The following is a 57,671-nucleotide window of genomic DNA, read 5'->3' on the forward strand; positions in this document are numbered from 1 at the left end:
CATGCTTAATTTGTAAAATAAAGAGCTGAGCCATCTTTAGATGTGCTTGGCTTTTTTTCGTTATATAATAGATAGAGGAATTTCAATAAACGCTCGTTTATTAATAAATTTTCTTATTTTGTTGTAATATCTTTTTTGTGCGATTTACGATGAAAGACAAAAGAGAATGAAACGAAATGGCGATTATTAGATAGGCATCAAAAAAGGGGGGCAGGTAGGCGATGAATGATTTAATTAAACGTAAGCTTGATATTTTACCAGATCAGCCTGGCTGCTATTTGATGAAGGATCGACAAGGGACAATTATTTATGTAGGTAAGGCAAAGGTACTTAAAAACCGAGTGCGCTCGTATTTTACAGGAACACATGAAGGGAAAACACAGCGCCTTGTTGGTGAGATTGAGGATTTTGAGTACATTGTGACTTCTTCGAATTTAGAGGCACTCATTCTAGAGTTAAACCTTATTAAGCTACACGATCCTAAATACAATATCATGCTAACAGATGATAAAACGTATCCGTATATTAAAATTACAAACGAAAAATATCCACGGCTTATTACAACACGTAAAGTAAAAAAAGATAAAGCAAAATACTTTGGTCCTTATCCCAATGCGTATGCAGCAAGTGAAACAAAAAAGTTGCTCGATAGACTCTATCCGCTACGTAAATGTGTACAATTACCATCAAAAGTTTGCTTGTATTACCATATGGGACAATGCTTAGCACCGTGTGTAAAAGAAATTGATGCACAAGTATATCACGATATGATTGAAGATATGACGAAGTTTTTAAATGGTGGCGTGGAATCAGTAAAAAAAGAGCTTGAACAGAAAATGTTAGCTGCCGCTGAGCAACTAGAGTTTGAGCGAGCGAAGGAGTTCCGCGATCAAATTGCACATATAGAAACGGTTATGCAAAAGCAAAAAATTGTGTCCAGTGATACAACGAACCGCGATGTATTCGGTTATGCAGTTGAAAAGGGTTGGATGTGTGTTCAAGTATTTTTCGTTCGTCAAGGTAAGTTGATTGAACGAGATGTTTCCATTTTCCCGATTTATCAGGATGTTGAAGAAGAATTTTTAACATTTGTCGGACGCTTTTATGAAAAGCCTGAGCATATAAAGCCTAAGGAAATTTTTATTCCTCCGTCGATAGATACCGCAATTTTAACGGAATTATTAGCGGTAAAAGTGCTAACACCGAAGCGAGGGCAAAAAAAAGAATTAGTAGATTTAGCTATGAAAAATGCTGAAATTGCAGTGGCGGCGAAATTCCAGCTAATTGAGCGACAGGAAGAGCGCACAATAGGTGCTTGCGAGGCACTCGGGGAAGCGATGGGAATTTCAGCACCTCTTCGCATTGAAGCTTTTGATAATAGTCATATGCATGGTGCTGATGCAGTATCAGCAATGGTTGTGTTTATTGATGGTAAGCCTGCTAAGAAGGAATATCGTAAATATAAAACACGCACTGCCGCAAAACATGATGATTATGGAGCAATGCAAGAAGTGATACGTCGCCGTTACACAAGAGTATTAAAAGAAGGCTTGCCATTGCCAGATTTAGTTCTAATAGATGGTGGTAAAGGCCAGATGGAAGTCGCGCGAGAAGTGTTAGAGGACGAGCTTGGACTTGTTATCCCAATTGCTGGCTTAGCAAAAGATGAAAAACATAATACATCCCAGCTTTTATTTGGTGATCCACCTGAGGTTATTGCATTAAAGCGGACAAGTGACGGGTTTTATTTACTTCAGCGTATTCAGGACGAGGTACACCGTTTTGCGATTACATTTTTACGTCAACAGCATGAGAAAAATGCTATTCAATCTGTTCTCGATGGCATTGAAGGTGTGGGGCCAAAACGCAAGCAACAATTATTGAAGCACTTCGGCTCTGTTAAAAAGATTCGTGAAGCGAGTGAGTTTGCACTTCAAGAAGCGGGAATACCTGCGAACTTAGCGAACAGTATTTACAATTATTTTCAGCAACAGACGTTGTCAAAGGATTAGACATGTGCTAAGGTTGTGATAGAACAAAGCAGTGAAAAACTGATATGTTCTATTACACTTTAGATGAAGAATATGTGGGCAGAGCATATATTTTCATAAAGGTAAAAATGAATAATTTCACTATTTTAAGTGATGATAGAGGTGCAAGATTCAATAGTAGCACATTGAAGGATGGACAAATCCAATGATGGTGTGTGAAAGGGGAGCTTGCCGAAGTGAAGTATCGTTGTTTCCGATACTTTGCTGGTTTTGCATTTAATAGATGTAAGACTGTCGAATCTTGACGTTTCGGAGAGCTATCACACATGCGCAAGCTTTTTATTGTACATGTTGCAGGCAGCTTTCACGTTATGTGAAGGCTGCCTTTTTGCTGTTCTAGAGACGAATCGATTAAAGGAGAATGATAATAATGGCGAGTATTGTATTAAAGTTTGGCGGACCAGCAATCGCTTCAACCGAGCAAATTCAAGAGGTCGCTAAAATAGCGATAGCCAAAAAAGAGCTTGGCTATGATGTTGTAGTAGTGACAGCTGCGATGGGACGCACAGCAAAAGACTTAGCAAAGATGGTACGTGATATATCAGACGATGCTTCTAAACGTGAAATGGATGTACTACTTTCGACGAGTTCACAACTCGCAAGTGCCCTTTTTGCAATTGCTTTACAGGAGGCGGGCTATGATGCAGTATCTTTGACTGGCTGGCAGGCTGGTGTGCAAACAGATGGGAAACATTTTCATGCACGTATCGACCATATCGATGTGTGCCGTATGAAAGAACATTTGATACAAGGACAAATTGTCGTTGTTGCGGGAGAGCAGGGCATTTCTAGTGCGAATAATATTACAACGCTTGGTAAAGGTGGAGCCGAAACAACGGCAGTAGCCATTGCAGCTGCATTAGAAGCGGAACGTGTGGACATTTATACAAATGTAGATGGTGTTTATACAGCAGATCCTCGGTTTATAAAAAAAGCAAGAAAGCTAAAGGAGATTTCATATGATGAAATGCTTGAACTGTCCCATTTAGGTTCGCATATTTTACATCCACGGGCAGTGGAGCTTGCTAAAAAGTTTCAAATGCCTGTCATTATTCGTTCAAGTGTAGAAGATACAGCAGGTACTTTATTGAAGGAGGAAGTTGAAATGGAGAAAAATTTAATCGTACGTGGTGTTGCTTATGAGTCTGATATCATTCGCCTAACTATCGGTTATGATACATACTCTACTGCATCGTTAGCAGATATGTTTGCTATCCTAGCAGAGAATCGCATTAATGTTGATATTATTGTGCAGGCTATTATTGAAGGTGTGAGACCATCTGTATCATTTACCATTTTAAAAGAAGAGTTCGCTGATGCTTTACGTGTACTAGAGGATAGTAAATTGTCACTTGGTTTTAGCTTTGCAGATTTTGAAATTGGACTAGCAAAAGTTTCGATTATTGGATCAGGCATGGCGTCAAATCCAGGTGTTGCAGCACGAATGTTTGATCGCTTACGTCGAGAAGAAATTGCAGTGAAAATGGTCAGTACTTCTGAAATTAAAGTTTCTGTTGTTGTCCCACAGGACGAAATGATTCGCGCTGCAAACGCATTACATGATGAGTTTAATTTAGCAGAAGAGATTCACGAATAGTAGCTTTCTATAGATAACTACATAGGTTGATTTCCGCTACGGGCGGGCGCTTTCCGCGGGCACAAACGTAAGCCGTAACCCTCGCTAACGCGAAATGCCTGCGTCTTACGTTTTGTGCATTCCCGCAGGAGTCGCCCGCCCTGCGCTCCAATCAACTAAGCACTTTAATAAATAAATATTGATGACTAAGAATCCAATAGCTAATCCTTCTTTTATAAAATAATATAGAAGACTTCTGCGGTTGATTTCCGCTACGGGCGGGCGCTTTCCGCGGGCATAAACGTACGCCGTAACCGTCGCTAACGCGAAATGCCCGCGTCTTACGTTTTGTACGTTCTCATCAGGAGTCGCCCGCCCTGCGCTTATCAACGCAACAAGGAATATGCTGATGGATACCTATAATAAAAAAAGACAAAAGGCATGTTGCCTTTTGTCGACGTTGAAAAAGGATTGCTTTCTAACAAAATCGCAATACTTACAAGCTTATCTATTTGGTATTGTATTCATAATACGCTCTTTAACATCCCATTTAACTGTAAACATGACTTGCTGTTGCTTTTCGCGCTTCTCATCATAACATTCCGTTAAGTATCCTTTTGATTGTTGGATTTGTTCAGCAATAAACCCTGCTTCCAATCTAAAGCTCCGATTTTGAATTTGCAATAGGGTTGGCTCATTTGTTAAATGGAAAATACGTCCATCCTTAGACTCCTTTGTCAATTCAAGAGTACCCCAGCACGCATCCGCGAAAAATGCGATAAGTTCATCTTGACTTTTACAAGGGAACTTCCGTGCAAGCTCTTTTCCAGCCCAATATAGTACGTCATCTTCATGTTTACCGAGAATAGATGATAGAATATGATCACGGATTAACTCATATCCAAATGGTGAGATTGTATTAGATGGATTATTTAACATAGAAATCCTTCTTTCTTAGAATTTTCTTATAATTCAGCGTCAATAAAGTAAAGGTAGAATTTTCGAGAAGAAACGACACGTTATGTACTAGATTGCTTCTATAATGAGGGCTATTAAAAACTCTATGTTACCTTGACGCTCGTAGCTCTTGAGAGTACAATAAACATGTCATAATATTGTACCATGATGAAATACACAGTCAATGGAGTATCATTTACAAAATGGTGACTTCTTTTGTTGTGCTATTTTAAGTACTAAGGGGGGTAACAGTCTTGTCGAAAGATCGAGAGTTTTTATGGCGTCGCTTACATTCTCTACTTGGTATCATTCCAGTAGGTCTGTTTTTAACGATGCACCTATTCATTAACTTTACAGCAGTAGGCGGAGCAGAGAGCTATAATGATGCTACCGCAGTAATGGAAAAGATTCCATTTCTTATCCTAGTAGAGTGGATTGTCATCTATATTCCATTAATGTTCCACGCATTTTATGGTGTGTACATCGCATTCACTGCTACACCAAATACAGGGCGTTTCAGCACATACCGTAACTGGATGTTCTCATTACAACGCTTCACAGGTGTATTTTTAGTAATCTTCATTGCATGGCATATTTTCCAAACTCGTATTCAAAAAGCGCTTGGTACACACGTTGATTACGACATGATGGCAAATATCGTAAATAATCCATTTATGCTTGGATTCTATATTGTTGGTATTATATCAGCAACTTTCCACTTATCAAATGGCTTATGGGCATTCCTAGTAAGCTGGGGTATCACACAATCTCCTCAGTCTCAAAAGATTGCTACTTATGTAACAAACGTTCTTTTCGTAATTCTAAGTGTAGTTGGTGTGGCTGCTATTTTAGCTTTCGTTTAATTTAATAAAAGCTACTATAATAGTGCATGCAATCATTGCAATTTTTTAAGAGGAGTGAGAAATAATCATGGCGAAAAGCAAAATAATTGTTGTCGGCGGCGGTTTAGCTGGTCTGATGGCAACGATTAAAGCAGCTGAAGTTGGTACTGAAGTTGATTTATTCTCATTAGTTCCTGTAAAACGCTCACACTCTGTATGTGCGCAAGGCGGAATTAATGGTGCCGTAAATACAAAAGGTGAAGGGGATTCTCCTTGGATTCACTTTGATGATACAGTATATGGTGGGGATTTCTTAGCAAACCAACCACCTGTTAAAGGTATGTGTGATGCAGCCCCTGGTATTATTCACTTAATGGACCGTATGGGTGTAATGTTCAACCGTACGCCAGAAGGTTTACTTGATTTCCGTCGTTTCGGTGGTACGTTAATGCACCGTACAGCATTCTCAGGTGCAACAACTGGTCAGCAATTACTATACGCGTTGGACGAGCAAGTTCGTTCTCACGAAGTAGCTGGATTAGTTAACAAATATGAGCACTGGGAATTCCTTGGTGTGGTTATTGATGATGACGGCGTTTGCCGCGGTATCGTAGCACAAAATATGCGTACAGAAGAAATTAAATCATTCCGTGCAGACGCTGTAATTATGGCGACTGGTGGCCCTGGTATTATCTTCGGTAAAACAACAAACTCTGTTATTAACACAGGTTCTGCTGCTTCTATCGTATACCAACAAGGTGCTTCATACGCGAATGGTGAGTTCATTCAAATTCACCCAACAGCGATTCCTGGGGACGACAAAAACCGTCTAATGTCAGAATCTGCACGTGGTGAAGGTGGACGTATTTGGACATATAAAGACGGTAAACCTTGGTATTTCCTAGAAGAAAAGTATCCTGCATATGGTAACTTAGTACCACGTGATATTGCTACACGTGAAATTTTCGACGTTTGTGTAAACCAAAAGCTTGGTATTAACGGCGAAAACATGGTATACCTAGATCTTTCTCATAAAGATCCACATGAGTTAGATGTTAAACTTGGTGGTATCATTGAAATCTACGAAAAATTCGTAGGTGATGACCCACGTAAATTACCAATGAAAATTTTCCCAGCAGTTCACTATTCAATGGGTGGATTATGGGTTGATTACAACCAAATGACTGAAATTCCTGGTCTATTTGCAGCAGGTGAATGTGATTACTCACAACATGGCGCAAACCGTCTAGGTGCAAACTCATTGCTATCTGCTATTTATGGTGGTATGGTTGCTGGACCAAATGCAGTTGATTATGTGAAACATCTTAAAAAGCATGCTGAAGATTTATCTCAAGATATTTTCGATGCACGTGTTAATGAAGAGCAAGCTAAATGGGATTCTATCATGAAAATGGACGGCACAGAAAACGCTTACCTACTTCATAAAGAACTTGGTGAGTTAATGACAGCTACAATGACTGTTGTACGCTTTAACGACCAACTTGAAGAAACTTACAAAAAACTTGGCGAATTCCAAAAACGTTGGGAAAACATCAATATCAACGATACACAAAAATGGAGTAACCAAGGTGCTCACTTTACTCGTCAGTTGAAAAACATGCTTTACTTAGCGAAAGTAATGACGAAAGGTGCTTTACTACGTAATGAATCTCGTGGTGCACACTATAAACCAGACTTCCCGCAACGTGATGATGAAAACTTCTTAAAAACAACGATGGCGAAATTCGACCCAGCTACGGGCGAGCCAATTATCACTTATCAAGAAGTAGATGTATCATTAATCCCACCACGTAAACGTGACTACTCTGCGAAAGGAGACTAAGAATTATGGAAATCGCAGCTAATACTGGAAGAATGGTAAAAGTTGAAATTTTACGTCAAGATACACAAGGTGGCCAAGGCTACTGGCAGAAATTCGAAGTTCCTTACCGTCATGGTATGAACGTTATTTCTGTGTTAATGGAGATTCAAAAAAATCCAGTAACAGCATCTGGAGAAAAAACAACACCAGTTTCATGGGACATGAACTGTCTTGAAGAAGTTTGTGGAGCATGTTCAATGGTAATCAATGGTCGTCCACGTCAATCATGTTCAACACTGATTGATCAGCTGACTGAACCAGTTCGCCTTGAGCCAATGAAAACTTTCCCGGTTGTACGTGACTTACAAGTAGACCGTGATCGTATGTTCAATGCACTGAAAAAAGTAAAAGCATGGGTACCAATCGATGGTACTTATGATTTAGGTGAAGGTCCTCGTATGCCAGAAGGTAAACGTCAATGGGCTTATGAATTATCTAAATGTATGACTTGTGGTGTATGTATGGAAGCGTGTCCAAACGTGTCTGAAAAAGCTTCATTCATTGGACCAGCACCACTATCACAAGTACGTCTATTTAACACTCACCCAACAGGTGCAATGATTAAAGACGAACGTTTAAATGCAATCATGGGTGACGGCGGTCTTGCTAACTGCGGTAACTCTCAAAACTGTGTAGCTGCTTGTCCTAAAGGTATTCCTTTAACAACATCTATCGCATCATTAAACCGTGCAACAACAGTGCAAATGTTCCGTAACTTCTTCGGATCTGACCATTACGTTGACTAATTGTACAATGCAAATCCCTTACACAATTGTGTAAGGGATTTTTTTATAGACTGTTAGATATAGTATAATAGTTGATTCGGCAATAAAACACTAAAATTTCTGATTTTTCTATGATAAAATAGCATTTTCCTTTATAATGAATTTGTATTCATTTTTTAACTATTAATACGGCTAGAATATCAACAGCTTCATAAAAACAGTAGCCGCATACAGACGAAGGGGATGGTTCACATGAAAGCAAGCTATATTGGGGATTTTGAGAAATGGGCAAAAGATTTTTCGTTTTATATAGAAGTACGTGTTCGTTTTTCAGAGACGGATATGTATGGCCATATGAATAACACTGTTAGCTTTACATATTTTGAACAGGCGAGAATCGATTATTTTAATCATCTTGGCATATTAATGCCCTCTGCAATAGATGACCATGTAAATGGTATTCCAATCGTAGCAGATTTACAATGTGATTACCGAAAGCAAGTTTTCTTTGACGATGTCATTCGCGTGTATACGAAAGTAGCTAAAGTAGGAAATTCTTCAATGGATATTCATTACTTGGCAAAAAATCAAAAAGATGAAGTATGCTTTACAGGACGTGGTACAGTTGTACAAATGGACCCACGAACAGGGAAAAGTGTGCCAATCACAGAAGAGGAAAAGGCACATTTAGCAGCATTAGCTATTATTTAACTGGCTTTTCGTAAAAATCACCACTTCTCTATGTGGGGGATGGATGCAACGATGTACTTAATTAGTGTGGATAATGTTGAATTATTATAAATGCCTAGAAGTCAAAAATGTATAGTAGAGTTTTTCGAGTAGGCTCAAAAAGCTGGACGTAAATTGCAGGGGCAATTCATTCATTTTTTATTTGCTTATTGCGCTTATATAGAAGAACTTCCGATTTTTTTGTGGAAACTACGTATATTAATGAAAATAGCCGTCACCGCTCATCACTCCTTAACATAAGTTACAATACGTGCGGGGGAGGAGGGTGTGACTGAAAATGAATGGCTCTCATCATCGTTCTCTTTTAACAAACCGAGAACGTGAAATATTTGCGCTTTTATTAGCTGAAAAAACAACGAGGGATATTGCAGGGCAACTTGGTATTAGTGAAAAAACAGTGCGAAACCACATTTCCAATACAATTCAAAAGCTGGGTGTAACAAATCGATCTCAAGCGTTAATTGAGCTGTTACGCTTAGAAGAATTTAAATTAGACTAATGGACACTTGCTATTTCGTGAAAAAAACGACAAAATAGAACTATTCAACGTATTTTTAGGAGTGGAATAGTTATATGTCGGATGAAGTAACAAAGCACTCACCTGAAACCGTTGCAACGGTTGAAAAGGAACTACGCTATATAGCGGCCATTGTGAAGCAAAAAGGAAGGGAAATTGTTTCACAATATGCGATTACGCCGCCACAATTTGTTGCATTACAGTGGTTAGAAGAGCTTGGTGATATTACAATTGGCGATTTATCAAACCGTTTATACTTAGCTTTTAGTACGACAACAGATTTAGTGGACCGAATGGAGAAAAATGAATTAGTCAAGCGAATGCGTGATGAAAATGATCGTCGTGTCGTTGTCGTTCATCTTCTCGAAAAAGGCGAACGTATAATTCAAGAGGTTATAGAAAAAAGACAGCAATATTTGCAGGAAATGCTTGTTGGTTTTAATGAACAAGAAGTCGCGCAATTATCAAGCTATTTACAAAAACTACATGTACACATGAAACAGGATTGAGGCGGAAAGTATGAATGCCCCGATAGGCGTTATTGATTCAGGAGTAGGCGGTTTAACCGTAGCAAAGGAAATAATAAAACGATTACCAAATGAAACGATATATTATATTGGTGATACAGCAAGATGTCCCTATGGTCCACGAACTCGACAAGAAGTACGAAATTTTACTTGGCAAATGGCAAAAGCGCTAGAGAAAATGAATATCAAGATGCTAGTCATTGCTTGTAATACAGCGACTGCAGTGGCACTCGAAAGTTTACAACGTAATATGCCTTTTCCGGTATTAGGCGTTATTAATGCTGGCGCACGTGCAGCTGTAAAGAAAACGAAGCGACATGAAGTCGTTGTGCTTGCAACAGAAGGAACAATTAAAAGTGGGGCCTATGAAGAAGCATTATTGTCTCTTAATACGTCTACCCACATTATTCCATTGGCTTGTCCAACGTTCGTACCACTAGTAGAAAGTGGCGAATATAAAGGTGAATTTGCAAATAATTTAATTGCTGATGGCTTAAAACCGTTAAAAAACGAACAATTTGATACGGTCATTTTAGGATGTACACATTATCCTATTTTGCAAAAACAAATTGAAGCTGTCGTCGGAGAAGATGTTTTCGTGCTATCTTCTGCGGAAGAAACAGCAAAGGATGTCGAGGAAATGCTTGCGTATAATGGCACTTTAGCAGAATCAAATGCTAAGCCCGCACATAAATTTTTTGCATCGGGTTCTGTACCCATTTTCCGCTCGATTGCAGAAAGTTGGCTGGAGCAAGGTACGCTTGACATAAACCGTATTACATTAAAATAAAAATCAGCTTAGCTTAAGAGCTAGGCTGATTTTTTTATTTTATGTGGTTTACATAAATAAATAGATCGTCACGAACATCCAAGCACTTCCAGCCATGACAAAGACATGCCAAATTGCATGGTTGTACTTAATCTTTTTATTTTTGTAAAAATAAGTACCAGCAGTATAAAATATACCGCCGATTAAAAGCGTCATAAAGCCTTTGAATGAGATGTAGGCAACTAATGGCTTATAGGCGAAGACAATGAGCCATCCCATGCCAATATAGACGATTAATGATATTTTTTTGAAGCGATATACGAAAAATTGTTTTAAAATAATGCCGATGAAGGCAAGCACCCATTCAATAATGAAAATGCTCCATCCAAGCTTTCCACCTACTGCAATTAAAGCAATCGGTGTATAAGTTCCAGCGATTAATAAGAAAATGGAGCTATGATCTAATTTTTTTAACAGTACCTTATTTGTCGGAAGTGAATGATACAAGGTGGATGCTATGTATAAACAAAACATCGATAAACCAAAAATAATGTAACTAATTAGCTCTGTGCTTGTACCAGTGGTTAACGCTTTATGCACTAATAGAAGGGTAGCAGGAACTGTCAAAAATGCACCTATTCCATGTGTTAGCGCATTCCAAAATTCTTCCTTTATGGTATAACTACTATGCTCAATTGTTGGTTGAGACATGACCATCACCTCTTTCTTTGTTATATTACTATAACATGTTAACGATTGTCATAGTAGATGAAAATGTAATGCATTTTATATGATAAATATCATATATTGCGCGTAGTAAATCGTCGCATCAATGTAAAATATGATAAAATAAGGGCGCGAAAGATTTGAGGAGGAACGAATAATTATGACAAGATTTGATGGTAGAGATGCAGATGCATTACGCCCTGTAAAGATGGATAGCGAGTATTTATTGCATCCAGAAGGCTCAGTATTGATCCAAGTTGGAAATACGAAAGTAATTTGTACAGCAACAGTTGAAGATAAAGTACCAGGTTTTTTACGTGGGCAAGGAAAAGGATGGATTACAGCTGAGTATTCTATGCTACCTCGTGCCACAGCACAACGTACACCACGTGAATCGTCACGCGGGAAAGTAAACGGACGTACAATGGAAATCCAACGTCTTATTGGTCGTGCATTGCGTGCTATCGTCGATTTAGAAGCTTTAGGTGAACGTACTGTATGGATTGACTGTGACGTCATTCAAGCAGATGGTGGAACACGTACTGCGTCCATTACTGGTGCATTTGTAGCGATGACACAGGCGATTGCTAAGCTTGCTGAAGAAAAACAACTAGAAAAATTCCCTATTACAGATTTCTTAGCTGCTACAAGTGTCGGCATTGTTGAAGAACAAGGTGCCGTTTTAGACTTAAACTATGTTGAAGACGTTGCTGCAGCAGTTGATATGAACATCGTTATGACTGGTGCTGGCCGTTTTGTTGAACTACAAGGTACAGGTGAAGAAGCAACATTTTCTCGCGAAGAATTAAATGAATTACTTGCATTAGGTGAAAAAGGAATCCAAGAATTAATTGAACTACAAAAACAAGCACTTGGAGAACTAGCTCATAAAGTAGGAGGAAACAACTAATATGAAACAAGTTGTAATAGCTACAAAAAACAAAGGCAAAGCCAAAGATTTTGAAGCGTTATTTGCACCCCTTGGCTTTGAAGTGGTGACGATGTTTGATGTCGCACCAAATATGGAAATAGAAGAAACAGGCACTACATTTGAAGAAAATGCGGTGTTAAAGGCGGAAGCATTGGCGAAAGAGCTAGATACAATAGTTATTGCAGATGATAGCGGCTTAGCTGTAGATGCGCTAAATGGTGAGCCAGGCGTTTATTCGGCACGGTATGCTGGAGATCATGATGATGAAGCAAATATGGTGATGCTACTGCAAAATTTACAAGACGTTGAAGAAAACAAGCGTACGGCTCGTTTTTGTTGCTGTATTGCCATTGCAGGTCCTGATTTTGAAACAACAACTGTTTTTGGCACTTGTGAAGGTGTAATTGCGCGTGAAAAACGAGGTACAAATGGCTTTGGTTATGATCCAGTCTTTTTCGTACCAAGCTTAAATCGAATGATGGCAGAGTTATCGCCAGAAGAAAAAGGGGCTATTTCTCACCGAGGAAATGCCATTCGTAAGCTAAAGGAACAATTGCCAAATCTTATTAAGTAAGAGGTGATTCTATGCAAATATTAGTCATGAGTGATACACATGGAGATAGTAGTGTCATTGATAAAGTACGTAGCTTTTATCCAACTGTCGAAACTTTGATTCATTGTGGCGATAGTGAGCTACCTTTCTCCCATGATGCACTCAATGATATGAAGAAAGTACGAGGAAATTGTGATAGCGATCAAGACTTTCCTGATGAAGTCATTATGGAAGTGGGCGACGTGACTCTTTTTGTGACACATGGTCATTTATTTAATGTGAAAACATCCATTTTGTCATTATCGTATCGTGCAAAGGAGGTCGATGCACAAATTGCCTGCTTCGGCCATTCTCATGTACTAGGTGCTGAAATGATTGATGATGTCCTTTTTATTAATCCAGGAAGCTTATTAAAGCCAAGAGGTCGCAACGAAAAAAGCTTTGCAATTATAGATATTCAAGATGATTATTTTCAGGTCAATTTCTTAACAGATGATAATGATTGTATTTCAACGCATAAGTTTATGCGGAAATAAGTCATAAGAAATGGCTAATATAAAAACGCTTAAGATTCTGCTAAAAGAGAGTTTAAGCGTTTTTATATTTATGTATAACTATATTGCTGGAAATCATGTCCACGAATTATTTGCATTAGAGTAGAAAAACTAAATGAAAAGAACAAGGGTGATTATATGACTATGGCAAACAACATAGGTTGGAATTTTGATAATAGCTACACTCGTCTACCGAGTTCACTTTATAGCCGCCTTCCATTGAATCGTGTACAAGCCCCAAAATTGGTGATTCTTAATGAGGCGGTGGCCGAGTCCCTCGGATTAGATACGAGTGCCCTTCAACGTCCAGAAAGTATCGAAATACTTGCTGGTAATGAGGTACCGAGTGGTGCAATACCGCTCGCACAAGCTTATGCAGGACATCAATTTGGGCATTTTAACATGTTAGGTGATGGCAGAGCGCTGCTTCTAGGTGAGCAAATAACACCTAGAGGGGAGCGTTATGATATCGGGCTTAAGGGATCAGGGCGAACACCTTATTCGCGAGGAGGAGACGGTCGTGCGGCACTCGGTCCGATGCTCCGTGAATATATCATTAGTGAAGCGATGTACGCATTGGGTATTCCGACATCCCGTAGTTTAGCGGTAGTAACTACAGGAGAAACGATAATACGTGAAACGGAACTGCCAGGTGCTATTTTGACGCGTGTTGCTAGCAGCCATTTACGTGTGGGAACATTTCAATATGTGGCGCAATGGGGGACAGATGAAGAGCTTCAAATTTTAGCTGATTATGCAATCGAACGTCATTTCCCAATGATAGATCAGACGCAACCTACTCGCTATTTAAGTCTGCTTCAGGAAGTTATGGAGAGACAGGCTAAGCTTATTGCCCAATGGCAGCTAGTTGGCTTTATTCATGGTGTGATGAATACGGATAATATGACCATTAGCGGTGAAACAATTGATTATGGTCCTTGTGCTTTCATGGATACGTATAATCCAGCAACAGTCTTTAGCTCAATCGATAGACAAGGTCGCTATGCATATGGAAACCAGCCACCTATTGGAGGGTGGAATATCAGCCGATTTGCTGAAACATTACTTCCGCTCATTCATAACAACGAAGAAGAAGCTGTGACTTTAGCACAAGAAGTAATACAACAATATCCTCAATTGTATTACACAAATTGGCTAGCAGGCATGCGAGCGAAACTAGGGATTTTTAATGAAGAAGAGCAAGATGCAAAGCTGGTAGAGGAACTGCTCACGTTAATGGAAAAGTACGAAGCCGATTATACGAATACATTCCGTGCTTTAACTTTTACTAAATGTGAAGGAACGGACCTATTTAATAGTGCAGAATTTACAAATTGGTATGAGCAGTGGCAAGCAAGACGTGAAAAACAAGAGGAAAGTGAAGCGGCATCACAACAATTAATGCGTGATAATAATCCAGCAATTATTCCACGAAATCACCGAGTAGAAGAAGCATTAGAGGCTGCCGTTACACACGGAGATTATCGTGTAATGGAAAAGTTACTACAGGCACTTTCACAGCCTTTTGCCCATACAAGGAACCAAGAAGAGTATGCAACGTTACCAGCACCATCAAGCTGTCCTTATCAAACGTTTTGTGGCACATAAATATAGAAAACGAAGGATTGCATATCCTTCGTTTTTTTTATTGAAGTGAAAGAAAAGCAGTAACAGCACAAAACCTTTGAGCATACGTTATGTATGAGTAACAGAAAAGGAGACTGTGCAACGTGCATCGATATTCTAAAGGTTGGTTTGTCAAAGAGTTACGTGCAAAGGGAATTTTAGTGCATCCTCAATTAAAGACACACCTTGGGCTTTTTAAGGAATCTGAACTACGGAATTTATATTACCGCTATGTTGACAAGCAACCCGTCAATCCAGAGCAAACATAGATTAAGTGGGATATACTAGCGCAAAGGAAAATACTTTATAATGGAATACGAAAAACCAGATTGATGGACAAAAGATATTGTCGATGAATCTGGTTTTTTATTTATTCGTTATGAATAAAAGCGGTAGCAAAATTGGATAACAATTGCCATTGCAATCATATCCGACATTTCGAGTACCTCTGCTTCAATCTCATCAAAAACTTGCACATCTGCTTGGTAGTCTTTTTGGATCATCGTAACAGCTTCTTTTTTCGTTAAAGCTAAATGGCTATAAAACATTTGCTGTACGGCATCCTTACTCAAATATGGATTAATCGTACTTAAAAATATTGCAATATCATCGGCATTACGATACCATTCTTTTTCCTTTGCTGCTGCGGTTGCCGCATCTCCTTTATTCGCTGCAGTCACGAGCTGCGCTGCAATAAGTAGATGCTCTTTAATCAGCTCGGCGTATCGATCAGCTAGTTGATCTCCGTAAAATGGACGGAGACAATTTCCTAAATCTGTCGCATTACGTAAAAGACGCGTTTGTACAAATGGTAAATCAGGCAAACCAAAGACAATACTAATAATGGTCATTCTCGTCCAATTGACATGCTCCAACCACAACAATCGATTCATCGCCATATAATCAGATTCTGCTTTACTGATACACAGTCGAGTATCTCGCTGGGGTTTTAAAAAGTGCCGAATAGGTGCCGTATATTGGGTATAAGGGGCAGTATAAATAGCGCTTAATGAATTGCCGTAATAGTCATTCATATACGGAAACAATGCACGTTCACTCCCTCAAAAAATTCATTCTATTGTAGAATACTCGACAATATCCTTGGATGTGCATAAATGAAGAGTGTTCATTAATCTTCATACATCATTTTCTTCGTCATTCCACCATCGACAGTAAGATTGATACCTGTGACAAATCGGTTCGCTGGATTTGTTAAATACAGACATGCTTGTGCAATATCCTCTGGCATGCCAACCCGCCCTGATAAATGTTGTGCATGATCGATTGAACGTAACTGACCATAATCCCCCGTCTCAATCCAACCAGGTGATATACAGTTGACCGTAATCTGATCTGGCCCTAAAGAGCGTGCTAGAGCGTGTGTTAAAGCGACAATACCACCCTTTGAAGCGGCATAAGCCTCAGTATTAGGTTCAGACATAAACGCTCGCGTAGAGGCTAAAGAAACGATCGAACCACCATGCTCATTCGTCCGCATTACTTTTGCCGCCTCTCTAGAACAAAATAAAACACTCGTTAAATTCGTCTGTAACATATCATGCCATTGTTCAAACGTAATGTCATAAGGTGAAAGATGTTGAAATTTACCCGCATTATTAATTAAAATGCTGATTGTCCCAAAATGCTTTACCGTTTGATGCATTAAAGAAACAATAGCTTGTTCCTGTGAAACATCTGTTTCTATAAACAATGCCGAATAACCTTGCTCATGCATTTCTTGCTCCAGCTGTTTACCGAGCGCTACATTGACATCGGCAATGACAACCTTTGCTCCACTTTTTGCATATGCTAGCACAATGCCTTTACCAATGCCATGTGCACCACCAGTCACTACAACAACAGCGTTCTTAAACATGCCTATTCCTCCTATCATTTTGTTTTCATTATTTTAGCAAAAATAGGGCACTATAACGTATTAGAATGACATAAAGAAACCTATAGATTCATACAATAAATAGGTATATAATATTTTTAAGGCAAACCTTGCCTTCATAGTAAAATTCATGTTGACATTATGTTATAAACGACATATAATAAATATTGTCTTTCCTAAGAGAAAAGTAAATTAGGAAAACACATCATGTCTCAGTAGCTCAGCAGGATAGAGCAACGGCCTTCTAAGCCGTCGGTCGGGGGTTCGAATCCCTCCTGGGACGTACAGTTAAACAGAGTTCAAGCCTTGTACTACAAGAGTTTGAAGTAAATTAGGGATGCTAACACAGATTAGAACACTGTGGAGGTATCCCTTTTTTATTCCCTCAAGAAGCCTCACACAAAATTACTCTAACTATGTTCTGTTAAACAATAACAGGAGGTTACAGTATGACAAAGAAAAACCGCATTTTTGAAATCAATGCAGATTTAAATTTATTCAAGCCTAAAGCAGTTGAACAGCCGCGCGGTGCTTTAACAAAGTGTAGATATTTAGATCAGGTCATGGAAGTAATAGCACAGCAAATGAACATTGGTGGTTATAGAGAAAGAACAATTAGTGACTACAAAATGTATATGTATCATTTTAGAGCAGCTACAGGCATTAGCTTTTTAGAAGAAATTAACCAAGATGCAATTTATTTGTGGCTCAATTCTATGGATGTATCCAATCAAACAAAGCTCACTAGGTTAAAATGCTTTAAAGCTATTTTAGGAAAGTGCTTCAATAATGGCTGGATTCAAGCTAAGTTTTGGCAACATATCAATGTGAAGGTTGATAAAAGAGTAAAACAAGGTGCTAAAAAAGATGAAGTGATGATTTTGCTATCATTGTTAGACTTGAATACTTTCATTGGTTTAAGAGATGCAGTTGCAGTATTAACAATGTATAAGACAGGTATAAGGATTAATACATTAGGACAATTAACCGAGCAGCATATTGATTTTGAAAATAAGTTGTTAGCAATGGATGGGGCAATATTATAGAATCATAAAGTATTGAAGTTGCCTATTGATGATGAATTAATTCATTTGTATAAAATCCTAATTATGCAAAATCATAAAGTGAGACAGCATTATGGAGAAAGTAATAATAATTTATTCATCAGTTATAAAGGGACTTCATTAAATACTAAATCAACTAATAATGCTATCTCAAAGCAGCTAAACAAATATGCCAAACAGTATGGATTGAAAAATATTAATCCCCATGCACTAAGGAGGGGCTTTGCAAAGAACCTATTAGAGAAGGGGGCAAACTTGGCACTCATTTCAAAAGCATTAGGTCATGCTAATTTAGAAGTAACTACACAGTACCTTGATTTAGATGTTGATGAAGTAGCAACTAATTTACGCGATTTTCTGTGAACAGGAGATTATCCAAGACCACAAAAATAAATAATGCCTTGTTTTGTATCATTATGAGGTACACCCATCCCCCTGGGGACACCCTAGAGCCTAGCTAATCAGTTAGGTTCTTTTTTATTTCTAAGTCATTTTTTATGTAGCTGTCACACTTTCAACTGGTTGTCTAATTATAGTGGGAAGACGGTTAAACAGGGGGGCAACAAAAGTTGACACTAAAGAGTATAAAGGGTTGAAAGATTAAAAAGAGTAAAAAGGATGTAAAGCTCAAGCATCAAAACAATACATCTAATCATTGTAAAAATCTATTACATTATACTTCATTGTCACACTTCTATAACTGTATCTAATTATAACCATAAAGGAGGGTAACAAAAGTTAACACAGGAGTAAAAGAAAACAAAGGTTATAAAGCACACACTTTCAAAATGATATAAATAACATTTTAAATACAAAGGAGAACAAACAAATGAACTTACAGTACGGATTATCTTTTTGGGAACAGGAACTGAAATTAGAGGAATACTAGAATGAATTGAAATTAAATAAATATTTAAATAGTAATGCAGTAAAAGTATTGAAGGTTGTTATTGATCAATGTTCAGATGATGGATTTGGATATTTAGATGTAAACTACATTTGCAGTAAATCAAATTTAACAAAAAGTCAGGTTATAAAAATTATCAATAAATATCTTTTGAATAAGTCAGTAGACGGGGTCATTTTATTAAGAGCTTATTCAAGAAATGATACATTTGGGGATATTACATTTATTTATTCAGAACTAGCAAGAAACCTTACACTTATTAACAATTTAGGGACATTGTTAGATTATAGTGAATTTTATTGGACAGAACAACTAATTCAGGGAAAAAAGCTTTCAAAATTAGGGGTGAAGTATTATGTCAAATAAAATCAAACCAGATTTAATTAATAAAGCTAAGCGGCATATTTCAGGTACATATACAGATGATGAAATTGAGCAACAACCATTCATTAAATTACATTGTATGCAAGAGAAGTATGATCTTGATAAATTTAAAGTTTACCTGTCATTAGACAAGGATTTCATAGCTAGTGGGGGGCTTAGAGAACTCTCTCCCACAGCTTTACAGATTTTATTAGTAATTGCTAGTTTTACCGATAATGATGGATACAACGATATTATGGATATTTTATCCATTTGAATACTTAATGGGATGAAAAATAAAGCATTACTGTATCAAGAGGTCCGGAATTAATTCCTATATATTATCCTTTAGATTATTGAGTTACCAAATAAATATGTTATGATGAATGAAATAAATATGTTAAATTTTAAATTTAAGTTTTTTTTTATAAAAAAACGGGAAAAATTATTGAAATATTATGGTTTCTTAAAGTGTAAATGAATATTATAATTAATAATACTACTTATTGACAAGGGTGATGAAAATGAATACAGTCCGATTTAAGTATAAATTTCCTGAAAATTATAATCCTATGTATGTCAATGGGGCGCATGGAGGTATTAATCCAACAGGTGAGCTTGTAATTAACTTTTATTTTGAAAGACATCCAATCCCTTATGAGGAAATACGACAAATTGGTATAGATGGAAAACTTGAGAGTGATGGAGAGTTTCAGCCGGAAGATATTCATAATACGTTTCTTAGGATTATAAATACAGGTGTAATAATGAATTTAGATTCAGCAGAAATAATCCACAAATGGCTTGGAGAAAATATTGAAATAATGAAAAATAAAAAGTAAGGGGGGATATTATTATGTTAGTGATGGATACACCCGTTAAAAGAAGTAAAATAAGCCCTCAGAGATCTACAAGTAGCAACAGATTTTATGATGAAAAATTAAAGTCTACATTAAATACCAAGAGTGAATATAAATTAGCAGATACTAAGATGTATGAAAATTTTAATACATTAAATAGTTTCTTGGATCTTCCAGAAAATTGGAATGATAATGATGCAGAATGTTTTGAAGAAGGTCTAGTTAAAAAAGCAATGAGGATAATTAGGAAATTGCCTATGCAACCAGATGTTTTTCCTACTGCTAGAAATAGTATCCAATTTGAATATGAAAAGGAAAATGGGGAGTATTTAGAATTTGAAATCTTTTCAAAAAGCATAGAGTGTTTTATGATAGATGCTGATGGCATGGAAAAAGAATTCAATGTATATGATGTTGTTGAAATGATACAAGAGGTTGTGGATTTTTATGAGAGAACAGATAAGCGAGAATGAGCATTTATATAGGAAAGTGAGTCATAAACCACTGTTTTGGAAGCCTGAAATAAATAGACCATCTTCCGCACTTTTTAAAGATTCGAATGGTGTGTCTGTAGATAGAAAAATGGATAGGGAAATACCGGAAATTATTAGCTTTATGGAAACCACATTTGGTAAAGATGATATTAAAGCTGTTGTACAACTTAGTGTGGAGGATTGCTCAGAAATTGGAGTGGTTGTTTATAAAGATCCAATTGAAAATAACCCGTATCATGCTGAAATACATCCTCCTGATTTAAAAAAACCATTAGCAAAAAAACTTGCAAAAGCTTGTGTAGTTGTTTACCAGAGTGACTGCCCCTAATAGCTTTTTGATGATTTTCTTACATAAGTAGAACAGATCCTTGTTAGAGGTATGTTCTAATCTCTAATGTATAGATGTTATAAGTGACAAACTATATTATCCCTTTGATGTGACAATGTCTGAACTGATTAGGGACAGCATCCATAATGTAAATGTTTTACTGTCAGGTCGGGGGTTCGAATCCCTCCTGGGACCTCTAAAGGTTCAGATAGAACAAATTTGAACCAACTGAAAAGCGCTTCAAATCCTTTATTGTCAAGGGTTTGTGGCGCTTTTCTTTTTTTGAGAATACGTTAGAAAAGGAAAGGATAGAAAATGAAAAGTTTCTACACCTTTTCAACACAAAAAAAGTATTACTAAAACGTTTGGTGACTGTTACAGAAATAAGCCGCAAAAAGGTTAATTGATACAAATTGCTGAGCAGACTTCAAGACAACCGGTATTCCATTATTTTTTATTAATCAATTAATTCTTTTTTAAGCATTTAAATAGTGCCCTTAGAAAGTAAATGTAAATGATTTATTCAACAAACGGGCCATATTGTAGAATACGGAGTCTAGTAAGATTTCTGCAGATTCACAACGATAAGCAAAGAAATGTATTGATGTTTTAGGAAAAGGGTTTTTTAGTTTAGTTGAAAGGTTTTAAATTTTCGCTTAATTCCGTATGATTAAAAGAGGGAATTATGGCACGAAGCAAATTAGCCAATATTTTATTAACTTTAGATCGGTAAGGTAAGCAGGACGGCCTGGTAAGAAAAGATATTTTCGCTAATGAATAGTTAGGCTGTTTCTATGTTTGCTTGATCACTTTTAATCAACATATTAAAGGGAGGTGGTAAAATGACTCAACTACAAGTATATAAAACAGCATTTATCACATTATTAGTTATATTTGTGCTCAGTTTTACTTACATGTTCAGCCAAGTGGACATTTTCACAACTCAAGAAATCACAGAAGAGCAAATAGTAGAAGAAGACGGACAACACTACATAGTCTTAGAATTTGAAAGCCGAAAATTAAAAATCAACGAAGAATTACTGCAAAGTTTAGAGTTAGATAAATATAAAGAATATAAAATCTCTTACTCGTACAACAAACTGTTTTCTAAAACAGGGAAAATCGACAGTGTAATTCCATATGGTAAAACGCCATAAAGTAGTATCCTCGTTCAAAACTCGGGCGCGATTCTGTAATAAGAATCAGCGTTCGTTTTTATTCAAGGTCCATATAATGGAACACCACTTTTATAAGATCTGGATATTTAAGTTAACATATAGGTCAGATTGTGAAGAATTACACTTTAACTAACGGTGCAGGTTAGTACAATAAGGAAAAAAATACTTTTATAAATCAAGGGATTCTATTGTTAAAATTTGAGAAGTCAAAAATTCGAAAGATGTGCTTCATTATAATTTTTCTTAACGGAGGATTGAAGTGTGAATAAGAATTTATGGTGAACTATTACATAATGGGAGTTTGGAGGTATTTTATAGAATCACTCATTTATGCTTTGTTTGGATTTGTATTGGTTCGATACTTAATATACTGCTTAAGACGATTCAAAAACGAGATTGTCTTATCACATTCTTTGTAAAGTAATGAACAAACGAAAACAATTTCAAATAGTAATATTTAAAAATTGATGAAGAAACATCCGAGTGAAACAGCAATGAAAATTATGGCAAATACTAAACTATTCCAAAGGCCTAGCATAATAAAAGGAGACGTACTTTTATCTCCGTCTTTCTTGAGACCCGTGAATGTTCGCCAGGTTATTATTATCTGCCAAATACCTATTAATAAAAAAATGAATCCAAATAAATATCCCACATAATTACCTCCTTTATCTAAAAATATCACTTTTGGAAATAATTATCAATAAAATATAAATATAATGAAAAAAACGCTTTATATTGTAAGTTGTGAATTAAGTTTAGATTTAGCAATAATAGTAGCACCACTATTAAATTTATCCACTGCAACTTTTTTTGATGAAGACTAACAGATGTTTATTAAGCTAACGGGTACTTATCTTCAATAAGGTATTGAACAATTGGGTGCAGTACCCAGTGTAATAAGGATTAGCGCTCGTTTTCATTAAAGGGCCATTTTGTGGAGTAACATTCTTGGAAAAGGTAATCAATTGACGCTACGTTAACTTAAAAGGAAAGGCACTAAATGAACCGATTTGTTTAGTGCCTTTCTTTGTTGTGAAAGCCAGTGCTACTTTTTTGCTTCTTCCTCTTTTTAATTGATTACTTTTCATCTAAAAATTTATCAATATCAATCACTTCTCCAGGTAGCCATCCAGCTACTCTTGCGGGTCCATTAATCAGAATGTTTAAGATACCTTTTGCTAATTGCTCAGGTGTGTAATCTTCTGTTTGATCTAACCATAATTGGGTAGCCCGAGTAATGACAGAAGCCAAAATGGGGATGAAAAAATGAGATGGTAAATACTTTACTTGTCCAATAATTTGAATAGAAGGAGACTGATGAAAGACGTTTTGAAGTACTTTCGTTAGTTCGGTTTGAAATGACATTGCGCCTTTCGTTTGTTGAATAATTTGAAATAAAATTTGTTCTTCTTTTAAGCATGTAAATAATTGAATAAATGTTGGATATCTGGACTTCAAAAGGTCATTCGGCGAATTCACATCTTTTAAATGCGTTTCGAAAATTAGTTTGATTTTATCCACTAATTGTTGTTCAAATTGGTCAAGCATATCGAACTTGTCTACATAATGTAAATAAAATGTGCCACGACTAATATCTGCTTTCTCGGATATGTCGGAAATAGTTAGCTCATCAAAGCTTTTTTGCTGTAATAACTTAAAACAGGCGTCTTGAATAGCCTGTAATGTTTTTCTTTTTCGGCGATCCACCAATAGCTCTCCTCTATTTCTGAACAATTTATTAGGATATGTTCAGTAATTTACAACATTGAAGTTATTGTACATGGTCAGTTTAGTACTTTCATGTTTATAATCAGTAAGTAAAATACTTGACAACGTGTTAATTATTTATAATAGAGAGAAGGAAGGAAAACGTCAAATGAAGAGCAAAAATAAGTTTTTATTTTTACCATTTATCGTAGCGACGATTGTGACGCTGATTTTTCTAGCAGCACAAATTCCATCAGCTAAAGTTAACCCAAAACATTTGCCAGTCGCATTGGTGAATGAAGATGGCGGCGAAATGGCCAATACGATTATCAAAAATTTAAAAGAAAATGCACCTGATGCAGTTGAATTTATTGAATATGATTCTCTAAAAGAAATGCAAGAGGGGATGACTGAGCGCAATACTTATGGCGGGCTTGTCATTCCATCCACGTTTACAGAGCAAATTACTGCGATTCAAACAGGTAATACGCCTGCTAATCTAGACATTTATATAAATGAAGGTGTAAATACAAATGTTGCAACATCGATGGAAGCGACGTTAAAACAAGTTGTAGCAACAATTAGTACGAACGCCAGTGCACAAATTACTGTGCAAATGCAACAAGTAGCAGATCAAATGGGTGAAGCAGTTGGTACAAAATTAGCTCAAATGAATGTACAAGGTAGTGGAGAAGGACAAAATTTATCTTCTATGATTTCTCCTATACAACCGACAAAGGTGGCATTACTTGCAAATCCTATCACAGCAACTGTAACTAAAGTAAATGCAGTTGGAAAATTAGGATCTGTGCCAGCAGCTTTGTTTGTACCACTGTGGATGGCTAGTATGATTGGGGCTGTTATGCTGTACTTAGCGGGAACAAAGCGTCCATTTGAAAATCGTATTAGCATGACAAAGTTCCAACTAGCCCAATCATTAATTCCGATTATTTATGGATTCTTTGCGGGTTATCTAGTAACTTGGTACTCAACATGGATGTTAGGATATGAGTTTAAATCATTCAATACGGTTGCATTATTTGCGTCTATAGCAGTGATCGCATTTATCTACATGATTTTATCAGTCATTTCCTGGTTACGTTTACCAGTACTAGCGTTTTTCGCGTTATTCATATTCTTTGGATTACCATTAATTCAATTAGTACCCGAGATGATTCCAAGCTTCTACGGCAATTACATTTTACCTTGGCTACCAATTCGTTTCTTAGTAGATGGCATCAAAGAGATTTTATACTTTGGTGAAGGTGTTATGAATGACTATACAGTCGTATTAATTTGGATTGCAATCTGTGGTTTTGTATTACTATGGGTAAGAAATTTAACTAAAAAAGTAGTAACTCCTTAAGAGTAAAGCAGAGTCAAAAAGAAAATGATTTTATGCTTCATATCTTCAAGTGGTATATATTTTGTTGGTTCAATTACAGGGTATGTTAGTAAATCCGCAAGAACCAATGCAATTACTTGCAGGTACTTCACATGGCTTTAAAAACAACATTTACTATTAGGATGATTTTAGCCATTACCGCATTAGTCATTGCGTTGTTGATGAAAGTAGAAAAGAAAAATAAGTAAATTGCTGCTGCTATTGACTTATTGAACAGAGAAGCCTAAAAACACTGAGATTTAGTGTTTTTAGGCTTTTAAATAATATTTTCTAACAGTGCCTTTAATTTAAAATTGATGTTCAACAATCGGACGCTTTACTTGAAAATCATGGAGTTGCGCAGGCAGCTCTTTTTTCTTATTGTGCTAACGATGCAGTTTAGTTTAACAAGAAGGAGAAATGTAGATAATTATGGGGGCAAATGACTGTTTTTTGAAATAACTATTCAAGTTTGTGTTACTGATATTAAAGAAGGACGCAAGTGGTATGAAACATTATTAAATAGATAATCTAATAAAACCCTCGGCAATTCCTCTTGGAAAAGCCAAGGGCTGAAAAGTCAGCAAGTTCGATATGATACTTTGCGTTATTCATCTTAATTGAATTGCCGTACGCCGTATACAGAACCGTACTTACGGTGGTGCGAAAGGACGGGAGTCTTCGTACTCGATTGTCAAAGACTCCTAGAATCTTGATTGTCCAAAATAAAGAACTAAGTTCAAATATATCAATATTTACTTTAAAACGTTTAGAGTAATTTTGGCAGCCTGCGCAATTAGTGCATCATCAAACTTAGCATCCTCCGAATCATGGCGGGACATAATCGCTATGACGATGGGTTCTTTGTTTGGTGGCCAAACAATTGCGATATCATTTCTCGTTCCGTAATATCCAGCTCCACTCTTATCACCGACCTCCCAACCTTCAGGTGCGCCCTTACGAATGAGCGTATCTCCTGTAGCATTGCCCTTTAGCAAATCGATAAACAATTCACGCTTAACATCGGAAAGTAAGTCACTGAGTGCAAAAGCTTGTAGACTGGTAGCAAGGGCTTTTGGTGTGCTAGTGTCTCGAGAATCTCCTGGAGTAAAGACATTTAAATCTGGTTCAAAGCGATCAGCCTGGGTAACGTTATCACCTATTTGACTTAATGCTTGTTCAAAACCTTCTGGACCTCCGATTGCCTCAAATAAGAGGTTTCCCGCTGTGTTGTCACTAAATCGAACTGCCGCCTCACTTAATTCCAAAAGGGTCATTCCAGTATCCACATGTTTCTCTGTAATCGGAGAATAGGGGACTAAATCATCCTTGGTATAGGTAATTACTTCCTTTAAATCTTCCAAAGAATTTTGCTGCAGTAAGATGGCTGCGGCTAATGCTTTGTAAGTTGAAGTAAAAGCAAAGCGCTCTTCTGGTCGATATTCAATCGTCTGATTCGTGCCCGTATCAATCGCATAAACACCAATCCGAGCGTCAAACTCATTCTCGAGTTCCGCAAATTTTTCATCTGTTTTTGCAATTTGTTTCACTTCATTCGCCTCTTTTGAAAGATTATTAGTCGAATTGTCTTTATTTACGCAAGCTGTGAGTATCAAAACTGCGACTAACAGCAGCATAGGTCGTGAAAAGTAGTGCATGCTGAATTTATTTTTATATGGTTTGTTCAAATTGAAAACCTCTTTCTAGTTTTGGTTTATCCAATATATAAAGCTACTTTTACCTAGCGATGATGATGTAGTCTTAAATGGCTAATCTATACCTCCCTCTAAATCGATTGACTACAACTGTAGTCCAATATTACAATTGTAGTCTACGGAATGTCAATCCTTTTAAGCTAATAAATATTCGCACTTCCTTTTAGGGAAAGTTCATAAAGACCATCTTGAACCAAGGCTATTAGATTCAACCTTTTGTGCTAAAAACTAAGGAATTGATAAACTAATAATGAAGTGTTAACATGAAATTTTATGAAAATATAAAATGGTTTTGGAAAATAAGTAATTATTTTTTATTAAGGTTGTTGTAACTTACAGGAGGAACTCTAGGAAAGTAAATTACGATAATGATACTTTGGGAAATGGAGGTAAAGAGGTATGTTCTTAACGCATTTTGTCACAAGTTTTATTGTATCCTCTGTTACTATAGCGTTTATTTTGCTTATTAGGAGATTATTCTCTGAGCAACTTTCAGCAAAATGGCAATATAATCTATGGTTTTTATTGATAATCGCATTGACGCTTCCATTTATATCGAAGCAGTTGATACATTTTAAAAATCATTTTAATATATTCAATGTAAATCTAAGCAATAGTGTTGGCGACTCTTCTATCAGCGCCACTGAAGTTTCTAGGCTCGATAATGTAAATTGGATGCAGGACTTTACGATATCTGTTCATCATCTTGAACTAAATTTCTTGAATGTCGGATTAGCCAGTATTTGGATTGCAGGCATGCTCGTTATGGCTTTGCTGTTCCTACAGGCAGGGGTCAAAATAAGAAATATAAAAAAAACGACTACAATCTTGAACAACAGAGACATTATACATGTATTTGAACGATGCAAGGATCAGCTAAATATATCTAAACCTTTAATCATAGGAGAATCACCACTTGCCAAATCTCCAATGATATTTGGTCTGTTTAAAACATATGTAGTGTTGCCGCAGTATCTTGACGAAAGGATGTCTATAGAAGATATTAAATATATAATGATGCATGAACTTCATCATTATAAATACAAAGATATAGCAACGAATTACCTCATGATCATTTATCAAATTCTGTACTGGTTTAATCCGCTTGTATGGATTGCTTTTAAAAAAATGAGGACAGATCGTGAGATAGCTTGTGATTTGGCTGTTTTAACATCTTTAGATGAGCATTGTTATGCAGATTATGGTAATGCCATTATTAATTTTGCAGATTTAGCGTCACATTCAAAAGAGGTTACTTGGGTCAATCAGTTTAACGGTCCCAAGGAACAAATAAAAAAAAGAATTGAAAAAATTGCTTCCTATAAAGTCGAGTCGAAGTGGATGAAACTAAAGAGTATTTCAATCTTTACTCTTATTGCTGTATTTGTAGTAAGTCAGGTTCCATTTGTTTCCGCAATGGCCACTACTAATGACCGTTATGTTTGGAATAATGAACGCACGCTTTATGAGGATTTAAGCGATTATTTTGATGGATTCGATGGAAGCTTTGTATTATATGATATGAAAGCTAGTCAATATCGTATTTATAATAAAGATAAAAGTACACTGAGAATTTCCCCAAATTCTACTTATAAAATTTATAGTGCCTTAATTGGATTAGAGTCACATGTAATAACAAATGAACATTCCACTATGAAATGGAATGGAACAAAATATCCTTATGAATCATGGAATACAGATCAAAACTTATCAAGCGCTATAAGAAATTCAGTAACTTGGTATTTTCAGAAATTAGACCAAGGAATCCCTCAAGAGACCATCAAAAGCTATCTAGAACAGATGAACTATGGGAATAATGATCTATCAGGAGGCGCAAACTATTGGCTGGAATCCTCATTGAAAATTTCTCCAGTTGAACAGGTTCAATTAATTTCAGCGCTTTATAAAAATCAGTTTGGATTCGAGGACAAAAATATCGAAATCGTTAAAGATTCCTTATCATTAGAGAGATACGATGGTTCGCGTCTTTCGGGGAAAACGGGTACTGGAAATGTGAATGGCAAGAATATAAACGGTTGGTTCATTGGATATGTAGAGAACAAGGACAATACTTATTTCTTTGCAACAAATATACAAAATGAAGATAAAAGTTATGGAAGTAAGGCTGCGGAAATCACGTTATCCATTTTGAGAGATAAAGGAATCTATAAAGGAAATATGTGAATGAGTTGAAGCATTTAGGAGGAGATAAGGTTGACAAGGGAAATCCCCAATATTTCAGAATCAGAATGGGAAGTAATGAATGTACTATGGCAAAAGGCTCCACAAACGGCCAACGACGTAATATTATCCTTGCAGGAGCAAACGGATTGGAAGCCGAAAACCGTACGCACTCTTTTGGATCGTCTCGTTCATAAAAATGTAATAGGTGTCAATAAAGATCATAGAGTCTATACTTTTTTTCCACTTTATTCGCAAGATGAATGTCAACGCGCCGAAGCACAGTCTTTTATTAAGCGAATTTATGGTGGAACACTAAAGTCGATGCTAGTTCAGTTCATACAGGAAGATTCCTTATCGGAAGATGATATTAGTGAATTACGTTCTATTTTGAAAGAAAAGCCTAAAAAGTAACCAAAAGTATTAAAGTACTTCTCAGAGTTGTGAAAGTGCTATTGAAATCATTTAAGTTATTCCATAGGGCGATTATTAAGTTTATTAGTCTAATTCCTCGATGAAAGTGCGGGGATTAGACTTTTTTTTCTCTAAAAATAATTTTCTTATTGAAGAAGGCATCCCATCAATCATGTTAAGTAAAAGAAACATTGACTATTAACCTTTCTCAAATATTGGGATTATGATACCATATATTTGAATCTTTTAACTTTAAAAAATATGAAAGGAAGTGTAATAATCATCATATGAAGAAGATATTGAAACCATTGATTAGTGTTATTGCCATTGGTGCCTTCTCTCTATCAATAAACATAGATAAAAATGTATTAGCTAATAATATTGCAAATACATGTGAGTATGATGCGGCATCGAAAGTAAACCCTGATTACTCCACAATGAACTGTTTGTTAACCAAAACTGCACTGAGTTATGATGTTCCTCCTGAAATTGTGAAGGCAATAGCGGAAGGTGAAAGTGGAAATTGGCGTCATTTTGATAAGAATGGTGAAGTGATTGTGACAGCTGATAATGGAATTGGCATTATGCAAATTACAAATCAAGCAGGCTACAATCAAGATAGACTAAAAAATGATATTGTCTATAATATTCAAGCTGGTGTAGAGACGCTAGATGCTATGTTTAAGCGAAAGGATTTACCTCGCATCAACGGTGGGGAAAGAGATGTACTGGAACATTGGTACTTCGCTATCATGGCGTATAACGGTACTAAGCCAGTAAATAGTCCAATTGTTCAAGCAACTGGTGAAAGAAATGCCAATGCCTATCAAGAAAGAATTCTTGGAATTATTAATAAAATGGAATTAATAGACTTAACAGAGCTGCCTTTTTCACGTGAACATTTTCAATATGACTCTAACAGCAAAGAGAATATGAAATTTTCAACGATGAACTATGATTTTGATTTACCATTAACAAAATCTAAGTATTATTTTAAAACAAATCAAAAAGTTAGTGCAATAACGAATGTAACATTTAGGACAAGACCTACTACGGATAGTCCTTCTTTGGGTACTTTACGTGAAGGTGAAATTGTTACCATTACGGGTCCTTTTGAATATGACAAAGTATCAACGAAGAAAAACCATTTTGTTTGGTATCCTGTGAAAAGAAGTGACGGGACAGAGGGGTATGTAGCATCAAGTTATTTAAACGACTCAACGACAACACCTCCAGTAACTCCGCCAACAACGGGTAACGTGGATGTAACAAAGTTTGCTGATTACAATGCAAACCAATACTGGGCTGAGGATTTTAAGTGGGCAGTCAACGTTGGTATCATCAGTGGATACCCGAACGTGAAAAACCCATCAACAGGTAAGTATGAAAACTTACTTAAGCCGTACACGAACTTAACGGAAAACCAAATGTTGTCGATCCTATTCCGTTACTTTAAACCAACAGAACTAGCTTCAACGGTAGCTAAAACTTCATGGTACGGAGACGTAAACTACCAACTGGCTACAAAATACGCTCTACCAGTTCTAGGAGCAAACACTGCTTCTAAACAAGCCATTGCAGGTAAGGATATCACACGGGGTAACTTTGCTCGTATCTTAGCTTCAATGCATTATGGTAAGACTATATCTCAGTCAGAAGCTATTAAATTTCTTCGTGATAATGGTTTAACAACTACTAAAACAAATGAAGAGTTTAAACCAAATGATTCTCTAGCAAGAGCGCACACAGTGGCATTCTTCCACCGTTACGAACAAATATTCAATAACTAAATTGCTACTTTCAACTGAAAAGGTGACTATAAAAGTCATCTTTCTTTTTCTATGTTAATAAATCCTTTCTTGACACTCCTCGAGCCTTTCATCACTAAATTCATTGACACAGATTACCTAATTGGATTTACAAAGTCCTTTTCTGAAGCTACTGGAGTGATTGAGAAAGTTGTAGAAGTGTACCAAGGTAAACTAAATATGACAAAAGGGGAAGTGAAAAAGGGCATAGCTGGCTTTAGACCATATCAAATTGGTGTCTGTTTTAAAATGAAAACTTCTGGATGCTAACCAAAGCCTTACAGCCTAAATTTTGGCGGGGTTTTTTCTTAAACAAAATAATAAGCAGCAAAGATAGCGCTATTTTTCTACTGAGGTCATGTATAAAGTGTTTATTATTCTCAATCACAACGGACGACTAATGTAATTGTACGAAATGTGTTACCTGTATCGAAGAGCCTAAATAATCACAATGACTTTGGCAATGATAATTCGTACGCATCTCTATCCAAGAAAAAAGACCACTCTAAAAAATAAGTGGTCGAAATAAAAAACGAAAAATAATCTACTTTTATAATGAAGTTGACTTACTTTTCTTCTCTTTAATAATAAGGTCTTCTTCATTTTGTGGGCGTGGGGATTCAGTATGTCCCTCACGCTCATTCGATTTTTTAATATTTGATTGTTTTATTGGCTCGTCTGTTGCAAATTCTGTACTTTTTTTATCTCTTTTCATTTCGACACCTCCTAAAGATATTATTTAACATAACCGATCAAATATACCTTGTTATGTTGTAGTTTCCTCATGGAACACGCATTAAGCCGAATAGCCTCCATGATTGTACGTTTTTTTATTTATGGGTAGTATGAAAATTAGCCTATATCAATCATTTTCAACCAAAACTTATCAAAAAGCAGATTTGTTTGTTGACCAGTTTCATTTAACATTATCTTGTCTAGACATAAATAGGACGAGATACTATGATAAATAGAAAATGAGGGGGCTAATAATGGGAAACAAACGATATTCATCAGATTTTAAATTAGAAGTTGTTAAACAATATCGCCTCGGCACAGCTGTAAGTCAATTATCAAGCGAATATGGGATATCAGAAGTGACGATTTATAAATGGATTAAATTATATACTCCTGTTGATGGTATGGTCGACATAACAAAGGCAGAGGTATTAAGCGTGCAAAAAGAAAATGAGCGCTTAAAGCAAGAGGTTGATATTTTAAAAAAGGCTATAACCATATTCGCATCCAAATAGCTGAAACAGATGTCATTGACTTTATCGAACGGGAAAGTAAAAACTATGCTGTGAAAGTACTTTGTGAGCTACTAGACTTGCCGAAAAGTACTTATTACAGCGCATTGCAAAAAAATGCAACAGTCATACCTACAAAATCAGCATCAAAGGAATTATTAGAAGAAATTCATCAGATTTTGATGGAGGATGGCAGACTTTACAATGGTACAGAGTTATATGACAAATTAAAAAAGCAAGGCTTTCAGGGAAGCTTACGGAAAGTACAGCGGGTGTTAAAAAAAGCTAAGGAAGCACAAGTTGAGGAAGTGCAGGAGCAGGTAGTAAATGTTGGCTTTGAAACGACAGAAGTGAACGAAAAGTGGGTAGTCAATGTAAGTTATGTACCAACGTGGCATCAAGGGTGGGTTTATATGGCATCTATTATCGATGTACATACAAAGAAGTTAATTGGCTTTAGCTTTGATTCATCAATGTGCGAAAGCTTAGTTGTGGAGGCACTTCAGAAAGCGTATGCCCAATTTGCAATGCCAGTCGTATTGTATACAAGCATGCAACCAGCGTTTATTGAGCACTGCAAAGAAGCTAGTAAAGAAAAAGAATTGTTAATTCCACCAATTGTTTATAAAGATTATTTGTATGATGAGGAATGTTTACAAGCAATTGTGCCATTTTTAACAGGTACGGAAAATCGATTGCGCCGAGGTCATGCTTCCTTGGAAAATTAGAATATGAGAGCCTCCATAGATGGTATAAAGCATGCCCATTTAAGGAGGCTTATTTTTTTCTTTTTTTGTTATAAAAATTAACTAAATGGTGTCCAAAATATTGACGTTTTCTGAAAAATTAATTATATTTATGGTGTATTAGGATTTTGTAAGCCTAATCAAATTCTATTGAGAGAGGAGACATTCTAAATGAAAGCACTTGTATTTGCGGGACCAGGTAAAAAGGAACTGCGTGAAGTTGAAAAACCACGTGTAGTGAAAGACGGCGATGCAGTTGTTCGCCTTGTAAAAACAACAATTTGTGGTACGGACTTACACATTTTGGGCGGCGATGTACCTGCCGTTAAAGAGGGAACAGTTTTAGGACATGAAGGTATCGGAATCGTAGAAGAGGTAGGCGCAGGCGTATCTAACTTTAAAGTAGGCGATAGGGTCATTATTTCGTGTGTAACTTCGTGTGGTAAATGCCATTATTGTAAAAAATCATTGTATGCACACTGTGAAGATGGTGGCTGGATTTTAGGTCACTTAATCAATGGTACTCAAGCGGAATATGTTCATATACCACATGCAGATAATTCTCTTTATCACATTCCTAAAGGGATTTCAGATGATGCAGCTGTCATGATTTCTGATATTTTACCAACTGGTTTGGAAATAGGCGTATTAAATGGACAAGTATCTCCTGGTGATGTAGTAGCTATCGTCGGTGCAGGTCCAATCGGGATGTCTGCATTATTAACTTCGCAATTTTATTCTCCTTCCAAAATCATTATGATTGATTTAGACGACAACCGTTTAGAAGAATCCAAGAAATTCGGTGCCACAGATACAATTAATTCACGCGATGCGCAAGCTGCCATTGATAAAATTTTTGATATGACGGATGGCCGTGGCGTCGATGTTGCAATCGAAGCTGTAGGCTATCCAGCAACATTCGATATTTGCCAACGTATTTTATCACCTGGAGGTCGTTTAGCTAATATTGGTGTGCATGGCAAAGCTGTCGATTTACAATTACAAGATTTATGGATTCGTAATGTGACAATTTCCACTGGCTTAGTATCTACAAGCACAACACCAATGCTACTAAAAACTTTGGAAACAGGAAAGATTAAGCCAGAGGGATTAGCAACACATCGCTTCAAATTTGATAATATGATTGAAGCATATGAAACATTTGCGAATGCCGCGAAAGAAAATGCATTAAAAATCATTATAGATTTTGAATAATGAAGATTTAGCATAGTAAATCTTTCGAGTATAGTAGGTTCAAACTCCATAAATTTGTAGGAAAAGTATAGGAAAAGGTGCCCGCAAGGTGGCTTAATAAATATAGATTCTTCTTAATTAGCGAAGTACCGTATATATAAATGTAAAAAATATGAATAGCTATCACCACTGCCTTCTTTGCCGTCGGATAGTAGTCGAGCAACGGGAAACATGGACACAGTTGTTACGTCACCTTACGTTACGTACAGGGTCAGTTGTGTTACGAATAAAAAGGACTTGCATAGTTGAGGATAATTCAAACATGCAAGTCCCATTCTTATTAAATAAATGCACCTGATAACTTACTAAGAGTGAATGTTTAGAAGGAATCATGGATACCAAGTGATAGCTGGGCAAAAGTATTTTCTTTAGAAATATGCGAATAGGTTGCCTAAAAAGTCGGCTCGGTGGATTTATTAGTGCAATGTTTCATCCAGGAAGGAAGTTTTCAATATTTTTCCGTACAACGGTTGGGGAAATTAGTTGGATATGTTCACCTTTATCGTCACATGTGAAAATGCCTTTGAACACTTCGGGCATGGCATCATACTGTTTCTCTAACTGTTCATTAAATTTTTTAAAACAATCATAAGGATATTTTTCTTGCAGGTAGGGTAACAAAAATGCTGATCGTAAGATTTCATATTCCTGGTAATTATATGGTGTGCTTTTTGGACGCTTTTTTAAGATTTCCAACATCTTATTCATTAAAAGCGCAACTTCTTCTTCGCTTGCAAAAGTAGCATATCCTCTAATGGCAGTAAGCCGCATATCCAAATATCGTTCTTTTTTATATACTTTTAGAAAAAAATCCTTTCCGTCTTCAGGCAAGTCAAATACTAATTGCTTTAATAAGCTATTACGTTTTGCAATATCTTTTGTATTAAAATATGCTTCCAAATATGCGTTTTTTTCGTCCAAGTAATCTACCTCCATTCATGAGCTAGGCATTCCAACTTGTTTATCAAGCTTGCTTCTCATTTTCTTTTTCATAGCGCTACTAAGGTTATCAAAACATCTTATAAACTGCTCCGATAGTATTAACCTGCTGTTTTATATTTTACCTTTTAATAGCTTCCAATGTTTGAAATTCTTCATTTACAAGGTTAACAGTAGCAAAAATATTATAAAACGACTCTTCTAATGTTCTGCTTTCATTGTTAAGATATGCCTCCCAGTTAAATTTATAGGCGCGGTGCCCTTTTCTTGTGGGGACTATAAATAGGGGGATGTTTAATCCCTTTAAAAACCATAATCAACAAATAAAAATCATCCTATAAAAAAATAGGGAAATTTTTCTTGACCTTTCCAGGAATTTCTGTTAATTTTGATAGTAACATAATGTTATTAACAGAATGATACTAAGAAATCATTTGATTTTCATTTCTTGAATGAGTGGAAAAAACGGAGGGGGATGTAAGATGAAGAAGGTAGCAGGGAGTTGGAATCTTTTCGAAATAACGTGGTTAATGCTGTTTACCTCAATCGCTGTGGGGTTTACGGTAGTTTCAAAGGACTCCTTATTCGGATTCACCGTTTTTATTACGGGCGTATTATGTGTGGTGCTTGCGGCGAAGGGTAACCTGATGAGCTATGTTTTTGGTATGTATAATACCGTTGGTTACACTTATTTGGCTTTTATTAATGGCTTGTTTGGAGAGGTAATGTTGAATCTACTATTTTTCGTTCCTATGAATGTTATAGGGTTTTACATGTGGAAAAATAACCGTCAAGAAGATGGTAAGCTCGTTATGCGACAGATGAACTTAAGAGCATTGCTTCTCGTTGTGGGGATCTGTGTAATCGGCTGTTTACTTATTGGGTTTGGCCTTTCCTTTATTCCAGGACAGAATTCACCTTACATCGATGCTATTACGACAGTGCTATCTGTTGTGGCAACCATTTTAATGGTTCGTAGATTCAAGGAACAGTGGCTGGTCTATATCGTGCTTAATCTGTTCACTGTGTTGCTTTGGGCGATTCGAATGCTGGAAGGGAGCGGCGAAGGCTTGCTAATGATTGTGATGTGGAGCGCGTATCTGGTCAATGCGGTTTACGGGTACTATACTTGGAATAAAGTGGTTAAGGAGGTGGCGGTATGAAAACGCTTGGACTAACACTGGGGAAGTTTGCCCCGTTGCATAAAGGACATCAATTTATGATTGAAACGGCGTTACAAGAGGTCGATGAATTAATTGTAGTTATTTACGAGACGGCGGTCAGCCCAATTCCGCTTCATATTCGAGCAAATTGGATTCGCAGGCTCTATCCGCAAGTCCGTGTAGTCGAAGCATGGGATGGACCAGACGGCTATTCGGATGATCGAGAGCATGAGATACGCGAAGAACAGTATATACTCGGTTTACTGAACGGAGAGCAAGTAACACATTTTTATTCGAGCGAGTTTTACGGCGAACATATGAGTATTGCTTTGGGTGCTATAGACCGACGGGTGGATGAAGCCCGCGAGCTAGTTCCAATTTCAGCGACAATGGTGCGCTCCAACCCATATAAGTATAGAGAGTTTGTAAGTGATATTGTGTACCGAGATTTAATCACGAAAGTTGTTTTTGTTGGAGCGATGTCAACGGGGAAATCGACAATTACTGAAGCACTTGCCAAACGATACAGCACGACGTTTGCAAGTGAATATGGGCGGGATTATTGGACTGAGCATCAGGTGGATCGCCGAATCGGACTCGAAGCGTTCGATGAAATTGCAGTCGGACATATCGAGCGCGAGGAACAGGCATTACTTAATGCGAACCGATTTCTTTTTGTCGATACGAATGCCATTACAACTTATATGTTTGCTCAGGATTATCATGGCAGGGCGCCCAAGCTGTTAACACGTCTCGCTTTGGAGAATGCGCAACGCTATGATCTGTTCTTCTTATGTGATGACGATATTCCTTACGACGATACGTGGGACCGTAGTGGAGATCAGAAGCGGCATGTTTTCCATAAACAGATTATTGGGGATTTGAAGGAGAGACGTATTCCTTATATTACACTGCGGGGTAGCCTAGAGGAACGCATAAACAAGGTTGACGAAGTGCTGGCAAAATTCGAACCCTATAGAAACTACTTCGGAGAGTTGAATAGTTAAATCATGAATTGAGGAGGCGAGCCAAATGGATTTGTTAGATAAAGATGGACTTACAGAACACGAATTTTTGAAGCAGTATAGTGTTGGGGATTACGAGCGACCTTCTGTGACAACGGATATGGTTATTTTTACTGTGACGGCAGAGGAGGCTGACAGTTATCGTAAACTGCCAGAAAAAGAGCTACGCGTACTGCTTATTCGTCGAGCAGGGCACCCGTTCTTAGGTAAATGGGCATTGCCTGGTGGCTTTGTACGTTCGAATGAGACGACTGAGCAGGCAGCGGTAAGGGAACTATGCGAGGAAACGGGCGTGAAAGACGTTTATTTGGAACAGCTATATACGTTTAGTGATATTGGGCGAGATCCACGAACATGGGTGATAAGCTGTAGCTATATGGCATTGATAAACAGTGACAAGTTGGAACTGAAGGCAGGAGATGATGCTGCTGATGCCGCCTGGTTCAAGGTATCTTATCGACCGCTACGGGAGAAAAAAGAGCGGATTGAAGACGGGTATATCAAAACACTGGAGTATGAAATTAATCTAAGCAGTGAGGAAGAAGAACTTTCGGCGGTCGTGGCAAGGACGATGACAGCGAAAACGACCTCTACTGGCATGGATTATCAGGTTGTATCGAATGATGGATTGGCTTTTGATCATGCAAAAATCATAGCATGCGCTATCGAGCGGCTGCGTGGAAAAGTGAATTATACCGATATTGCATTGCACCTAATGCCGAAGTCTTTTACCTTAACGGAACTGCAGCAAGTTTATGAGGTAGTGATGGATAAAGAATTGTTGAAGGCTGCCTTCCGTCGTAAGGTGGCTGATCTTGTGAAGGAGACTGATCAATATACCGAAAATGCAGGGCATAGGCCGTCCCGTTTATATCGGAGAAATTGGGAGGATTTATAATGATTTACAATATAGACGACTTAAAAAAAGCATATAACGAGGGGAAGAAGTCCAAATTCGTGTTTTTTTGGGGGCATACGCCGTCTAAGGACGGGAGTGTCGACAAAAGCTGCTTTAGTCAATGGTGGATGTGTCCATTTACAGTAGACGGAACGCAGTACACTTGCGCCGAGCAGTTTATGATGGCAGAGAAGGCACGGTTGTTTGGTGATGATGAAATGCTAGAGTCCATCCTAAATGCTAAGCATCCAAAGGAGATGAAGGCTTTTGGACGGGCGGTTCGAAACTTTGACAATGATATTTGGGATAAGGAATGCTATGGCATTGTCAAAAGAGCAAGCTTGGCTAAATTTTCGCAAAATCCAATGCTTGCGGAGTATCTTAAATCAACAAAGAACCGCATACTCGTCGAGGCTAGCCCGCGGGACCGTATTTGGGGGATTGGCATGGCACAGTCGAATCCAGCTGTGGAAAATCCACTGAAATGGCAGGGGAAAAATCTGCTGGGGTTCGCACTGACGGAAGCACGAGACGAATTACTGAGGGGCGAGAAGTAAACCTTTCATTAAAAAAGAAAGGAAAGTGATGTTCTTGAGATACACAGAATATGTGTGCAAAAAAACAGGCAGATACCAATCCGTTGGAATGTTTGGTAATACTATTTACGCTTTTGAGGTTTTAACGGGGATAACGGACTCTCCAGAGTATCATCAAATTTCTAAGGAAGAATTTGATGCATTTGAAACTTGGGCTCAAGAGAATATAACGGACCTAAATAAATTGTATGAAATTATTAATCGTCCTGTTATCTGTAGTGGTTATTTGGGGAAAGAGAAGTTGGATACTTCACTCCTCCAAGATTTATGAAGAAAATATATTAATGAGCGGCATTAGAATGTACTAATAAAAAAGGGCATTTTTAGAACCATGTATTCCTGAAACATCCATGATTTTTCTTAAAGAACTTGAACGAGGAGCAAGTGAAACAATGGTATGCTGCTAGCTCGTTGTATTAAATGAGGTGAAGAGAATGGCACAAATTCCAGAGGTGAAATTTGAAGAGTTGAATAAGCTTGTTAAATATCTTGATTTTTTTCAAAGGCTAGACGCAATGAGTAATGAAGAGAAAACACGATATATACTTGAATGTAAGGAAATTCAAGAATTTCGCAAAGAATTATATAATACAGCATTTCTTATTGTATTTGATTGGAAGAGTTGGTTAAACCAAAATGAAATGTATAAGAATATTGCTAATGATATAGAAGAACATGTAATGAATGCAGATTTAGAAACGCTTCAAAAATTAATGACAAGTTATATCCGTGGAGATCGATTTACTGAAGGACTATTCGAAGGTGTAATTATAAACGGACATGTCACAAAAATAATAACAAGACTTAGAGAATTAACGAGGTGTTAGTTTTCAAAAGGTGATAGGAGGGACACAAATGAGGAATAACAACTCTCAACAATGCAATCTAAATATATGGTATGACCTCCCCTCAGAAGTATGGGATAAGGTAACGACTATATATGAGAGTATGCCAGGTTGGATAGGATATAAAAATGGAATTCCTTATTGGTTCGGACAGGAGGATGATGACCTTTTTATTATGGCCTCAGTTGAACCAAGTGGATTATCATTTTATGCACAGATGGATAATGATGATTGGAGTTCTTGGATGGAGAGATTTAAATTGGAAGCGACAAAAGAGTTAGGATTTGAAGTTGGTGAACCAGAAGACGGTTTTATTTAAAATAAAAAGATTGAACGATATACATGTCAAAATGTTCATTGATATGCAGATTTGAAATTAAGAACATTTTCGAAAGGAGGGGGGTTAAATAAATGTCAATCTTACAACAAGCATCATTTGTTTATGTTGGTATCGAGGATGAGACATTATTAATTGGATTTGCAGATGATGAATTTGAGACAAAGGAATATGTGCTATTTCAAAAGTCATTATCGGTTGAAGATATACCTATTTTAAATAAGGTTCACATTACAATAAATAGTGAAAATAGATCAGCGTATGGCGGAATATTAAGGATAATACTTAGTCGAAAGTTAGTTTCAATCTTTTTATCAAAAGAGACTGCAAGTTTACTTGGCGTATCTGATATCGTTGACATTAAATATAATATTGATGAAATAGAATTTAACAACTTAACAAGTCACTTTCATAAGCTAAATGTAAATAAAGAGATGATAATTGAAGTTAAGTAGACTTAAGCTGGCAATTGAATCCGATATTCACGCATTAGACGTCCCCATGTTTCCCTCTCTTAAGAAATCTTTCTATACCAATCTTTTCTAAAACGTAGACACCATATTCATGGAGCTGGAAATAGTACAGGAAATGAATAAGTGGTAAAATTTAGTGGAGAAGTACATTTGAAAATCTGAGGAAGGAAATAAAACACATATGAGCAGGAAGAAAAAAACTTTACCGAAAAATTTTGATGAACTAATTGAAGCAGAAGATATATTAGGGTTAAAAGAGGTATTTACCAAATGCGAACTAGATGCTCGTGGCGGTTACAGTAAATCAACAGCTTTAGGCTTTTACAATATACCGCATGAATTGGTTCGCTGGCTCGTGGAACAGGGGGCTGATATAAATGCTAGCGATAGTTATGGAAGAACAGCTTTACATAAACATGCAATAAGTTCGAGCGGTATTACTGAATTGCTACTTGATTTGGGTGCAAATATAGAAGCTAGTGATTATCAAAACGAGACACCTTTATTTGCCGCCGCAGGTTTTTGTAATCCAAATGCGGTGCTCACCTTAGTTGCCAACGGAGCAAATAGTAGTGCAAAAAATAAGATGAAACAAACGCCTTTAGAAAAAGCTTTGGCAATGTGTAAAAATAGCGATATCGTCAACATGGCAAAAGTTGCCGATATTTTGCTTGACGCTGGAGTAAATGTCACGCAGGAAATGAAAGAGTCTATTAAGCGAATTGGAACAGACTTTGAATTTCATAGAGAAGGTTTTAACAAAGACTATTTGAATCAAACAGATGAGGCACTATTACATCTATACGAACTATTCGAAGTTCCTCCAGTAGGGAAACGAAAGACTCACGATGGCGCCTCTCCGATAGAAGTTTCTACAAAGATATGGCAAGCACAACATAGTGAACTTTGGAGTTTATTAATTCCTTCACAAGGACATGCGAAAACCGTACAGGGCGAGGTTATTCGTATTACTGGTAAAGTATCATACGAAATATTAGATAATGGTGGTATCAACTGGGATAATCAATATCGTAAAATGCTCAAAAGTCTAAACCAATACTTTAAATTGGGCACACCATTAGATGATGCTACACTTCTGGAGGTAGAAACATTAGTAAAGGAACTTCACAACGGCAATGGTAGTGATGAACCAGCGAGACTGTGTGAACTGGCAGTGAGCTGGGTACTCAGCAATCTGAATCCTATTACGTTGGAACAGCCTGACTATAAGCGATAACTTTTGCAGTGTTGAAAGTAGGCTGCACACTGAATATAAACAAATTTTGAAGGGGATGCATTCAGAATGAGCTATGATGTCGAGATTGGCAAGTTACTCAGTGGGAGAAGAGAATTAAAAGACAAAGGTAAGTTTCTATTATGCTCAACAAATCAAACCATTCAGGAAATTTCGACATTTGCTCCACATGAAGGGAAATTCGTTAGTAGAGGCGCTATGGAAAATGCGCTTTACGATTTTTGCAAATGTGCTATATCTAACTATATAGAAGAAGGAAGTAACAAGGATGTGTATACATTCTCTCTCTATACCGATAGCTATAACGGTAGTTATTTAGTATACATTAATAATCGAGCCTCTTTAGACGAAAATGTTGCTGATTGCTACGCAAGTTATCAAGAAAAATATTTGATAAATGGTGACGAGCTTTATAATCAAACTAGAGAGGAAATATATAGTTCATATAAATTCAGTGAAGGCGATTATACCTTTATGTTTGAAGAGATGCCTGAATGCCTTGAAAGCTATCTTGAAGTTTTTAGTTGCATTAGTCAAGAAACACCCGAGTATTTAAGCAATGAGGAAAACTATATATTTGAGAAGACGATAATAGATTCGGAGCTTTTCTTAATTGCCATTGATGTTATTCATCGATTGCAGAACGACCTTACACAATTGAACCGAACGGAGGACTTTATTGCCTATGTTTCAGCAGCGGATGGCGTTGGTGGTGATTATTTAACACTCAGCCAACTCGTAAGGAAATGTGTGCCTGAAGACCAATTATATAAAGCGATGCCTGACTTAAAAACTAAAGATTTGGAATTTAGGTCTGCTGTCGATGCAATATACCAGCTCCCACTTACTCAGCAGGTACAACATTGGGTCAATGTTATAGAGGGAGGGGAATTTGGGGAAGGCAGCATGAAAAGTTTCTGGCGAACAGATTATGAAGCCTATAAACAACTAGTGGAGCTTGGAAATCCAGTTATCCCATATATTAAAGAATATTTGAACTGCAATCTTAAGGATGAGAGCAAGGAAATTCTAACGATAGTATTAAAAGATTTGGTAGAACAAGCTGACATCTTATAATACCTTTGCAAAATCGATTATGAAGATAACTTTGAAGAGACGAAAGACTGATTCTGAAGAAAATAAATGATATTGGACGAAACAAGACTAAGAAGATTTTTGGATGAATTGATCGGTTGCGTTTGTATTGGGCTTAAGGGGGAATCAAAATGGCAGAACGAATACCATGTAAGACAGAAGGATGTAGCGCAACAATTTTGCCCGTTACCGCAGTCAAAACAGGCGGTATCTGCATGCCCTGCCATCAGGAGCAGGAACGAAAAAAGCAACAAGCGTATATTGAGCAGCATCGTAAAACGGTCAATCTTTACGAAGGATTAACAGATTATGTCGATATCCTCAAGGTGATGCATGCACCGAAAAGGCATGATCCGCTTATCCAGTACGTTCCTTTCCCATTAAGCAAGGAGCAGATGTACATATCTTTATCAGACCAAGAAGCGGACTGTATGCTGACATATGCAATGGAATTACTCGCTGTTCACAATGAAAGTGAAGCAGAGGATATTTTATTATCACTAGTGTGCTATCGGGATGTGAATATTTCAGATGCTTTGTTAGATCTTATACAGCAAGGCTTGTTTGATAATCCAATTCTTTTTAAAGATGCAACACAAGACATTCGAAATCAGCTTCTAGAGCGGGTGGAATGGGATGAGGATAGCCGAAATCATCTCCTCCTTATACTCGGCTGGATTGGTGATAAGGTAGTTATCGAGCAGTTTCGAAAATGGCGAATGCAGCCACCAAAATGGGTGGAGCAGTTATTTGTAACTCCTGAAACTTATGCTCTTGATGGCGGGTGGGAGCTTACCCCTGACGGAGAGCGACGTAACCTAATGAACCAACTATGTTATGCAATTAGGCAAGCAGATGAACCATATAATGAATTAAATGTAGAACATCATGCGCGTTTCCTGGAGACAAGCCATTTAACATGTCCATGGTGCAACAGGAAGTTAACGAAGTTGATGGACGTAGCTACCACTCATCCAGCTTTGCAATATCTCAAACTCCAGATGGAAACCTTACAGGTCATAACTTGTGACTTATGTGGGGGCTTTAGCACAATATACATGGAGTTGGATAATCGTGGCGTGCCTGTTTGGAGCCGCTATAATCAGGAACCCGATTATCTCCCTGATATTGATGACGTTAATAGCAGTACGGAAACCCCTCATAATTTAATGCTTGCACAAAAGCCACAATCGCCGTATTATGCTGCAGTTTGGACAATGTCACAATTAGATTCGCAGATCGGTGGACATCCAAGCTGGGTACAAGATTCGGAGTATCCGATTTGTCCTTGCTGTACGCGAAGAATGATGTTTATAGGGCAGATTGATTATGCTGATATCGATGAATATGCAGAAGGTATTTTTTATATGTTTATATGTCCAAAAGACAGAATGACAGCAACAGTATATCAGCAAAGCTGATTAATGTTCACGCTTTGTTGCATTTCAGGAACCGCCACAAGAAGAGCCCAATGAGAAAAAGAAGAGCCCGCTTTAACAGCGAGCTCTTTGCTTAGGCGTCTTTTAACTTATTAATTACTTCATTTGTATAGGAATCGGTAAAGCGAATAATCCCGTGATTCTTTACAATACGACCTTCCTTCAAGCGGTGATCAAGCCAATCGGTAATAAAGGCAGGAGCATATCCGCCTTGCCCGAATTCTCCGCCAAATGCAATGATGTTCTGATAAACGGATACATAATGATCGTAATTAGTATCTGTATACGACTTGGTATATAACCAAAACTGCACATCGTACATGTCATAGGATAATTCATCTGCATGAAAACTAAAATAGCCTTTTTCTTCGACAATCCGTGTGCAAATGTTGCGGATTTTCTGTTCAACTTGTTCTACTTCGGTTACCCGAGAGCACAGCTCCTCCAGCAGTGGTGAAAATTTGCCGTGCGCTACTTTATCGAGGGCTTCCTCTTTGTCCTCTTCAAAAGTATCGTATTGTTCCTCGCTCACTAAGCCTTTAATAAACTCTTCGAAATTGTCGGCAAGGAAGGTAATCTCATAATCATCTTCTTGATCGACATGAATCACTTCAGGTTCACCATCCCTACCACATGCTCGATAGTCTAACATAACGACATCATGACCTGCTGATGGACAATCACAGATTACGACTCCAATGTCTGGATATCCCCATTCCTCAATCATAAACGGACTGCCCAAATCTCCGCATAGGGAATAGCTTTTCTCACGCCCAATACCCATGATACCAGTAATGGCAATATGATTTTCAGCCCAAGAAGTAGGCTCCTCTGTTGGAAAGCAAGTGTGCATCGGTACCCCGCCATTTTGCTGCTTCATGAGATAAATATAAGAGGAAGGGAGCTTATAGCCAAGTTCCTTTTCTATAGAATCAATTAGTTCATCCGTCGGAGGCTCACATTGATAGGATGTTCTTGCATATTCACTGTCTTCCCAGAAATCGGTTAAAGACATGTCTGAGAAAGGAATCTTTTTTTCTACGAACCCACCATGCGCTAACGAAGCTTTCTTTTTAGCAAGCCGAAGTTCTTCTTTTTGCTGCTTCGTCGCTTTATGCGTACTTTGTCTCAAAAAGTATTCTGTACTTTGATTACCAGGTTCTAGTTGATTAGAAATGCTAAAAGCTTGAATTGCTTCCTCATATCGCTGTAAATGATAAAGAGCAAAGCCAACCCGATAATGCCATAGAGAATCCTGTTTGCCAGCCTCAGCAATTTTATCGAATTGATAGAGCGCTTCTTCATAAAGCCCTGAATTGTTATAGGCTCTTGCCATAATACTAATTGCTTCATAGTCTCGCTTTTCTTCAGGTATTGCTAAAAGCGAATCGATAATTCGCTGATGTTCGTCCATTTCATGCCACTCGTTCAATTGATCAGTAAGTCTTTGCTCCATGTCTACCTCCAAATGAATATTTACTTAATAACTACATATGTTTCTGGTGGTCTCTACCTTAAAATAGTAACATCTATAAATGAAGGATTCTAGAATTTTCCTTTATTACGATGAAACTGAAATGATAATTTGTTCATTCAAATAATTTAGAAGTTCGTACATCACGAAGGTGTAGGAGCTATTGAGGAAGCGTATTAAAAGGACTTGTATATATGATAAAAAGTCATCCATACAAGTCCTAATATTATCAATGTACATATGTAATTATGTTTTGCAAGTTTGCAACAAAACCAATTGGGAATGCAAGAGCGCCTGTTAAACCAATTGTAAAGATTACCTTCTTTTTCATATTAAAACCTCAAGCTGTATTTAGATTGCAACAAGCACATAGGTTCACTTTACGGAGACATTAAGGATACCAAGAAAGTTTAGAATCACTATCTAATGGTATTGTTTTTATTTCTTCACTTATAATAGTGAACCATTTACGTAAAATTTCTTCTTTTCCTAAAGTAACATTGTCATCATCAGCCCAAATAATATGGGAAAACCATGCTCCTGTTGCCCATTCGAATTGCAGTTCAGCAAATGATATGCCAGGATGGTTCACTTGAGTGAATTTATCATTTACTGCGACAGCGACATTAGAAGCTTGAGGGAGTAATTCATTTTGTATTTTTTCTGTCATATTAGGATCTTCAAGCTCATTCCACATCATGAGACGCCCATCAATTTGGTAAAAAATATTGAAAGATGGCTGTTCGCCCATATCGATTAAAATAAAGGCACGTTCTACTGTGTTGTCTGTCGCCTTAACGGCATTGACGATTAGATTTTGCGCAATGTCCACCCAAAAGTTATTGGCTTCATCTAGTGGTGTGTCCTCTAAATAAAACTCCGATTCAAGTTCAGAAACAGCGACTTCTCCTTTATTAACATCTTCAATTTTTTTAAAAAACCTATTAAAGAACCCCATTTATTTACACCCTCCGATATTTATATAATAAATAATTCTAGCATTGAATTTCTTGTTTAAAATTCTACATATTACAAATTTTAACACATCGAAGTGTTGGATAGTAAATAAATAGATTTTCATGGTGAGTACTAATCAGCAAGTATGAACTACAGAGTAAAGGGATTCTTACTATATAAAAGATCTGTAACTGTTCACGATGAAATTGTAGTAGAGCTAAAAGTATTTTGGTTGATTACTTCAATCCCAATTGTCCCATGCTATAACTAGATGGGGGGTGTTGGTTAATGGATTACGAATATACAGTGAAGTTATACTTCAATGAAAGTCGTGAAGAAGAATATAAAATTAAAAATAATATTGGACAAGATACATTTGTAGAAGAAATTTTGAATGGGTTCAATGAGAAGCGCTGGTATTCATTTACTGAAACTGAAAATTTTAAAACGATATTAGTTAGTACGAATGAGGTTTATAAAGTAACGGTAGTGCAAAATGTTGTAACGTTTGATTAATCTAATGGAAAAAGTCACTTCTAATTTGGAGTGACTTTTTATTACCTCTATAAGGTCATTTCAATGAATGGAGTGGGAAGTAAAGATAAAAAACAGATAACTTATTTAGTTATCTGTTGCAGGAGCCATATTGTTGTAGATTACGTCGGCAGTCACTTTTCCAGTCGTAACATCTTGAGAGGTGTAACCCGAAATGAAGTTTCCTACTTTAAATTCTTTCTGTAACAGTTCTTCGGATGGTTTTGCTGCAGTTGGACCTTTAATTCCCAGTTGGGTTTTGTCCGTTATCGTTACCCATAAATCACCAATCTTAAAGCTTTTGCCGTTTGCAGTGACCTCCGTAATCGTCCCTTCAATATTCACCACTGCTTTAGCTGTAGTTTGCGGTTTATCTATTTCTACTATTGTACTTTGCGTGTCGCTCTTCAAATGCTGTGTCATCGTGTATGTCACCGTTAGTACTGTACAAGCTGTGACTATTAAACCGAAATTTTTTAAGGATAATTTCATGCTTTTTTTCATTTTCACTTCCTCCTTCAGGGGTGTTGTTTGCATGATTTTTTTATAAGTTTCTTCTTTGAATTTATCGTTAATCTTGACCTGCTCCATCGCAGATTTATAGACAGACTTCCTCATTGTCAAGGCCCCCAATCTTTTCTTTTAAAAGAAGGCGTCCACGCGCAAGCCAAGTACCCACTGTTGCTGGTTTGGCCTGTAAGATTTCTGCAATTTCCTGAATAGAAAAACCCTCATAATAGTGCAGATGAATAGGAATCCGATATTTCTTATCCAAAGCTAATACTGCCTGTAATAACTCGTTCTCTTCCTTAGGGAGGTAGCTTAAATCCTCAGGAATTGGGTTTCTACTGCGGAACCATCCCGTTTTTAGCATGTTTTTGCTTTTGTTAATAGTTGTGCGTATGAGCCAAGCTTTTTCGTGTTCATCGCTGTTGAATACAGGGGCATTCTGCAAATAAGTTAAAAATACCTCCTGTGTAACCTCTTCAGCGTCCGCTACATTTTTTAAATAGGCGAACGCTACTTTAATCAGACTGTGCGAATATAAGTCCAGTGCTTTTCGCAATGCTTCATGTACTTCTAGAGAATGATGCACGCCACCACCTCCTTTCACTATTAATACAACTGAGGATGCCAATATTTTTCATCGAGCATAAATTTTTTAAAATATTGAGTGGAAAAGTTCATTGTATATCCAGTTTCAATCTTCTACCTATCTTCCTTGTTTTTCTGTAATGAATAAAAAATTTTATTCCGCTTATCATTGCCAATTCACAAATGTTACCTCAACGTTACTATGAAACAAAATTGTGCGTACTTTTTTTTACTCCTTCAAGACTACATAATGAGAAAGCAATCAAGCAACATACACTGGAGGAATAAAAATGATAAATCATTTGCAAGATACAATCACATTGAATAACGGACTACAAATGCCTGGTATGGGTTTAGGTGTTTTCCAAGTGGAAAATGATGCAACTGCGGAGATGGTTAAAAACGCTATCGAGGTTGGCTATCGAAGCATCGATACTGCCGCTATTTATGGCAATGAAGAAGGCGTAGGGGAAGGGATAAAACAAGCGCTAGCATCAACTGGTTTACGTCGTGAAGACCTGTTTATTACATCAAAAGTATGGAATAACGGATTAAGCTATGACGAAACGATAGCTGCATATGAAGAGAGTCTACAAAAATTAGGATTAGATTATTTAGATCTTTATCTTATTCATTGGCCAGGTAAAGATAAGTATGCTGAATCGTGGAGAGCGCTTGAGGATTTATATGAACAAGGCAAGATGAAAGCAATTGGCGTATGTAACTTCACTGTAGCGCACTTGGAAAAATTATTATTAGTTGCTCGTGTTATACCAGCTAACAATCAAGTAGAATTCCACCCACGCTTACAGCAAGTGGCGCTTCGTTCATTTTGTGATAAGCACCAAATTCAGCTAGAAGCGTGGGCTCCTTTAATGCAAGGTGGACTGCTTGAAGATGAAACGATTGCTAAAATCGCTACAAAATATGGGAAATCAATTGCTCAAGTTATTTTACGCTGGGATGTCCAAAATGGAGTCATCACAATTCCAAAATCTGTACGTAGAGAACGCATGATGCAAAATGCCGATATTTTTGACTTTACTTTAACAGACGCAGAAATGTCTATTATCAATTCAATGAACGTTGAACAACGTGTTGGACCAAACCCAGATGACTTTGACTTTGCGCTATAAGCATTCAAAAGGAAAAGAGACTGTCTCGTGTGTGACAGTCTCTTTCTTCCCGCATTATGATGTTTGCTGCATAGCGATAGCGATATCTTCATCGCGTTGTTTTAACACGACATCTTCGCCTTTTTCCTGTAATACTTCAATATGATTTTCGCCCCAAGTGCAAAGCATGTTTAAAATAGGCTCCATGCCTTCTCCATAAGGTGTTAAGGAATATTCAACTTTAGGTGGTACTTGATTAAAGACCTTGCGATTGATGAGTCCAGCCTGCTCTAACTCACGTAATTGACTTGTCAGCATTTTTTGTGAAATTTTTGGAATCAAACGTCGAAACTCATTTGTTCGAATTTTACCATGGTGATTAAGATGACAAAGAATGATCGGTTTCCATTTTCCACCGATCACTTCAAGCGTTGCTTCAACACCAATATTATATAATTTTTGCATTGTAACCTCCGTAATATACAAAAGTAACTAAAAGTACTCTATAGGTCATTTAAGTATGTACTGAATAGTACTACACATGCAAAGAAAAATCAAAGGAGATAGTAGTATTATGTCACAATCAAAAAAGCCAAGTGCTAAATTAACATTGCTAGCACTTGCAATCAGTGCCTTTGGTATAGGCTCTACTGAATTTATTAGTGTTGGGCTTTTACCATTAATTCAAAAAGACTTTAATATATCGTTAAGTACAGCAGGCTTAACGGTTTCTATATATGCGCTAGGTGTAACGATTGGCGCTCCGTTATTAACAGCTTTCACATCACGCCTCAGTCGAAAAACCGTTTTATTGCTTGTTATGACCATTTTTATAATTGGTAATTTAACAGCAGCATTAGCACCTATTTTCTCTATTTTGATTATAGGACGTATTATTTCAGCATTAGCACATGGTGTGTTTATGTCCATTGCCTCTGTCATTGCAGCTGATGTAGTTGAACCAAATAAACGAGCGAGTGCTATTGCCTTTATGTTTACAGGTTTAACATTAGCAACTGTAACAGGAGTCCCACTAGGTACATTTATTGGACAAGTCATGGACTGGCGTATGTCATTCATCTTTATTGTCGTAATAGGGATTATCGGTTTAATGAGTAATGCGATGTTAGTCCCTAGCCAATTATCGAAAGGCAACCCAATCTCTTTACGTGATATTGGCAAAGTATTAGGTAATATTCGCATGGTATTAATACTTTTCATTACGGCAATTGGCTACGGTGGTGTTTTTGTTGTCTATACATTTATTTCACCGATTTTAGAACAATATATGGGGTACTCACCGCATGCTGTTGTTGTCATTTTAGTTGTCTATGGTATTTGTGTTGCGATTGGTAATACACTAGGCGGTCATTTCGCCAATCAAAATCCGCTTCGTGCAATCTTCATTATTTTTATTGGGCTTGCCTTCGCATTATTAGGTATTCGCTTTACGCTCGAAGCACCAATTATCGGATTAATGATGGTATTGCTAATGGGGTTATTTATGTTCATGAATGTCCCAGGCTTGCAATTATACGCGGTTATTCTATCTGAAAAATATGTGCCATCTGCTATTTCCATGGCTTCTGCATTAAATATTTCTGCTTTTAATATTGGTATATTTCTAGGGTCATATATTGGTGGCTTTATTATTCGCCATCAATCGTTAGCACATACCCCACTTTATGGATTTTTAATGGTGATGCTTGCAGCAGTTGTTACATTGTTATGGTTACTTTTCGATAAAAAGAAAGTAGATTAAATTTTTAGCCATGAATTGCATTTCGGATAACTAACAAAAAGGAAGCTCACTATCGCTTCCTTTTTTATTTATAGCAACAACGCATCCCTTGGAATATTCTTGACATCTAACGTAGTTTCTAGTTTTAATATAAGTATATACATTAAGCAATAAACACGTTTTTCGGTTACGTATAGGTAGGACCTCTAGTTGATAGATGGTCTTTTTTTGTGGGCTCTTATCGACCATACAAGTTAGGAATGACATTCAATACAAATAGTCTATCTAGTACTTGCTTTCCACCCAAGTTCTAAGGTAGTTTGTTTATGAGAATAGTTTTATCGAGGACACAGTGAAAGCTCATGCAATTAATTTGTTGAGATGAAATATAGATTGAAAGAGGTTATGTACAACATGAAACAAGGAGTTACTGCCAAGGATGTAGCAAAATTGGCTGGTGTTTCACAATCTTCAGTATCAAGAGTTTATTTTGAAGGTGCGTCAGTATCTGCGAAAACTAGAGAAAAGGTTTTAGCAGCAGCACAGGAGCTTGGTTATAGACCGAATGAATTTGCACGAAGTTTAATTACAAATCAATCAAAAATAATTGGTTTAGTAATGAAAGGCGTTCAAAATCCATTTTACCCTCAAGTATTAAAGCTATTTACAACTTCGCTAAAAAAACATGGCTACAGCGTACTATTCATCTATACGAATAATGATGAAATACAAAAAGATGATATCGAAATATTATTCAATTATAATGTTGCGGGTGTAGTTATTACCGATGCATCACTTTCTTTATCGGTTACAGAAGATTTCATCAAGTATCAAATACCGTTAGTTCTGTTTAATCGAAAAATAGATAATAATAAATTTTATTCTGTATGTTGTAACAACTTTGAGGCAAGTAAAAAGATTGCAGAATATCTATTAAGTATGGGCTGCACAAAGATGATTTATATTTCAGGGAATGAAAATACATCGACTAGTAGAGAACGGGAAAAGGGATTTAGTGCTGTGTTGCAGGGGGAAGAAGTGGACTATCAGAAATACAGCTCTGATTACACATATGAAGGTGGATATAATATCACACAGAAAATTATAGCAGAAAAACAATTGCCTGATGCGTTCTTTGTGGCCAATGATATTATGGCGTTAGGGGTAGTGGATGCATTAAAGGACAATAATATTGTTATTCCGAATGAAACGAAAGTAATTGGTTTTGATAATATTGAAATGGCAGCTTGGCCTACATACAATCTAACAACATGGGAGCAACCAATTACAGAAATGGTAGAAGAGACTGTGAAATATTTACTTAATGAACTAGAGGAATATTCAGGTGAAGCTAAAAATCTCGAAATTGATGGAGCTCTTATTTTACGAAAAACAACATAGTGTATAAAGGTCGTAAAGACTTATTTCTAGGCATCATGCTATTTCAAAATGAGGATGCATACAGCAATATGTATGTGTATCTTATAAGAGATAGTGTGATGCTTTTATTATTTTTATATGTGTTATGGTAAATATTTAATAAAAATAACGAAAATAAATACTTGTTGACAAGCTATTATTTTTCGAATAATCTTACTTATATAATTTCTGCATACGTATGCAAAAATGAAATTCTAAACAAAAAGGGGTAAAAACAATGGTTAAAGTATTGAAATCTGGAAAATCAAAAGAAGAAGTAAGCATAAATGACTCGCAGGTATCTCAAATTGTATCGGAAGCAATTAAGGATATAGAAAAACGAGGAGATCAGGCAGTTCGTGAACTATCTGAAAAATTTGATAAATGGTCTCCTGAAGCGTTTCGTTTAACTGACAAACAAATAAATGAAATCGTATCCAAAGTACCAAGTGACGTAATTGCGGATATTCAATTTGCTCAAAAAAATATTCGTGAATTTGCAGAGGCGCAATTAGCTTCACTACATGATGTAGAAGTAGAAAATATTCCAGGCGTTATTTTAGGTCACAAAAATATTCCTGTTAACAGTGTTGGATGTTATATCCCTGGTGGTCGCTATCCAATGGTTGCATCAGCACATATGAGTGTTTTAACGGCTAAAGTGGCAGGCGTAAAACGAGTAATCGCATGTACGCCACCTATTAACGGAGAAATTCCACATGCCACAATTGCTGCTATGTCCTTAGCAGGTGCGGATGAAATTTACCTTTTAGGTGGAATTCAAGCAATGGCTGCGATGGCAATTGGGACAGAAACAATCGAATCTGTAGACATGATTGTTGGACCAGGGAATGCTTTCGTTGCTGAAGCAAAAAGACAATTGTATGGCCGCGTAGGCATTGACTTGTTTGCTGGACCAACAGAAACATTAGTAGTTGCTGACCATACGGCAGATGCCGAAATGATTGCAACGGACCTTTTAGGTCAAGGGGAACATGGACCTACATCACCTGGTGCACTAATTACAACATCTGAAAAACTAGCAGAAGAAACTGTAAAAGAAATTGAACGTCAATTGCAAACGTTACCAACTGCTGATGTTGCCCGTGTATCTTGGGAAGATTATGGTCAAATCCTTTTAGTAGATTCAATTGAGGAAGCTAGAGTTGAAGCAGATCGCCTTGCTTTTGAGCATGTAGAGATATTAACCGAAGATTCAAATTACTTCCTTGAAAATATGACGAACTACGGATGCTTATTCTTAGGCCCTGAGACAAATGTTGCCTATGGAGACAAAGTAATTGGCACAAATCATACATTACCAACTAAAGGTGCTGCTCGTTATACAGGTGGATTATGGGTAGGGAAATTCATTAAGACGGTTACCTATCAAAAAGTAACACCAGAGGCAAGTGCCTACATCGGGGAATATGCAGCACGTCTTTGTCAGTTAGAAAATTTCGCTGGTCATGCAGAGCAGGCTCTTCTACGTGTAAGAAGATACGGAAAATAGAATGATGAATGCTAGGTATGACGGCAAGTAAGTGAAAATTAATAAAGTGCAAAAAGGGGATTCGGGGGGAACAATATGTTAGGGATGATTGGGTTATTTGGCGGATTGGCACTATTAATATATTTAACAATGAGGGGTATGAATTTACTCATTGCTGCACCTATTACAGCATTGCTTGTAGGTCTATTAAATGGGCTTCCGCTTTTCCCGCAGCTCGCAGAAAATGATGCTGCAAACTTTTTAACTAATTATATGTCTGGTTTCACAGGCTTTATTGCATCTTGGTATTTAATGTTTTTAACAGGGGCTATATTTGGTAAAGTAATGGAAGATAGTGGAGCGGCGGACAGTGTTTCGCAATGGATTGTCAATAAAATTGGCATGAAACAAGCTGCATTAGCGATTGTAGTTGCCTGTGCGGTTTTAACTTATGGTGGTGTGAGCTTGTTTGTTGTAGCATTTTCTGTGTATCCAATGGCGCTTAGCCTATTTAAACAGGCAGATTTACCAAGACGCTTTATTCCAGCGGCTCTTGGGTTTGGCTCAACAACGTTTACGATGACATCTGCAGGTTCGCCTGAAATACAAAATTGGATTCCAATTCAGTTTTTAGGCACTTCACCATATGCAGGATGGGAAGTGAGCTTTATTGTCGCTGTATTTATGTTGGCATTTGGTTATTGGTGGCTAAAAAGGATGATCAACAAGGCTATGGCGAATGGAGAACGATTTGTTAGTAGAGAGACGGATGTATTGAAAACAACACGAACAGATTTACCAAATCCGATTTTAAGCATTGTTCCGCTGCTCGTTGTATTAATTATTTCTTTCACCTTCCATAATTCTTTAGGAACGTCAGCATTAATTATTGCGTTAACGGGCGGTATATTAGCAAGTTACCTAATCAACAGAAAGTTCTTTCAAAATTTTGGTGCAGCAGTAGGAGAAGGGGCAATGGGTGCTATTGTTGCGATTGCAAATACAGCTGCAGTTGTTGGTTTTGGGGGTGTCGTAAAAGCAACACCTGCCTTTGAATCTGCTGTGAAGGTTATGACGGATATTCCAGGAAGCCCATTAGTAGGTGGTGCTTTAGCGGTAGCAGTTATTGCCGGACTAACGGGTTCGTCATCTGGTGGACAAGCCATCGCATTACCTTTATTAGCGCCACATTATTTAGATTTAGGAGTCAACCCTGAGGCGTTACACAGAACAGTTGCCATTTCTTCGGGGTCACTTGATTCGCTTCCACAAGGAGGATATGTTGTCACGACTATTCGTTCGATCTGTGGAGAAACACATAAAGATGCTTATCCAGCATTTGGTGCATTAACAGTTGTATTACCTGCATTAGGGGTTATATTAGCCGTAATTTTATTCTCATTAGGTTTGGGCATTTAAAAATATATGAAAATAGAAACCCAATAAATGATTAATCATTTATTGGGTTTCTTTGCCTGCAATAGTTTTATTTCAGCATAGCTAAATTTCAGTTAACGATGCATCGTATTTGTTGTTTCATACTGTAAATTTAACTTAATTTTGTTCAAATCTCTATCAATTTTGGAAATTAACATATGTAATTCTTCATTTTCTGGAGCATCAAACGTTTCCCCTCTTCGTTTGCATAAAGTGACTGTTTGATTAATTAATCGCAAACAGGATTTAATTAGAGCCAAATCAGTTTTGATTGCTTCTTTGTTTATAATGTCTATTTCATCCATTAATAATCACCCCTACAAACATAATACAATATTAGTGATAATTAACCAATTTCGTAAAATGAATATAATCCTTGGGGAATTCACATTTTGTTTTTAGTGAAAGCATGTCACCCATTCAAAGTTGGTTAAGCTAATCTTAAAGAAGGAGTGTTTTAATGTTTGGATGTAGTAGCTTATCAATCAATACAACAGATAAGAAAACATTATTTGCTAGAACAATGGATTTTACAATGGAACCTGATAGTAAAGTAGTTATTGTTCCACGGAAATATGGCATTCGGTTGCTTGAAGAGAAAAATGAGGTAACGATTAGCAATCCATATGCTTTTATTGGCATGGGCAGCACGGATCTCGCATCTCCAGTTCTCTACGATGGTGTAAACGAAAAGGGGTTAATGGGAGCAATGCTTTACTATGCCACATTTGCGACATATTCGGATAAGCCGAAAGAAGGTACGAGAGGTATTAATCCAATTTATGTTGTTTCACAAGTTTTAGGAAGCTGTGTAACAGTCGACGATGTTGTTGAAAAATTAGGTGCTTTTACATTATTGACTGAAGCAAATAACATACTTGGCTTCGCACCACCACTTCACTATACTTTTACAGATGCTACTGGAGAAACGATAGTTATTGAACCTGATAGAACAGGCATAACCATTCATCGCCAAACAATAGGGGTTATGACCAATAGCCCTGGATATGAATGGCATCAGACAAATTTAAGAGCTTATATTGGTGTCACACCTCATCCCCCACAAGACATTACAATGGGAAATTTGAAATTAACACCGTTTGGGCAAGGGGCAGGCGGATTAGGGTTACCAGGTGATTTTACACCATCTGCACGATTTCTTCGTGTCGCTTATTGGAAAAAGTATACGGAACAAGCGAAAAATGAAACAGAAGGGGTAACTGCCATGTTTCATATTCTATCTTCCGTAAATATTCCGAAAGGTGTTGTGTTAAATAAAGAGGGAAAGACGGATTATACAATCTATACTTCTGCAATGTGTGCCCAAAGCAAAAACTATTACTTTAAGCTTTATGACAATAGTCGAATTTCAGCTATTTCTTTATTTGCAGAGGATTTGGATAGCCATGATTTAATTACATTTGAGTGGGATCGTAAACAGGATATTAAACAGTTGAATGTAAAAAGCTGATAGTAGTCCAGTTCTCATTAATATAATGAGCAACTGGTCTTTTTTTAGTCTTTTAGTAACCGTCGCAACGCATTATAGCTAGCGATTGGATATTTTAGTGGATGGCTAAAATAACATTGTAGTGGCTGGTTCAAGACAAGCTTACTTACATTAATATATAATCTTTTAGCTTGTATATAAATGCTAAAAGATGAAAGCATGTTTGATAGAATATTATGAGGTGAGTATATATGGATTGGAAACCTGATAGAAAAGCAAAAAAAGCTATCTATAAACAACTCGCAGAATATATTGAAAAGGGAATTGCAGATGGTACATTTCCACCTGATAAACCATTG

The 57,671-nt window shown here is 37.0% G+C and carries 62 protein-coding genes, 1 tRNA gene, 1 pseudogene and 1 riboswitch (2 of these 65 running past the window's edge); of the genes and pseudogenes, 50 read left to right on the top strand and 14 right to left on the bottom strand.

The genetic code is table 11. The annotated features are described in order from the left end of the window. From trxA to ACIQ1H_RS00990, 3 genes are all read left to right on the top strand, one after another. Positions 1-9: the 3' portion of a thioredoxin gene (gene trxA, locus ACIQ1H_RS00980; protein ID WP_024363864.1), read on the top strand. 303 nt of this gene lie to the left of the window's left edge; only the last 9 of its 312 coding nucleotides appear in the window; its start codon lies beyond the left edge, outside the window; its stop codon occupies positions 7-9. Between the two features lie 212 nt (positions 10-221). After that, positions 222-2,012 carry an excinuclease ABC subunit UvrC gene (gene uvrC, locus ACIQ1H_RS00985; protein ID WP_402885804.1) on the top strand — a complete coding sequence of 597 codons (1,791 nt, stop codon included), beginning with the start codon at positions 222-224 and terminating at the stop codon, positions 2,010-2,012. 128 nt (positions 2,013-2,140) lie between these two features. Then, positions 2,141-2,319, top strand: a riboswitch (Lysine riboswitch). A gap of 102 nt (positions 2,320-2,421) precedes the next feature. Next, complete coding sequence (locus ACIQ1H_RS00990) at positions 2,422-3,648, top strand: aspartate kinase (RefSeq protein WP_402885807.1); 1,227 nt, start codon at positions 2,422-2,424, stop codon at positions 3,646-3,648. A 483-nt stretch (positions 3,649-4,131) separates the two neighbouring features. Here the strand turns inward: ACIQ1H_RS00990 and ACIQ1H_RS00995 are convergent, their stop codons facing one another. Next, complete coding sequence (locus tag ACIQ1H_RS00995) at positions 4,132-4,566, bottom strand: YslB family protein (RefSeq protein ID WP_172772347.1); 435 nt, start codon at positions 4,564-4,566, stop codon at positions 4,132-4,134. A 272-nt stretch (positions 4,567-4,838) separates the two neighbouring features. On the opposite strand from ACIQ1H_RS00995, the gene ACIQ1H_RS01000 reads away from it, so the two are divergent. The 7 genes from ACIQ1H_RS01000 (at position 4,839) to racE (ending at position 10,617) form a co-directional block, all read left to right on the top strand. Next, positions 4,839-5,447: a succinate dehydrogenase cytochrome b558 subunit gene (locus ACIQ1H_RS01000; protein ID WP_172772346.1), complete on the top strand. Its 609-nt coding sequence runs from the start codon at positions 4,839-4,841 to the stop codon at positions 5,445-5,447. Between the two features lie 67 nt (positions 5,448-5,514). Then, entirely contained in the window at positions 5,515-7,269 is a 1,755-nt protein-coding gene (gene sdhA, locus ACIQ1H_RS01005; protein WP_172772345.1) for a succinate dehydrogenase flavoprotein subunit, read from the top strand. A gap of 5 nt (positions 7,270-7,274) precedes the next feature. Beyond that, the gene (sdhB, locus tag ACIQ1H_RS01010; RefSeq protein ID WP_402885810.1) at positions 7,275-8,054 is read left to right on the top strand and encodes a succinate dehydrogenase iron-sulfur subunit; all 780 of its coding nucleotides are present in this window, start codon (positions 7,275-7,277) and stop codon (positions 8,052-8,054) included. A gap of 231 nt (positions 8,055-8,285) precedes the next feature. Further along, entirely contained in the window at positions 8,286-8,744 is a 459-nt protein-coding gene (locus tag ACIQ1H_RS01015) for an acyl-CoA thioesterase (RefSeq protein WP_172772343.1), read from the top strand. Positions 8,745-9,060: 316 nt separating this feature from the next. After that, positions 9,061-9,282 carry a helix-turn-helix domain-containing protein gene (locus tag ACIQ1H_RS01020; protein ID WP_172772342.1) on the top strand — a complete coding sequence of 74 codons (222 nt, stop codon included), beginning with the start codon at positions 9,061-9,063 and terminating at the stop codon, positions 9,280-9,282. A 74-nt stretch (positions 9,283-9,356) separates the two neighbouring features. Beyond that, entirely contained in the window at positions 9,357-9,809 is a 453-nt protein-coding gene (locus ACIQ1H_RS01025) for a MarR family winged helix-turn-helix transcriptional regulator (RefSeq protein WP_172772341.1), read from the top strand. 10 nt (positions 9,810-9,819) lie between these two features. Beyond that, positions 9,820-10,617 carry a glutamate racemase gene (gene racE / locus ACIQ1H_RS01030; protein WP_172772340.1) on the top strand — a complete coding sequence of 266 codons (798 nt, stop codon included), beginning with the start codon at positions 9,820-9,822 and terminating at the stop codon, positions 10,615-10,617. A gap of 48 nt (positions 10,618-10,665) precedes the next feature. On the opposite strand, the gene trhA is transcribed toward racE, so the two are convergent. Then, positions 10,666-11,307, bottom strand: a complete 642-nt coding sequence (gene trhA, locus ACIQ1H_RS01035) for a PAQR family membrane homeostasis protein TrhA (RefSeq protein ID WP_172772339.1) — start codon at positions 11,305-11,307, stop codon at positions 10,666-10,668. 175 nt (positions 11,308-11,482) lie between these two features. Here trhA and rph point away from each other — a divergent pair, with 175 nt between their 5' ends. The 5 genes from rph (at position 11,483) to ACIQ1H_RS01060 (ending at position 15,255) form a co-directional block, all read left to right on the top strand. Further along, on the top strand, positions 11,483-12,232 hold the full coding sequence (gene rph / locus ACIQ1H_RS01040; RefSeq protein ID WP_402885816.1) for a ribonuclease PH: 750 nt from the start codon (positions 11,483-11,485) through the stop codon (positions 12,230-12,232). A 1-nt stretch (position 12,233) separates the two neighbouring features. Then, positions 12,234-12,827: an XTP/dITP diphosphatase gene (locus ACIQ1H_RS01045; protein WP_402885819.1), complete on the top strand. Its 594-nt coding sequence runs from the start codon at positions 12,234-12,236 to the stop codon at positions 12,825-12,827. Positions 12,828-12,838: 11 nt separating this feature from the next. Next, complete coding sequence (locus ACIQ1H_RS01050; RefSeq protein WP_402885822.1) at positions 12,839-13,342, top strand: metallophosphoesterase; 504 nt, start codon at positions 12,839-12,841, stop codon at positions 13,340-13,342. A gap of 162 nt (positions 13,343-13,504) precedes the next feature. Further along, the gene (locus ACIQ1H_RS01055; protein WP_402885825.1) at positions 13,505-14,968 is read left to right on the top strand and encodes a protein adenylyltransferase SelO; all 1,464 of its coding nucleotides are present in this window, start codon (positions 13,505-13,507) and stop codon (positions 14,966-14,968) included. A 122-nt stretch (positions 14,969-15,090) separates the two neighbouring features. Next, positions 15,091-15,255, top strand: coding sequence for a DUF2639 domain-containing protein (locus ACIQ1H_RS01060; protein WP_172772334.1), 165 nt, complete (start codon positions 15,091-15,093; stop codon positions 15,253-15,255). A gap of 108 nt (positions 15,256-15,363) precedes the next feature. On the opposite strand, the gene ACIQ1H_RS01065 is transcribed toward ACIQ1H_RS01060, so the two are convergent. Both ACIQ1H_RS01065 and ACIQ1H_RS01070 read right to left on the bottom strand, forming a co-directional pair. Beyond that, on the bottom strand, positions 15,364-16,032 hold the full coding sequence (locus ACIQ1H_RS01065) for a hypothetical protein (protein WP_402885829.1): 669 nt from the start codon (positions 16,030-16,032) through the stop codon (positions 15,364-15,366). An 83-nt stretch (positions 16,033-16,115) separates the two neighbouring features. Then, positions 16,116-16,862 (bottom strand): SDR family NAD(P)-dependent oxidoreductase, encoded by a 747-nt coding sequence (locus ACIQ1H_RS01070; protein WP_402885832.1) that lies wholly within the window; start codon positions 16,860-16,862, stop codon positions 16,116-16,118. A gap of 227 nt (positions 16,863-17,089) precedes the next feature. Between ACIQ1H_RS01070 and ACIQ1H_RS01075 the strand changes: the two genes are divergently transcribed. From ACIQ1H_RS01075 to ACIQ1H_RS01110, 8 genes and pseudogenes are all read left to right on the top strand, one after another. Beyond that, positions 17,090-17,163: transfer RNA gene (locus ACIQ1H_RS01075), tRNA-Arg, on the top strand. Between the two features lie 166 nt (positions 17,164-17,329). Further along, positions 17,330-18,307: pseudogene (locus ACIQ1H_RS01080) on the top strand (tyrosine-type recombinase/integrase). Between the two features lie 532 nt (positions 18,308-18,839). After that, positions 18,840-19,217, top strand: a complete 378-nt coding sequence (locus ACIQ1H_RS01085; protein WP_402885834.1) for a hypothetical protein — start codon at positions 18,840-18,842, stop codon at positions 19,215-19,217. Next, positions 19,207-19,491, top strand: a complete 285-nt coding sequence (locus ACIQ1H_RS01090; protein ID WP_402885837.1) for a hypothetical protein — start codon at positions 19,207-19,209, stop codon at positions 19,489-19,491. The genes ACIQ1H_RS01085 and ACIQ1H_RS01090 overlap by 11 nt, the downstream gene beginning before the upstream one ends. A 247-nt stretch (positions 19,492-19,738) precedes the next feature. Continuing rightward, the gene (locus ACIQ1H_RS01095; protein ID WP_402885840.1) at positions 19,739-20,056 is read left to right on the top strand and encodes a hypothetical protein; all 318 of its coding nucleotides are present in this window, start codon (positions 19,739-19,741) and stop codon (positions 20,054-20,056) included. A 14-nt stretch (positions 20,057-20,070) separates the two neighbouring features. Then, the gene (locus tag ACIQ1H_RS01100) at positions 20,071-20,547 is read left to right on the top strand and encodes a hypothetical protein (protein WP_402885843.1); all 477 of its coding nucleotides are present in this window, start codon (positions 20,071-20,073) and stop codon (positions 20,545-20,547) included. Then, positions 20,522-20,896, top strand: coding sequence for a hypothetical protein (locus ACIQ1H_RS01105; RefSeq protein WP_402885846.1), 375 nt, complete (start codon positions 20,522-20,524; stop codon positions 20,894-20,896). Before ACIQ1H_RS01100 ends, ACIQ1H_RS01105 begins: the two co-directional genes overlap by 26 nt. Before the next feature lie 842 nt (positions 20,897-21,738). Further along, positions 21,739-22,053, top strand: coding sequence for a hypothetical protein (locus tag ACIQ1H_RS01110; RefSeq protein WP_402885849.1), 315 nt, complete (start codon positions 21,739-21,741; stop codon positions 22,051-22,053). Between the two features lie 1,101 nt (positions 22,054-23,154). Here ACIQ1H_RS01110 and ACIQ1H_RS01115 read toward each other — a convergent pair. Next, positions 23,155-23,784 (bottom strand): TetR/AcrR family transcriptional regulator, encoded by a 630-nt coding sequence (locus ACIQ1H_RS01115; protein WP_402885851.1) that lies wholly within the window; start codon positions 23,782-23,784, stop codon positions 23,155-23,157. 169 nt (positions 23,785-23,953) lie between these two features. On the opposite strand from ACIQ1H_RS01115, the gene ACIQ1H_RS01120 reads away from it, so the two are divergent. Then, positions 23,954-25,150 (top strand): YhgE/Pip domain-containing protein, encoded by a 1,197-nt coding sequence (locus tag ACIQ1H_RS01120; RefSeq protein ID WP_402885854.1) that lies wholly within the window; start codon positions 23,954-23,956, stop codon positions 25,148-25,150. A 773-nt stretch (positions 25,151-25,923) separates the two neighbouring features. Here the strand turns inward: ACIQ1H_RS01120 and bla are convergent. Further along, complete coding sequence (gene bla, locus ACIQ1H_RS01125; protein ID WP_402885857.1) at positions 25,924-26,856, bottom strand: class A beta-lactamase; 933 nt, start codon at positions 26,854-26,856, stop codon at positions 25,924-25,926. Positions 26,857-27,282: 426 nt separating this feature from the next. On the opposite strand from bla, the gene ACIQ1H_RS01130 reads away from it, so the two are divergent. From ACIQ1H_RS01130 to ACIQ1H_RS01145, 4 genes are all read left to right on the top strand, one after another. Then, positions 27,283-29,067, top strand: a complete 1,785-nt coding sequence (locus ACIQ1H_RS01130; RefSeq protein WP_402885860.1) for a BlaR1 family beta-lactam sensor/signal transducer — start codon at positions 27,283-27,285, stop codon at positions 29,065-29,067. A gap of 30 nt (positions 29,068-29,097) precedes the next feature. Then, the gene (blaI, locus tag ACIQ1H_RS01135) at positions 29,098-29,478 is read left to right on the top strand and encodes a penicillinase repressor BlaI (protein WP_172772314.1); all 381 of its coding nucleotides are present in this window, start codon (positions 29,098-29,100) and stop codon (positions 29,476-29,478) included. A 287-nt stretch (positions 29,479-29,765) separates the two neighbouring features. Further along, the gene (locus tag ACIQ1H_RS01140) at positions 29,766-31,268 is read left to right on the top strand and encodes an SH3 domain-containing protein (RefSeq protein ID WP_402885863.1); all 1,503 of its coding nucleotides are present in this window, start codon (positions 29,766-29,768) and stop codon (positions 31,266-31,268) included. 156 nt (positions 31,269-31,424) lie between these two features. Beyond that, a complete protein-coding gene (locus ACIQ1H_RS01145) occupies positions 31,425-31,556 on the top strand; it encodes a hypothetical protein (protein ID WP_402885866.1) in 132 nt (43 codons plus the stop codon). Between the two features lie 280 nt (positions 31,557-31,836). Here the strand turns inward: ACIQ1H_RS01145 and ACIQ1H_RS01150 are convergent, their stop codons facing one another. Continuing rightward, a complete protein-coding gene (locus ACIQ1H_RS01150; RefSeq protein WP_402885869.1) occupies positions 31,837-32,001 on the bottom strand; it encodes a hypothetical protein in 165 nt (54 codons plus the stop codon). 274 nt (positions 32,002-32,275) lie between these two features. On the opposite strand from ACIQ1H_RS01150, the gene ACIQ1H_RS01155 reads away from it, so the two are divergent. The 3 genes from ACIQ1H_RS01155 (at position 32,276) to ACIQ1H_RS01165 (ending at position 34,494) form a co-directional block, all read left to right on the top strand. After that, positions 32,276-32,536 (top strand): transposase, encoded by a 261-nt coding sequence (locus ACIQ1H_RS01155; RefSeq protein ID WP_402885872.1) that lies wholly within the window; start codon positions 32,276-32,278, stop codon positions 32,534-32,536. Between the two features lie 77 nt (positions 32,537-32,613). Then, positions 32,614-33,261, top strand: coding sequence for a DDE-type integrase/transposase/recombinase (locus ACIQ1H_RS01160; RefSeq protein WP_402885875.1), 648 nt, complete (start codon positions 32,614-32,616; stop codon positions 33,259-33,261). Positions 33,262-33,450: 189 nt separating this feature from the next. Then, complete coding sequence (locus ACIQ1H_RS01165; protein WP_402885878.1) at positions 33,451-34,494, top strand: zinc-dependent alcohol dehydrogenase family protein; 1,044 nt, start codon at positions 33,451-33,453, stop codon at positions 34,492-34,494. Positions 34,495-34,962: 468 nt separating this feature from the next. Here the strand turns inward: ACIQ1H_RS01165 and ACIQ1H_RS01170 are convergent, their stop codons facing one another. After that, positions 34,963-35,454: a hypothetical protein gene (locus tag ACIQ1H_RS01170; protein WP_402885880.1), complete on the bottom strand. Its 492-nt coding sequence runs from the start codon at positions 35,452-35,454 to the stop codon at positions 34,963-34,965. 500 nt (positions 35,455-35,954) lie between these two features. Here ACIQ1H_RS01170 and pnuC point away from each other — a divergent pair, with 500 nt between their 5' ends. From pnuC to ACIQ1H_RS01225, 11 genes are all read left to right on the top strand, one after another. Continuing rightward, positions 35,955-36,635: a nicotinamide riboside transporter PnuC gene (gene pnuC / locus ACIQ1H_RS01175; protein WP_402885883.1), complete on the top strand. Its 681-nt coding sequence runs from the start codon at positions 35,955-35,957 to the stop codon at positions 36,633-36,635. Further along, on the top strand, positions 36,632-37,642 hold the full coding sequence (locus ACIQ1H_RS01180; protein ID WP_402885885.1) for an AAA family ATPase: 1,011 nt from the start codon (positions 36,632-36,634) through the stop codon (positions 37,640-37,642). Before pnuC ends, ACIQ1H_RS01180 begins: the two co-directional genes overlap by 4 nt. A gap of 25 nt (positions 37,643-37,667) precedes the next feature. After that, positions 37,668-38,558 (top strand): NUDIX hydrolase, encoded by an 891-nt coding sequence (locus ACIQ1H_RS01185; RefSeq protein ID WP_402885888.1) that lies wholly within the window; start codon positions 37,668-37,670, stop codon positions 38,556-38,558. Continuing rightward, on the top strand, positions 38,558-39,115 hold the full coding sequence (locus tag ACIQ1H_RS01190) for a riboflavin biosynthesis intermediates N-glycosidase (RefSeq protein ID WP_402885891.1): 558 nt from the start codon (positions 38,558-38,560) through the stop codon (positions 39,113-39,115). The genes ACIQ1H_RS01185 and ACIQ1H_RS01190 overlap by 1 nt, the downstream gene beginning before the upstream one ends. 34 nt (positions 39,116-39,149) lie before the next feature. After that, positions 39,150-39,425, top strand: coding sequence for a hypothetical protein (locus tag ACIQ1H_RS01195; protein ID WP_402885894.1), 276 nt, complete (start codon positions 39,150-39,152; stop codon positions 39,423-39,425). A 163-nt stretch (positions 39,426-39,588) separates the two neighbouring features. Next, positions 39,589-39,981 carry a DUF6508 domain-containing protein gene (locus tag ACIQ1H_RS01200; protein ID WP_402885897.1) on the top strand — a complete coding sequence of 131 codons (393 nt, stop codon included), beginning with the start codon at positions 39,589-39,591 and terminating at the stop codon, positions 39,979-39,981. A gap of 28 nt (positions 39,982-40,009) precedes the next feature. After that, a complete protein-coding gene (locus ACIQ1H_RS01205) occupies positions 40,010-40,318 on the top strand; it encodes a hypothetical protein (protein WP_402885899.1) in 309 nt (102 codons plus the stop codon). Between the two features lie 92 nt (positions 40,319-40,410). Next, positions 40,411-40,791 carry an Imm10 family immunity protein gene (locus tag ACIQ1H_RS01210; protein WP_402885902.1) on the top strand — a complete coding sequence of 127 codons (381 nt, stop codon included), beginning with the start codon at positions 40,411-40,413 and terminating at the stop codon, positions 40,789-40,791. 199 nt (positions 40,792-40,990) lie between these two features. Then, positions 40,991-42,046, top strand: coding sequence for an ankyrin repeat domain-containing protein (locus ACIQ1H_RS01215; protein ID WP_402885905.1), 1,056 nt, complete (start codon positions 40,991-40,993; stop codon positions 42,044-42,046). Between the two features lie 66 nt (positions 42,047-42,112). Beyond that, positions 42,113-43,141 carry a hypothetical protein gene (locus ACIQ1H_RS01220; RefSeq protein WP_402885923.1) on the top strand — a complete coding sequence of 343 codons (1,029 nt, stop codon included), beginning with the start codon at positions 42,113-42,115 and terminating at the stop codon, positions 43,139-43,141. Positions 43,142-43,374: 233 nt separating this feature from the next. Then, on the top strand, positions 43,375-44,580 hold the full coding sequence (locus ACIQ1H_RS01225) for a YwqG family protein (RefSeq protein ID WP_402885926.1): 1,206 nt from the start codon (positions 43,375-43,377) through the stop codon (positions 44,578-44,580). 91 nt (positions 44,581-44,671) lie between these two features. On the opposite strand, the gene ACIQ1H_RS01230 is transcribed toward ACIQ1H_RS01225, so the two are convergent. Then, positions 44,672-46,054, bottom strand: a complete 1,383-nt coding sequence (locus tag ACIQ1H_RS01230; protein WP_402885929.1) for an SMI1/KNR4 family protein — start codon at positions 46,052-46,054, stop codon at positions 44,672-44,674. A 409-nt stretch (positions 46,055-46,463) separates the two neighbouring features. Beyond that, positions 46,464-47,030 carry a hypothetical protein gene (locus ACIQ1H_RS01235; protein ID WP_402885932.1) on the bottom strand — a complete coding sequence of 189 codons (567 nt, stop codon included), beginning with the start codon at positions 47,028-47,030 and terminating at the stop codon, positions 46,464-46,466. Between the two features lie 287 nt (positions 47,031-47,317). Here ACIQ1H_RS01235 and ACIQ1H_RS01240 point away from each other — a divergent pair, with 287 nt between their 5' ends. After that, the gene (locus ACIQ1H_RS01240) at positions 47,318-47,545 is read left to right on the top strand and encodes a hypothetical protein (RefSeq protein WP_402885935.1); all 228 of its coding nucleotides are present in this window, start codon (positions 47,318-47,320) and stop codon (positions 47,543-47,545) included. 105 nt (positions 47,546-47,650) lie between these two features. Here ACIQ1H_RS01240 and ACIQ1H_RS01245 read toward each other — a convergent pair whose 3' ends face one another. Both ACIQ1H_RS01245 and ACIQ1H_RS01250 read right to left on the bottom strand, forming a co-directional pair. Next, positions 47,651-48,181 carry a hypothetical protein gene (locus ACIQ1H_RS01245; protein WP_402885938.1) on the bottom strand — a complete coding sequence of 177 codons (531 nt, stop codon included), beginning with the start codon at positions 48,179-48,181 and terminating at the stop codon, positions 47,651-47,653. Then, on the bottom strand, positions 48,162-48,659 hold the full coding sequence (locus ACIQ1H_RS01250) for an RNA polymerase sigma factor (protein ID WP_402885941.1): 498 nt from the start codon (positions 48,657-48,659) through the stop codon (positions 48,162-48,164). Before ACIQ1H_RS01250 ends, ACIQ1H_RS01245 begins: the two co-directional genes overlap by 20 nt. A gap of 289 nt (positions 48,660-48,948) precedes the next feature. On the opposite strand from ACIQ1H_RS01250, the gene ACIQ1H_RS01255 reads away from it, so the two are divergent. Further along, entirely contained in the window at positions 48,949-49,794 is an 846-nt protein-coding gene (locus ACIQ1H_RS01255) for an aldo/keto reductase (RefSeq protein ID WP_402885944.1), read from the top strand. Positions 49,795-49,848: 54 nt separating this feature from the next. On the opposite strand, the gene ACIQ1H_RS01260 is transcribed toward ACIQ1H_RS01255, so the two are convergent. After that, the gene (locus ACIQ1H_RS01260) at positions 49,849-50,238 is read right to left on the bottom strand and encodes a winged helix-turn-helix transcriptional regulator (protein ID WP_401022164.1); all 390 of its coding nucleotides are present in this window, start codon (positions 50,236-50,238) and stop codon (positions 49,849-49,851) included. Positions 50,239-50,347: 109 nt separating this feature from the next. On the opposite strand from ACIQ1H_RS01260, the gene ACIQ1H_RS01265 reads away from it, so the two are divergent. From ACIQ1H_RS01265 to ACIQ1H_RS01280, 4 genes are all read left to right on the top strand, one after another. Continuing rightward, positions 50,348-51,535, top strand: a complete 1,188-nt coding sequence (locus tag ACIQ1H_RS01265; RefSeq protein WP_402885946.1) for an MFS transporter — start codon at positions 50,348-50,350, stop codon at positions 51,533-51,535. Positions 51,536-51,928: 393 nt separating this feature from the next. Beyond that, on the top strand, positions 51,929-52,915 hold the full coding sequence (locus ACIQ1H_RS01270) for a LacI family DNA-binding transcriptional regulator (protein ID WP_402885948.1): 987 nt from the start codon (positions 51,929-51,931) through the stop codon (positions 52,913-52,915). Positions 52,916-53,171: 256 nt separating this feature from the next. Then, positions 53,172-54,446 (top strand): histidinol dehydrogenase, encoded by a 1,275-nt coding sequence (gene hisD / locus ACIQ1H_RS01275; RefSeq protein ID WP_402885950.1) that lies wholly within the window; start codon positions 53,172-53,174, stop codon positions 54,444-54,446. Positions 54,447-54,521: 75 nt separating this feature from the next. Next, on the top strand, positions 54,522-55,844 hold the full coding sequence (locus tag ACIQ1H_RS01280) for a GntP family permease (RefSeq protein ID WP_402885952.1): 1,323 nt from the start codon (positions 54,522-54,524) through the stop codon (positions 55,842-55,844). Positions 55,845-55,936: 92 nt separating this feature from the next. Here the strand turns inward: ACIQ1H_RS01280 and ACIQ1H_RS01285 are convergent, their stop codons facing one another. Next, positions 55,937-56,167, bottom strand: coding sequence for a phosphoglycerate mutase (locus tag ACIQ1H_RS01285; RefSeq protein ID WP_402885954.1), 231 nt, complete (start codon positions 56,165-56,167; stop codon positions 55,937-55,939). A 155-nt stretch (positions 56,168-56,322) separates the two neighbouring features. On the opposite strand from ACIQ1H_RS01285, the gene ACIQ1H_RS01290 reads away from it, so the two are divergent. Next, entirely contained in the window at positions 56,323-57,333 is a 1,011-nt protein-coding gene (locus ACIQ1H_RS01290; protein ID WP_402885956.1) for a linear amide C-N hydrolase, read from the top strand. A gap of 230 nt (positions 57,334-57,563) precedes the next feature. After that, positions 57,564-57,671 carry the 5' portion of a MocR-like pyridoxine biosynthesis transcription factor PdxR gene (gene pdxR, locus ACIQ1H_RS01295; protein WP_402885958.1) on the top strand. 1,323 nt of this gene lie beyond the right edge of the window, so only the first 108 of its 1,431 coding nucleotides appear in the window; the start codon lies at positions 57,564-57,566; its stop codon lies off the right edge, out of view.

It is taken from the genome of Lysinibacillus sp. NPDC097279 (assembly GCF_044761745.1).
Taxonomy (GTDB): Bacteria; Bacillota; Bacilli; order Bacillales_A; family Planococcaceae; genus Lysinibacillus.

What these genes read in the sequence shown, in the direction of transcription:
- uvrC (WP_402885804.1), top strand. Translation starts at nt 222, where the DNA reads ATGAATGATTTAATTAAACGTAAGCTTGATATTTTACCAGATCAGCCT.
- ACIQ1H_RS00990 (WP_402885807.1), top strand. Translation starts at nt 2,422, where the DNA reads ATGGCGAGTATTGTATTAAAGTTTGGCGGACCAGCAATCGCTTCAACC.
- ACIQ1H_RS00995 (WP_172772347.1), bottom strand. Translation starts at nt 4,566, where the DNA reads ATGTTAAATAATCCATCTAATACAATCTCACCATTTGGATATGAGTTA.
- sdhA (WP_172772345.1), top strand. Translation starts at nt 5,515, where the DNA reads ATGGCGAAAAGCAAAATAATTGTTGTCGGCGGCGGTTTAGCTGGTCTG.
- sdhB (WP_402885810.1), top strand. Translation starts at nt 7,275, where the DNA reads ATGGAAATCGCAGCTAATACTGGAAGAATGGTAAAAGTTGAAATTTTA.
- ACIQ1H_RS01015 (WP_172772343.1), top strand. Translation starts at nt 8,286, where the DNA reads ATGAAAGCAAGCTATATTGGGGATTTTGAGAAATGGGCAAAAGATTTT.
- ACIQ1H_RS01020 (WP_172772342.1), top strand. Translation starts at nt 9,061, where the DNA reads ATGAATGGCTCTCATCATCGTTCTCTTTTAACAAACCGAGAACGTGAA.
- ACIQ1H_RS01025 (WP_172772341.1), top strand. Translation starts at nt 9,357, where the DNA reads ATGTCGGATGAAGTAACAAAGCACTCACCTGAAACCGTTGCAACGGTT.
- racE (WP_172772340.1), top strand. Translation starts at nt 9,820, where the DNA reads ATGAATGCCCCGATAGGCGTTATTGATTCAGGAGTAGGCGGTTTAACC.
- trhA (WP_172772339.1), bottom strand. Translation starts at nt 11,307, where the DNA reads ATGTCTCAACCAACAATTGAGCATAGTAGTTATACCATAAAGGAAGAA.
- rph (WP_402885816.1), top strand. Translation starts at nt 11,483, where the DNA reads ATGACAAGATTTGATGGTAGAGATGCAGATGCATTACGCCCTGTAAAG.
- ACIQ1H_RS01045 (WP_402885819.1), top strand. Translation starts at nt 12,234, where the DNA reads ATGAAACAAGTTGTAATAGCTACAAAAAACAAAGGCAAAGCCAAAGAT.
- ACIQ1H_RS01050 (WP_402885822.1), top strand. Translation starts at nt 12,839, where the DNA reads ATGCAAATATTAGTCATGAGTGATACACATGGAGATAGTAGTGTCATT.
- ACIQ1H_RS01055 (WP_402885825.1), top strand. Translation starts at nt 13,505, where the DNA reads ATGGCAAACAACATAGGTTGGAATTTTGATAATAGCTACACTCGTCTA.
- ACIQ1H_RS01070 (WP_402885832.1), bottom strand. Translation starts at nt 16,862, where the DNA reads ATGTTTAAGAACGCTGTTGTTGTAGTGACTGGTGGTGCACATGGCATT.
- ACIQ1H_RS01090 (WP_402885837.1), top strand. Translation starts at nt 19,207, where the DNA reads ATGTCAAATAAAATCAAACCAGATTTAATTAATAAAGCTAAGCGGCAT.
- ACIQ1H_RS01095 (WP_402885840.1), top strand. Translation starts at nt 19,739, where the DNA reads ATGAATACAGTCCGATTTAAGTATAAATTTCCTGAAAATTATAATCCT.
- ACIQ1H_RS01100 (WP_402885843.1), top strand. Translation starts at nt 20,071, where the DNA reads ATGTTAGTGATGGATACACCCGTTAAAAGAAGTAAAATAAGCCCTCAG.
- ACIQ1H_RS01105 (WP_402885846.1), top strand. Translation starts at nt 20,522, where the DNA reads ATGAGAGAACAGATAAGCGAGAATGAGCATTTATATAGGAAAGTGAGT.
- ACIQ1H_RS01110 (WP_402885849.1), top strand. Translation starts at nt 21,739, where the DNA reads ATGACTCAACTACAAGTATATAAAACAGCATTTATCACATTATTAGTT.
- ACIQ1H_RS01120 (WP_402885854.1), top strand. Translation starts at nt 23,954, where the DNA reads ATGAAGAGCAAAAATAAGTTTTTATTTTTACCATTTATCGTAGCGACG.
- ACIQ1H_RS01130 (WP_402885860.1), top strand. Translation starts at nt 27,283, where the DNA reads ATGTTCTTAACGCATTTTGTCACAAGTTTTATTGTATCCTCTGTTACT.
- ACIQ1H_RS01140 (WP_402885863.1), top strand. Translation starts at nt 29,766, where the DNA reads ATGAAGAAGATATTGAAACCATTGATTAGTGTTATTGCCATTGGTGCC.
- ACIQ1H_RS01150 (WP_402885869.1), bottom strand. Translation starts at nt 32,001, where the DNA reads ATGAAAAGAGATAAAAAAAGTACAGAATTTGCAACAGACGAGCCAATA.
- ACIQ1H_RS01155 (WP_402885872.1), top strand. Translation starts at nt 32,276, where the DNA reads ATGGGAAACAAACGATATTCATCAGATTTTAAATTAGAAGTTGTTAAA.
- ACIQ1H_RS01165 (WP_402885878.1), top strand. Translation starts at nt 33,451, where the DNA reads ATGAAAGCACTTGTATTTGCGGGACCAGGTAAAAAGGAACTGCGTGAA.
- pnuC (WP_402885883.1), top strand. Translation starts at nt 35,955, where the DNA reads ATGAAGAAGGTAGCAGGGAGTTGGAATCTTTTCGAAATAACGTGGTTA.
- ACIQ1H_RS01180 (WP_402885885.1), top strand. Translation starts at nt 36,632, where the DNA reads ATGAAAACGCTTGGACTAACACTGGGGAAGTTTGCCCCGTTGCATAAA.
- ACIQ1H_RS01185 (WP_402885888.1), top strand. Translation starts at nt 37,668, where the DNA reads ATGGATTTGTTAGATAAAGATGGACTTACAGAACACGAATTTTTGAAG.
- ACIQ1H_RS01190 (WP_402885891.1), top strand. Translation starts at nt 38,558, where the DNA reads ATGATTTACAATATAGACGACTTAAAAAAAGCATATAACGAGGGGAAG.
- ACIQ1H_RS01200 (WP_402885897.1), top strand. Translation starts at nt 39,589, where the DNA reads ATGGCACAAATTCCAGAGGTGAAATTTGAAGAGTTGAATAAGCTTGTT.
- ACIQ1H_RS01205 (WP_402885899.1), top strand. Translation starts at nt 40,010, where the DNA reads ATGAGGAATAACAACTCTCAACAATGCAATCTAAATATATGGTATGAC.
- ACIQ1H_RS01210 (WP_402885902.1), top strand. Translation starts at nt 40,411, where the DNA reads ATGTCAATCTTACAACAAGCATCATTTGTTTATGTTGGTATCGAGGAT.
- ACIQ1H_RS01215 (WP_402885905.1), top strand. Translation starts at nt 40,991, where the DNA reads ATGAGCAGGAAGAAAAAAACTTTACCGAAAAATTTTGATGAACTAATT.
- ACIQ1H_RS01220 (WP_402885923.1), top strand. Translation starts at nt 42,113, where the DNA reads ATGAGCTATGATGTCGAGATTGGCAAGTTACTCAGTGGGAGAAGAGAA.
- ACIQ1H_RS01225 (WP_402885926.1), top strand. Translation starts at nt 43,375, where the DNA reads ATGCCCTGCCATCAGGAGCAGGAACGAAAAAAGCAACAAGCGTATATT.
- ACIQ1H_RS01230 (WP_402885929.1), bottom strand. Translation starts at nt 46,054, where the DNA reads ATGGAGCAAAGACTTACTGATCAATTGAACGAGTGGCATGAAATGGAC.
- ACIQ1H_RS01235 (WP_402885932.1), bottom strand. Translation starts at nt 47,030, where the DNA reads ATGGGGTTCTTTAATAGGTTTTTTAAAAAAATTGAAGATGTTAATAAA.
- ACIQ1H_RS01240 (WP_402885935.1), top strand. Translation starts at nt 47,318, where the DNA reads ATGGATTACGAATATACAGTGAAGTTATACTTCAATGAAAGTCGTGAA.
- ACIQ1H_RS01245 (WP_402885938.1), bottom strand. Translation starts at nt 48,181, where the DNA reads ATGAGGAAGTCTGTCTATAAATCTGCGATGGAGCAGGTCAAGATTAAC.
- ACIQ1H_RS01255 (WP_402885944.1), top strand. Translation starts at nt 48,949, where the DNA reads ATGATAAATCATTTGCAAGATACAATCACATTGAATAACGGACTACAA.
- ACIQ1H_RS01260 (WP_401022164.1), bottom strand. Translation starts at nt 50,238, where the DNA reads ATGCAAAAATTATATAATATTGGTGTTGAAGCAACGCTTGAAGTGATC.
- ACIQ1H_RS01265 (WP_402885946.1), top strand. Translation starts at nt 50,348, where the DNA reads ATGTCACAATCAAAAAAGCCAAGTGCTAAATTAACATTGCTAGCACTT.
- ACIQ1H_RS01270 (WP_402885948.1), top strand. Translation starts at nt 51,929, where the DNA reads ATGAAACAAGGAGTTACTGCCAAGGATGTAGCAAAATTGGCTGGTGTT.
- hisD (WP_402885950.1), top strand. Translation starts at nt 53,172, where the DNA reads ATGGTTAAAGTATTGAAATCTGGAAAATCAAAAGAAGAAGTAAGCATA.
- ACIQ1H_RS01280 (WP_402885952.1), top strand. Translation starts at nt 54,522, where the DNA reads ATGTTAGGGATGATTGGGTTATTTGGCGGATTGGCACTATTAATATAT.
- ACIQ1H_RS01285 (WP_402885954.1), bottom strand. Translation starts at nt 56,167, where the DNA reads ATGGATGAAATAGACATTATAAACAAAGAAGCAATCAAAACTGATTTG.
- ACIQ1H_RS01290 (WP_402885956.1), top strand. Translation starts at nt 56,323, where the DNA reads ATGTTTGGATGTAGTAGCTTATCAATCAATACAACAGATAAGAAAACA.